The organism is Ruegeria sp. HKCCD7303 (genome assembly GCF_013111185.1).
Taxonomy (GTDB): Bacteria; Pseudomonadota; Alphaproteobacteria; order Rhodobacterales; family Rhodobacteraceae; genus Ruegeria.
In genome coordinates this window covers 229,662-287,332 of sequence record NZ_WVRE01000005.1, presented here as the reverse complement: position 1 = coordinate 287,332, position 57,671 = coordinate 229,662, and the positions used below count along the sequence as shown (strand labels likewise).

At 56.4% G+C, this 57,671-nt stretch carries 51 protein-coding genes and 1 pseudogene (2 of these 52 cut by a window edge); 32 read left to right on the top strand and 20 right to left on the bottom strand.

The window, feature by feature from the left end; translation table 11 throughout:
* Nucleotides 1–572, top strand: the 3' portion of a protein-coding gene (gene glyA / locus GS630_RS15070) for a serine hydroxymethyltransferase (RefSeq protein WP_171180556.1). 736 nt of this gene lie to the left of the window's left edge; the window shows 572 of its 1,308 coding nt (coding positions 737–1,308); the start codon falls outside the window, past its left edge; it ends in the stop codon at nt 570–572.
* 168 nt (nt 573–740) lie between these two features.
* Nucleotides 741–2,756 carry a DEAD/DEAH box helicase gene (locus tag GS630_RS15065; protein ID WP_171621409.1) on the top strand — a complete coding sequence of 672 codons (2,016 nt, stop codon included), beginning with the start codon at nt 741–743 and terminating at the stop codon, nt 2,754–2,756.
* Between the two features lie 120 nt (nt 2,757–2,876).
* Here the strand turns inward: GS630_RS15065 and GS630_RS15060 are convergent, their stop codons facing one another.
* Together GS630_RS15060 and GS630_RS15055 are read right to left on the bottom strand one after the other, a co-directional pair.
* Nucleotides 2,877–3,974 carry a Gfo/Idh/MocA family protein gene (locus GS630_RS15060; RefSeq protein WP_171621408.1) on the bottom strand — a complete coding sequence of 366 codons (1,098 nt, stop codon included), beginning with the start codon at nt 3,972–3,974 and terminating at the stop codon, nt 2,877–2,879.
* A 12-nt stretch (nt 3,975–3,986) separates the two neighbouring features.
* The gene (locus GS630_RS15055) at nt 3,987–4,697 is read right to left on the bottom strand and encodes a UTRA domain-containing protein (protein WP_171621407.1); all 711 of its coding nucleotides are present in this window, start codon (nt 4,695–4,697) and stop codon (nt 3,987–3,989) included.
* Nucleotides 4,698–4,804: 107 nt separating this feature from the next.
* Between GS630_RS15055 and GS630_RS15050 the strand changes: the two genes are divergently transcribed.
* From GS630_RS15050 to dctP, 6 genes are read left to right on the top strand one after another with little or no spacing between them, the layout of a single operon-like run.
* Nucleotides 4,805–5,959 carry an LLM class flavin-dependent oxidoreductase gene (locus tag GS630_RS15050; RefSeq protein ID WP_171621406.1) on the top strand — a complete coding sequence of 385 codons (1,155 nt, stop codon included), beginning with the start codon at nt 4,805–4,807 and terminating at the stop codon, nt 5,957–5,959.
* Complete coding sequence (locus GS630_RS15045; RefSeq protein WP_171621405.1) at nt 5,959–6,849, top strand: aldo/keto reductase family oxidoreductase; 891 nt, start codon at nt 5,959–5,961, stop codon at nt 6,847–6,849. Before GS630_RS15050 ends, GS630_RS15045 begins: the two co-directional genes overlap by 1 nt.
* Nucleotides 6,849–7,364 carry a flavin reductase family protein gene (locus tag GS630_RS15040; protein ID WP_171621404.1) on the top strand — a complete coding sequence of 172 codons (516 nt, stop codon included), beginning with the start codon at nt 6,849–6,851 and terminating at the stop codon, nt 7,362–7,364. Before GS630_RS15045 ends, GS630_RS15040 begins: the two co-directional genes overlap by 1 nt.
* A gap of 53 nt (nt 7,365–7,417) precedes the next feature.
* Nucleotides 7,418–8,005 (top strand): TRAP transporter small permease, encoded by a 588-nt coding sequence (locus GS630_RS15035; protein ID WP_171236615.1) that lies wholly within the window; start codon nt 7,418–7,420, stop codon nt 8,003–8,005.
* Entirely contained in the window at nt 8,006–9,295 is a 1,290-nt protein-coding gene (locus GS630_RS15030; protein ID WP_170337175.1) for a TRAP transporter large permease, read from the top strand.
* Between the two features lie 24 nt (nt 9,296–9,319).
* The gene (gene dctP, locus GS630_RS15025; protein ID WP_171180569.1) at nt 9,320–10,381 is read left to right on the top strand and encodes a TRAP transporter substrate-binding protein DctP; all 1,062 of its coding nucleotides are present in this window, start codon (nt 9,320–9,322) and stop codon (nt 10,379–10,381) included.
* A gap of 32 nt (nt 10,382–10,413) precedes the next feature.
* Here the strand turns inward: dctP and GS630_RS15020 are convergent, their stop codons facing one another.
* Entirely contained in the window at nt 10,414–10,884 is a 471-nt protein-coding gene (locus tag GS630_RS15020; protein ID WP_171095376.1) for a tetratricopeptide repeat protein, read from the bottom strand.
* A 15-nt stretch (nt 10,885–10,899) separates the two neighbouring features.
* Here GS630_RS15020 and GS630_RS15015 point away from each other — a divergent pair, with 15 nt between their 5' ends.
* Nucleotides 10,900–12,168, top strand: a complete 1,269-nt coding sequence (locus GS630_RS15015) for a cytochrome-c peroxidase (protein WP_171180571.1) — start codon at nt 10,900–10,902, stop codon at nt 12,166–12,168.
* Here the strand turns inward: GS630_RS15015 and GS630_RS15010 are convergent.
* Together GS630_RS15010 and GS630_RS15005 are read right to left on the bottom strand one after the other, a co-directional pair.
* Complete coding sequence (locus GS630_RS15010) at nt 12,165–13,010, bottom strand: TauD/TfdA family dioxygenase (RefSeq protein ID WP_171236619.1); 846 nt, start codon at nt 13,008–13,010, stop codon at nt 12,165–12,167. The genes GS630_RS15015 and GS630_RS15010 overlap by 4 nt on opposite strands.
* A gap of 115 nt (nt 13,011–13,125) precedes the next feature.
* Complete coding sequence (locus GS630_RS15005) at nt 13,126–13,755, bottom strand: response regulator transcription factor (protein WP_245223249.1); 630 nt, start codon at nt 13,753–13,755, stop codon at nt 13,126–13,128.
* A gap of 219 nt (nt 13,756–13,974) precedes the next feature.
* Between GS630_RS15005 and GS630_RS15000 the strand changes: the two genes are divergently transcribed.
* The 6 genes and pseudogenes from GS630_RS15000 (at nt 13,975) to GS630_RS14975 (ending at nt 19,743) form a co-directional block, all read left to right on the top strand.
* Nucleotides 13,975–15,216 (top strand): aminotransferase class V-fold PLP-dependent enzyme, encoded by a 1,242-nt coding sequence (locus GS630_RS15000; RefSeq protein WP_171238741.1) that lies wholly within the window; start codon nt 13,975–13,977, stop codon nt 15,214–15,216.
* A gap of 28 nt (nt 15,217–15,244) precedes the next feature.
* Nucleotides 15,245–16,441, top strand: a complete 1,197-nt coding sequence (locus tag GS630_RS14995) for a malate--CoA ligase subunit beta (protein ID WP_171180584.1) — start codon at nt 15,245–15,247, stop codon at nt 16,439–16,441.
* On the top strand, nt 16,441–17,328 hold the full coding sequence (sucD, locus tag GS630_RS14990) for a succinate--CoA ligase subunit alpha (protein WP_171621403.1): 888 nt from the start codon (nt 16,441–16,443) through the stop codon (nt 17,326–17,328). Before GS630_RS14995 ends, sucD begins: the two co-directional genes overlap by 1 nt.
* Nucleotides 17,328–18,299, top strand: a complete 972-nt coding sequence (locus GS630_RS14985) for a D-glycerate dehydrogenase (RefSeq protein WP_171180588.1) — start codon at nt 17,328–17,330, stop codon at nt 18,297–18,299. Before sucD ends, GS630_RS14985 begins: the two co-directional genes overlap by 1 nt.
* A gap of 78 nt (nt 18,300–18,377) precedes the next feature.
* Nucleotides 18,378–18,623: pseudogene (gene glyA / locus GS630_RS14980) on the top strand (serine hydroxymethyltransferase); the annotation flags it as partial.
* Between the two features lie 142 nt (nt 18,624–18,765).
* The gene (locus tag GS630_RS14975; RefSeq protein WP_171180590.1) at nt 18,766–19,743 is read left to right on the top strand and encodes a CoA ester lyase; all 978 of its coding nucleotides are present in this window, start codon (nt 18,766–18,768) and stop codon (nt 19,741–19,743) included.
* Between the two features lie 85 nt (nt 19,744–19,828).
* Here the strand turns inward: GS630_RS14975 and GS630_RS14970 are convergent, their stop codons facing one another.
* Complete coding sequence (locus tag GS630_RS14970) at nt 19,829–20,305, bottom strand: Lrp/AsnC family transcriptional regulator (RefSeq protein ID WP_371809149.1); 477 nt, start codon at nt 20,303–20,305, stop codon at nt 19,829–19,831.
* Between the two features lie 110 nt (nt 20,306–20,415).
* On the opposite strand from GS630_RS14970, the gene GS630_RS14965 reads away from it, so the two are divergent.
* The 3 genes from GS630_RS14965 to GS630_RS22635 all read left to right on the top strand — a co-directional run bounded on the left by GS630_RS14965 (nt 20,416) and on the right by GS630_RS22635 (nt 22,980).
* Nucleotides 20,416–21,402: a pyridoxal-phosphate dependent enzyme gene (locus GS630_RS14965; RefSeq protein WP_371811586.1), complete on the top strand. Its 987-nt coding sequence runs from the start codon at nt 20,416–20,418 to the stop codon at nt 21,400–21,402.
* The gene (locus GS630_RS14960) at nt 21,395–22,519 is read left to right on the top strand and encodes an amidohydrolase (RefSeq protein WP_171621402.1); all 1,125 of its coding nucleotides are present in this window, start codon (nt 21,395–21,397) and stop codon (nt 22,517–22,519) included. The genes GS630_RS14965 and GS630_RS14960 overlap by 8 nt, the downstream gene beginning before the upstream one ends.
* A 65-nt stretch (nt 22,520–22,584) precedes the next feature.
* The gene (locus tag GS630_RS22635; protein ID WP_371809151.1) at nt 22,585–22,980 is read left to right on the top strand and encodes a PfkB family carbohydrate kinase; all 396 of its coding nucleotides are present in this window, start codon (nt 22,585–22,587) and stop codon (nt 22,978–22,980) included.
* A gap of 118 nt (nt 22,981–23,098) precedes the next feature.
* Here GS630_RS22635 and GS630_RS14950 read toward each other — a convergent pair whose 3' ends face one another.
* Nucleotides 23,099–25,117 carry an adenylate/guanylate cyclase domain-containing protein gene (locus tag GS630_RS14950; protein WP_171621401.1) on the bottom strand — a complete coding sequence of 673 codons (2,019 nt, stop codon included), beginning with the start codon at nt 25,115–25,117 and terminating at the stop codon, nt 23,099–23,101.
* Between the two features lie 293 nt (nt 25,118–25,410).
* On the bottom strand, nt 25,411–27,846 hold the full coding sequence (locus GS630_RS14945; RefSeq protein WP_171621400.1) for an FAD-dependent oxidoreductase: 2,436 nt from the start codon (nt 27,844–27,846) through the stop codon (nt 25,411–25,413).
* A gap of 190 nt (nt 27,847–28,036) precedes the next feature.
* On the opposite strand from GS630_RS14945, the gene GS630_RS14940 reads away from it, so the two are divergent.
* Nucleotides 28,037–29,560: a trimethylamine methyltransferase family protein gene (locus GS630_RS14940; RefSeq protein ID WP_171621399.1), complete on the top strand. Its 1,524-nt coding sequence runs from the start codon at nt 28,037–28,039 to the stop codon at nt 29,558–29,560.
* Between the two features lie 33 nt (nt 29,561–29,593).
* Here the strand turns inward: GS630_RS14940 and GS630_RS14935 are convergent, their stop codons facing one another.
* Together GS630_RS14935 and GS630_RS14930 are read right to left on the bottom strand one after the other, a co-directional pair.
* A complete protein-coding gene (locus tag GS630_RS14935; protein ID WP_171180603.1) occupies nt 29,594–30,568 on the bottom strand; it encodes a LysR family transcriptional regulator in 975 nt (324 codons plus the stop codon).
* A gap of 281 nt (nt 30,569–30,849) precedes the next feature.
* Nucleotides 30,850–31,758, bottom strand: coding sequence for a LysR family transcriptional regulator (locus GS630_RS14930; protein ID WP_171180605.1), 909 nt, complete (start codon nt 31,756–31,758; stop codon nt 30,850–30,852).
* Nucleotides 31,759–31,988: 230 nt separating this feature from the next.
* Between GS630_RS14930 and GS630_RS14925 the strand changes: the two genes are divergently transcribed.
* From GS630_RS14925 to GS630_RS14910, 4 genes are read left to right on the top strand one after another with little or no spacing between them, the layout of a single operon-like run.
* Complete coding sequence (locus GS630_RS14925; protein ID WP_171238738.1) at nt 31,989–34,442, top strand: FAD-dependent oxidoreductase; 2,454 nt, start codon at nt 31,989–31,991, stop codon at nt 34,440–34,442.
* A gap of 14 nt (nt 34,443–34,456) precedes the next feature.
* Nucleotides 34,457–35,977, top strand: coding sequence for a trimethylamine methyltransferase family protein (locus GS630_RS14920; protein WP_171621398.1), 1,521 nt, complete (start codon nt 34,457–34,459; stop codon nt 35,975–35,977).
* Nucleotides 35,978–36,033: 56 nt separating this feature from the next.
* Complete coding sequence (locus GS630_RS14915; protein WP_171180612.1) at nt 36,034–37,059, top strand: Ldh family oxidoreductase; 1,026 nt, start codon at nt 36,034–36,036, stop codon at nt 37,057–37,059.
* Nucleotides 37,060–38,301, top strand: a complete 1,242-nt coding sequence (locus GS630_RS14910; protein ID WP_171180614.1) for an FAD-binding oxidoreductase — start codon at nt 37,060–37,062, stop codon at nt 38,299–38,301.
* A 52-nt stretch (nt 38,302–38,353) separates the two neighbouring features.
* Here the strand turns inward: GS630_RS14910 and GS630_RS14905 are convergent, their stop codons facing one another.
* From GS630_RS14905 to GS630_RS14880, 6 genes are all read right to left on the bottom strand, one after another.
* The gene (locus tag GS630_RS14905; protein ID WP_171180617.1) at nt 38,354–39,349 is read right to left on the bottom strand and encodes an ABC transporter ATP-binding protein; all 996 of its coding nucleotides are present in this window, start codon (nt 39,347–39,349) and stop codon (nt 38,354–38,356) included.
* Nucleotides 39,346–40,380, bottom strand: coding sequence for a Gfo/Idh/MocA family protein (locus GS630_RS14900; RefSeq protein ID WP_171180619.1), 1,035 nt, complete (start codon nt 40,378–40,380; stop codon nt 39,346–39,348). Before GS630_RS14900 ends, GS630_RS14905 begins: the two co-directional genes overlap by 4 nt.
* Nucleotides 40,377–41,216, bottom strand: coding sequence for a carbohydrate ABC transporter permease (locus tag GS630_RS14895; protein ID WP_171180621.1), 840 nt, complete (start codon nt 41,214–41,216; stop codon nt 40,377–40,379). Before GS630_RS14895 ends, GS630_RS14900 begins: the two co-directional genes overlap by 4 nt.
* Nucleotides 41,217–41,226: 10 nt before the next feature.
* A complete protein-coding gene (locus GS630_RS14890; RefSeq protein WP_171180623.1) occupies nt 41,227–42,141 on the bottom strand; it encodes a carbohydrate ABC transporter permease in 915 nt (304 codons plus the stop codon).
* A gap of 64 nt (nt 42,142–42,205) precedes the next feature.
* Entirely contained in the window at nt 42,206–43,456 is a 1,251-nt protein-coding gene (locus tag GS630_RS14885; RefSeq protein ID WP_171621397.1) for an ABC transporter substrate-binding protein, read from the bottom strand.
* On the bottom strand, nt 43,453–44,376 hold the full coding sequence (locus tag GS630_RS14880; protein WP_253285956.1) for an N-acetylmuramic acid 6-phosphate etherase: 924 nt from the start codon (nt 44,374–44,376) through the stop codon (nt 43,453–43,455). Before GS630_RS14880 ends, GS630_RS14885 begins: the two co-directional genes overlap by 4 nt.
* 147 nt (nt 44,377–44,523) lie before the next feature.
* Between GS630_RS14880 and GS630_RS14875 the strand changes: the two genes are divergently transcribed.
* Genes GS630_RS14875 through nagA form a run of 4 tightly spaced genes read left to right on the top strand, consistent with a single transcriptional unit; the run spans nt 44,524 to nt 48,352 of the window.
* A complete protein-coding gene (locus tag GS630_RS14875) occupies nt 44,524–45,411 on the top strand; it encodes a BadF/BadG/BcrA/BcrD ATPase family protein (protein WP_171621395.1) in 888 nt (295 codons plus the stop codon).
* A complete protein-coding gene (locus GS630_RS14870) occupies nt 45,398–46,153 on the top strand; it encodes a GntR family transcriptional regulator (protein WP_171180631.1) in 756 nt (251 codons plus the stop codon). The genes GS630_RS14875 and GS630_RS14870 overlap by 14 nt, the downstream gene beginning before the upstream one ends.
* Before the next feature lie 13 nt (nt 46,154–46,166).
* The gene (locus GS630_RS14865) at nt 46,167–47,195 is read left to right on the top strand and encodes an SIS domain-containing protein (RefSeq protein WP_171236644.1); all 1,029 of its coding nucleotides are present in this window, start codon (nt 46,167–46,169) and stop codon (nt 47,193–47,195) included.
* Nucleotides 47,192–48,352 (top strand): N-acetylglucosamine-6-phosphate deacetylase, encoded by a 1,161-nt coding sequence (gene nagA, locus GS630_RS14860; RefSeq protein ID WP_171621394.1) that lies wholly within the window; start codon nt 47,192–47,194, stop codon nt 48,350–48,352. Before GS630_RS14865 ends, nagA begins: the two co-directional genes overlap by 4 nt.
* A 116-nt stretch (nt 48,353–48,468) precedes the next feature.
* Here nagA and GS630_RS14855 read toward each other — a convergent pair whose 3' ends face one another.
* Nucleotides 48,469–49,350, bottom strand: a complete 882-nt coding sequence (locus GS630_RS14855; RefSeq protein WP_171621393.1) for a LysR family transcriptional regulator — start codon at nt 49,348–49,350, stop codon at nt 48,469–48,471.
* A gap of 161 nt (nt 49,351–49,511) precedes the next feature.
* On the opposite strand from GS630_RS14855, the gene GS630_RS14850 reads away from it, so the two are divergent.
* From GS630_RS14850 to GS630_RS22630, 4 genes are all read left to right on the top strand, one after another.
* Entirely contained in the window at nt 49,512–50,006 is a 495-nt protein-coding gene (locus tag GS630_RS14850) for a nuclear transport factor 2 family protein (protein ID WP_209940242.1), read from the top strand.
* 20 nt (nt 50,007–50,026) lie between these two features.
* Nucleotides 50,027–50,419, top strand: a complete 393-nt coding sequence (locus GS630_RS14845) for a nuclear transport factor 2 family protein (RefSeq protein WP_171621392.1) — start codon at nt 50,027–50,029, stop codon at nt 50,417–50,419.
* On the top strand, nt 50,416–51,018 hold the full coding sequence (locus GS630_RS14840; protein ID WP_171180641.1) for an NAD(P)H-dependent oxidoreductase: 603 nt from the start codon (nt 50,416–50,418) through the stop codon (nt 51,016–51,018). Before GS630_RS14845 ends, GS630_RS14840 begins: the two co-directional genes overlap by 4 nt.
* A 137-nt stretch (nt 51,019–51,155) precedes the next feature.
* Nucleotides 51,156–52,322: an adenylate/guanylate cyclase domain-containing protein gene (locus GS630_RS22630; RefSeq protein ID WP_171621391.1), complete on the top strand. Its 1,167-nt coding sequence runs from the start codon at nt 51,156–51,158 to the stop codon at nt 52,320–52,322.
* 34 nt (nt 52,323–52,356) lie between these two features.
* Here the strand turns inward: GS630_RS22630 and GS630_RS14830 are convergent, their stop codons facing one another.
* From GS630_RS14830 to GS630_RS14820, 3 genes are read right to left on the bottom strand one after another with little or no spacing between them, the layout of a single operon-like run.
* On the bottom strand, nt 52,357–53,685 hold the full coding sequence (locus GS630_RS14830) for an HlyD family type I secretion periplasmic adaptor subunit (protein WP_171621390.1): 1,329 nt from the start codon (nt 53,683–53,685) through the stop codon (nt 52,357–52,359).
* 3 nt (nt 53,686–53,688) lie between these two features.
* The gene (locus tag GS630_RS14825) at nt 53,689–55,779 is read right to left on the bottom strand and encodes a peptidase domain-containing ABC transporter (protein WP_171712105.1); all 2,091 of its coding nucleotides are present in this window, start codon (nt 55,777–55,779) and stop codon (nt 53,689–53,691) included.
* Nucleotides 55,776–57,473: an ABC transporter transmembrane domain-containing protein gene (locus tag GS630_RS14820; RefSeq protein ID WP_171712097.1), complete on the bottom strand. Its 1,698-nt coding sequence runs from the start codon at nt 57,471–57,473 to the stop codon at nt 55,776–55,778. The genes GS630_RS14825 and GS630_RS14820 overlap by 4 nt, the downstream gene beginning before the upstream one ends.
* A gap of 172 nt (nt 57,474–57,645) precedes the next feature.
* On the opposite strand from GS630_RS14820, the gene GS630_RS14815 reads away from it, so the two are divergent.
* Nucleotides 57,646–57,671 carry the beginning of a PA14 domain-containing protein gene (locus GS630_RS14815; protein WP_171712095.1) on the top strand. 3,550 nt of this gene lie beyond the right edge of the window, so the window shows 26 of its 3,576 coding nt (coding positions 1–26); its start codon is at nt 57,646–57,648; its stop codon lies off the right edge, out of view.

Sequence of the window (57,671 nt, the reverse complement as noted above, 5' to 3'; positions counted from 1 at the left end):
TCATGACTATGAGCACCTATAAGAGCCTTGGTGGTCCGGCTGGGGGTCTGATCGTTTCAAATGAAGCCGAAATTGCGAAAGCGCTGGACGCGATAGCCTTTCCCGGCATGACTGCCAATTTCGATGCAGCCAAGACTGCTGCTCTCGCCGTCACGATGTTGGATTGGAAGGAATTTGGTTCGGCCTATGCGCGCGAGATGATCGCCATGTCACAAGCGTTGTCCCAAGCGTTGCACGAGCAGGGTGTTCCGATCTTCACTTGCCGGGATGGTTTTACAAATTCCCACCAATTCGCGGTTCTTGCGAAGGCTTTCGGCGGAGGTCAAACAGCATCCAAAAAGCTGCGGGCAAGCGGGTTCCTCGCATGTGGCATCGGCTTGCCGGTCGAACCCGTAGAGGCGGACATGAACGGCCTGAGGATCGGCACCCCAGAGTTGGTGCGGTGGGGTATGAGGTCCGACGACGCTGAGCGTTTGGCCGATCTGATCATGCGCGGCCTGAGTGGTGAAACTGTTCTAGCAGAGGTTTCCGACTGGCGCAGAGAGTTCGACCAGCTGCATTTCGTGAATTGAGATCAAAGCGGCCGTTTGAGTTGACCTCTCGAATTCCGGTCGCTTTGACAACATCCTTGGAGACGGCAAAGGGACGATTTGCCGCCGATCGTACTTGTTGGGTCGAGCGGGCTGTACAATGTCTGTCATCACCGTTAAGGGCGTGATCTTTCTTCTGCAAGGTGATCTATGCACAACCCCTTCGACCTGCCCAAGACGCTTTCGCAGGCGTTGACCCAAAAGGGTTACAGCGAACTAACACCCGTTCAAGTCGCGGTGACACAGCCTGAACTGGGCCAGCTTGATCTGTTGGTGTCAGCGCAAACCGGATCGGGAAAAACGGTGGGTTTTGGCTTGGCGATTGCGCCAGATTTGTTGGACGGCGATGGCCGATTTGATCGCCCCGCGTCCCCTTTGGCTTTGGTCATTGCGCCCACACGTGAATTGGCCATGCAGGTGCAACGGGAATTTGACTGGCTGTTTTCTGAGGCCGGGATCGTTACCGCATCCGCCGTTGGTGGCATGGATGCGCGTGCTGAACGCAGAGCGATCGAGCGCGGCGCGCATGTCATTGTCGCCACGCCCGGTCGACTTAGGGACCATGTCTCTCGGGGTGTGATCGATCTGAGCGATCTCAGGGCTGTCGTCCTGGATGAAGCGGACGAAATGCTGGACATGGGGTTCTCGGAAGATCTGGAGTTCATTCTGGACCACACGCCTGAAAACCGTCGCACATTGCTATTCTCGGCAACGGTGCCGCGCGGTATCGCCAAGCTTGCCCAGACCTATCAAAAAGATAACGCTCGCCGCATTGAGGTCGGCAACAAAGACGCCCAGCACGCGGACATTTCCTATCTTGCGCTGTCTGTGGCCCCGTCTGATATCGAAAAGGCAATCATCAACCTTTTGCGTTTTCATGATGCGCAAACGGCGATCATCTTTGCCAATACCCGGTCTATGGTGGCCCGCCTGACAGCGAAGTTTTCCAACAGAGGGTTTTCCGTGGTTTCGCTTTCGGGTGAACTGAGCCAAACGGAACGCACCCATGCCTTGCAGGCGCTTCGTGATGGCCGCGCGCGTGTTTGTATCGCAACAGATGTGGCTGCGCGTGGCATTGACCTTCCCCGGCTTGAGCTTGTGATCCACGCAGATCTGCCATCCAATGCGGAATCTTTGTTGCACCGGTCCGGGCGGACGGGCCGTGCCGGACGAAAGGGTACATCCGTACTGATTGTGCCGGGGCGTCAAAGGTCAAAGGCACAGCGCCTATTGAAATCCGCCAAACTGGAGGCCGAATGGGGTACGCCACCCTCCGCCGAGGCGGTGCTTGCGCGCGATGAAGAAAGGCTGATGTCCGATCCGGGATGGGGTCAATCTCCAAGCGCCGAAGAACAGGCCTTTGCCCAACGCCTTTTGCAAGAACGCTCTGCCGAGAAAATTGCTGCGGCGTTTCTGCGGCTCTACCGCGAGCGCAATTCCGCGCCCGAGATTTTGGGTGATGTGCCCGAACCGGGTGCCCGCAAAAAACGGGACGCTTCGGATTTCGGGCCCAGCACTTGGTTTTCGCTGTCTTTGGGCCGCAAACAACGCGCCGAGCCGCGATGGCTGCTGCCCATGCTGTGTCGTAATGCGGGGATTTCCAAAGATGCAATTGGGGCCATTCGTGTTCAATATCAGGAGACATTCGTTGAAATCCTGACCGATGCCGTGCCTGCGATGAAGAACGAGCTTGGCCCAGAGCTTGACCTTGAGCAGGGAGCGCGTTTGACCGAATTGCCCGGCGTCCCGGATTTCGACGCCTCACCAAAAGGTCCCCCTGCGGCACCAAAGACGCCGCGTGCAGATCGCAAAAAGGACGTATCGCGTCGCGACTCTAAGCCCGCTGTGGATCCAAACGCCGCTGAATCCGAACAGAGCGCGAAAAAGCCCTCAAAGCGCCAGGATAACGTTGACAAACCACAGTCTGGCAAGCCGAAGCGGAACCATGGCAAGAGCCAGGGCAATCCTGAGAAGAAAACAACCGTCAAAAGCAACGGTATCGAGACCAAGCGGCGCAAGAACGCGGCTGATCCGTCAAAACCCATGGGTTCTCGGAAAGAACGCGCCAAGGGCCGGCAGGATGGCGACAAACCCAAACGCTTTAAGGTGCGCGCAGGAAAAGGCCCGGATGCGCGGCCGATGCGCAAAGGGTCACGGAAAAAGTGAACCCCATTGTTGCTTTCTGGTGGCATTGCAAAAGGTGCATCAGCCGAGCCATATGATGGATGCGATAAGCCGGGTTGGGATCCAACTGATCTTAAAACCCAACCCGGCGCGTCTTTGTGATCATTTGCCTATTCGTACGGTTTCGCCGCTTTCTATCGCTTTTTGTGCCGCATGCCCCATCCGTACGGCCCAAAGACCGTCCTTCAGGCTGACGTCCGGTTTGGCCTTTTCACCGCGCAGCACGGCCAGAAACCCTTCGTGCTGATAAAAGGTTGACCCATTGTGGTCTCCGGCCGCCAATATTCTGGCGTCTACGGGTACATCTATTGTCGTGGGCCCCTTGGGGCTGCGGGGGCTTACAATAACTTTGGGCACTGGTGGTTCCCCCAGATGATCCGGCCAGAAGCGCCCTGGGCCGGGAACCAGCGCCTCGACCTTGGCCTTGGCTCCAACAGCCGAAATTTCTTCCTGATACCGGGAGCCTTCTGCAAACATGCACAGCTCTAACATGGCCCGTGCGCCCGAGGCGAAATCGACAATGACGTACCCGTGGTCCAGAATATCGGGTGTTTCGCCTTCGTAGCTTTCGTCCAGATGGTTGACGGCTTGTCCGCCGCTTGCGGTCACACGCACCGGGTCGGATTGCAGGATCAAGCGCATGAGGTCGAAGAAATGGCAGCATTTTTCGACAAATGTGCCCCCGGTATTGCGATTGAACCGGTTCCAGTGGCCGACCTTTTCCAGAAATGGGAAACGATGCTCGCGGATAGACAGCATCTTCACGCCACCTGTTGCTTCCGCCTTGTCGATCAAAGCAGCAATAGGGGGCATGTATCGGTATTCCATCGCAACCCAGATGGGGCAGGGATAGCTACGCTCAACCTCTTCTAACCGGGCCGCATCCTGTGGGTCGGTGAACAACGGCTTTTCCACCAACAACGGCAGGGGTCGCGTTTCGGCCACTTCGCAGATCTGGTCTACATGCAAGTGATTGGGGCTTGCGATGACAAGGCAATCCAACTCCGCGACTGCCAGAAGCTCTTTGACCGAGCTCACCATCGCGGCATCCGGTGCGATGGCTTTGGCAGCCTTTGCCATCACCGGATCCGGCTCAAAAATCGCCGCCACGCGCGTCCGTTCCAACAGGCCGATATTGTGCAAGTGCTCTTGCCCCATCATGCCGCATCCAATCAGCCCGTAGTTGATGGTTCGGGTCATGCGTGTTTCCTTTTACTTCAAACGTTGGACGTAGTTGGCCCGATCTGGGTCGAACCATGTTTTTGAGAATTCAACGGGTTCAGCGGTCTCTGACCAGCTGAAACGCTCGATATACCCCACTGTTTGGCCTGCTGGTTTGGTGAAGCTTTCGGGCGTCCAATCGGGAAGCGATTGGACCGAGACCCTGTCTTCGGCCCGAATGATCCAAAATCCCAATTGGCGTTGATAGTAGCGGTAAAGAGAGTCGGACAAGAGGGTCGGGTCGATCAAACCTGCTGATTCGTCCAGCCAGATTTCTTCGACGGCTATGATTGTGTCATTCAAGTAGCGCATCCGACGCACGCGTGATCCGCGGGTTGACTGTCCGAACGGGGGCAGATCGGAAGGTTTTTCCAAGTGATCCACCGACAGGATATCCGCGCGCGGCAAGCCGCCACCTTTAGGCAATTCAAGCCGGAACATTGCATAGACGCTGTTCTGTGTTCCTGTTTCCCGAATGTAATTGCCCGAGCCCTGGATGCGCTCGAGCATCCCCTTTTTTTCTAGCTCGGCGAGCGATTTTCGCAGCGTCCCGACCGAGACATTTAGTTCTGCGGCCAGCTCGCGCTCGGGTGGCAGGCGCTCGCCGTCTATCAGCCGACCCGCCGCGATGTCGCGGATCAGAAGCTCCGCAATCTGGATGTAAACCGGAAGGGCATTTGGGTTTCGATTAGCAGAGGGCACAGTCAGTCGCTTCACTTAGTCGCGGAAAAAATTGATACACTATTGATCTACATCAAAGCGATTGCTACGCAAGAGAAAAAGCAAACGCTGCGCGGAGACCGACTCAGATGACTATCGTCCCCATCACTTCCCCTGATCTGGCTGCGGCAGAGGTCTCGTGGTTTGCTGCGCTCTGCTCGGACGACTACCAGTTCCTTGGAGTGCCCGATGGCGATCTGCGGTCCAGTTGGGCGCATTGTTCCGGCATCGTAAAAGAGGCCGAAGCGCAAGGGTTCCGCAATATCCTGTGCCCATCCTCTTATCAGGTTGGCCAGGACACGCTGAGCTTTGTCGCGGGCTGCGCCCCGATCACTGAAAAGATTAATATGTTGGCTGCCGTGCGGTGTGGTGAGATGCAGCCCATCATGCTGGCCCGCACCATCGCTACGCTGGATCACATGCTGAAGGGGCGGTTGACGGTCAACATCATCTCATCGGACTTCCCCGGTGAGAAAGCCGATAGTGCGTTCCGTTATCAGCGATCGCGCGAAGTGGTTGAGATTTTGAAACAGGCCTGGACACAGGATGAGATCAATCACGCCGGCGAAGTGTATAACTTCTCGGGTCTGACAACGGATCCTGCGAAACCCTATCAGACTGGCGGGCCACTGTTGTATTTTGGTGGATATTCACCTTCGGCTTTGGATTTGTGTGGTGAACATTGCGACGTCTACCTGATGTGGCCCGAAACCAAGGATCAACTTGCCGAACGGATGAAGGCCGTTCACGCTGTGGCCGAGAACTACAACCGCACGCTGGACTACGGCTTGCGTGTCCACATGATCGTCCGCGATACCGAGGCTGAGGCACAGGAATATGCGGATTACATCGTCTCGAAGCTGGATGACGAATACGGTCGCGCCATTCGTGAACGGGCGTTGGACGCGACGTCGCTGGGTGTGGCGCATCAGGCCAAGAACCGCGATCTGGCAGATGAGTATGGCTATGTCGAACCCGGTCTCTGGACTGGTGTTGGCCGGGCGCGGTCTGGCTGCGGTGCTGCTCTGGTCGGATCGACCGATCAGGTTATGTCGAAGATCGAGGAATATCAGAAGATGGGCATCCGCGCTTTCATATTCTCGGGCTACCCGCACATGGATGAGGCCAAGCACTTTGGTGCTCGGGTGTTGCCCAACTTGAAAACCTGCTCGCTGCCCGAAGCTTACGGGCGCGTGCCAGCAACGACCCCAGCGACCCCACTGGGCAACGGAGAACGCCGCTGATGCAACGTGTGAAACTATCTGACTCGCTTGAGATGAGCCGTCTTGTCTATGGCATGTGGCGGCTGGGCGATGACAGCGACACGTCCACAGGGCATGTGGTAGCCAAGATTCAGGCTTGCTTGGACCAGGGCATCACCACCTTTGATCAGGCTGATATCTATGGCGGTTACGCAGCTGAGGCCGTTCTGGGCAATGCCTTGCGCGCCAACCCAAGCTTGCGCCAGAAGATGGAGATCGTCACCAAATGTGACATCATCGCCCCGGTGGGCCGTTACGCGGATGCGAAGGTGAAATACTACGACACGTCGCGCGCCCATATTCTGAAGTCGGTCGATACCTCGCTGACAGAAATGGCCATTGACCATATCGACCTGCTGTTGATTCACCGCCCTGACCCGCTGATGGACCACAATGAAACTGGTGCCGCTCTGGACGAGGTTGTCGCCAGCGGTAAAGTGGGCGCTGTGGGTGTATCGAACTTCCGCCCGTGGAACTGGTCGCTGCTGCAATCGGCGATGAAGACCAAATTGGTCACCAACCAGATCGAGATCTCGCTGGGCGAGATCAGCCCTTTCACCAATGGCGATCTGGCGTTTCACCAGCAACACGGCCATCCGCTGATGGCGTGGTCGCCGCTTGGTGGAGGCCTGTTGATGGCCGGAAACCCTCCGGTCGGCGTTGTGGCCGATGAAATCGCAGCCGAGTTCGGTGTGGATCGCGCCGCCGTCGCTGTGGCTTTCCTGCTGGCACATCCGGCCAACATCCTGCCGGTTCTGGGAACCAACAATCTGGATCGGATCAAACGCGCCTCGGACGCGTTGAAAGTCAAACTGGATCGCGAAACCTGGTATCGCCTCTATGAGGCGGCACTGGGGCATGAGGTACCATGATGAACGCAATCTCAAAGGACATGAACCACACCTTCGTTCCACATAAGGACGACACCCGTACCCTGCGCGACGCCTTTGGTCGCTTTGCCACTGGGGTGACCATCGTCACCTGCGACAGCGCGGATGGTCCGGTCTGTATTACGGCCAATAGTTTCTCATCCCTGTCATTAGACCCGCCGCTGATCATGTGGGCGGGTGACCGCAATTCGCGGCGCTTCCCCTATTTCCAAGAGGCCCGTCATTTCAGCGTTCACGTACTGTCATCCGAACAGGCCGAGCTGTGCTTTGGCTGCTCCAAGGATGCCTTCGCCCTGCGCGACATCGCGCATGAGCGCTGCGAGAACGGAACGCCGTTGTTGTCGGATTGCCTGGCGCGGTTTGAATGCGAACAACATGCATATCACGATGCGGGCGATCACGTTATTGTTGTGGGAAAAGTTCTTAGGGTCAGCATGGCGGACGGAGACGCGCTGACCTTTTATGCCGGGAAACTCGGCCAATTCGCGCAGCACTAAGCGCGATCTGACGGTCGTGGGACATACCCGCGGCTGAACAAGGGAGGATCCGCATGGGCGGACTGGCATCGGTGCTTGCGCCGATTGCATTCGTGAACGAAACCGTGCTGCGTCTGGGCCGCGCGGTTGGTGTCGTTGCTATTGCACTCATGGTCATTGCAATCCTGATTCAGGTGTTCTTCCGATATGTTCTGGGCAATGCGCTGCCCTGGCCGGATGAGGCCGCGCGGTTCTGCATGTTGTGGATGACCGGTCTGATGGCCCCCACGGCGTTTCGGCGCGGGGGTTTTGTGGCCATTGATATGCTAGAGCGCTTTTTGCCGCGCATTATCGGCCAAACGCTGAACCTGTTCTTGCTGCTAATCTCGCTTGCCGTGCTGCTGGTCGCTGTCAATATCGGCTGGTCCGAAGTGACTGGCTTTGGCGGTAGGTTCGCCACCGCAGCGCTATACCTGCCCACATCTTTCGGGTTCGACGAATGGTACCGCATCCCGCGTAGCTGGATGATGGCCTCGCTGTTGGTGGGGATCATCTTGCTGATCTCGGTGAATATCGAGTTGATCCTGCGATCTTTCATCACTCTGCTGGGCGGAGGTCACCTGTTGCCCGAAATTCCTGATGCGGCAGTGGGGGCCGAATAAATGCTGATCTGGTTCCTGCCCACCTTTCTGATTTTTCTGCTGATCGGTCTGCCGGTCTTTTTCGCCCTTCTGGCCGCGCCCGGTATCCTGCTGTGGCTGAATGGCCAAACCAACGACATCACGCTGCTCTACCGCAACGTCTATAACGGCATGGACAGTTTCCCGCTGATGGCGATCCCCTTCTTCATGCTGGCCGGAGAGCTGATGAACCGAGGCGGCATCACCATCCGTCTTGTCGAGTTTTCACAGGCGCTTATGGGCCATCTGCGTGGCGGTCTGGCACATGTGAACGTGCTGAGTTCGATCCTGTTTGCGGGCTTGTCCGGCTCGGCAGTCGCAGACACCTCCGCCCTAGGGTCCATGCTGATCCCGGCGATGGAGAAACAGGGTTATACCCGTAAATTCGCTGCGGCGATCACAGCGGCAAGTTCGGTGATCGGACCGATTATTCCGCCCTCGGGCATCATGATCATCTATGCCTACGTCATGGGCGAAAGCGTGGCTGCCCTGTTCCTCGCGGGTATCGTCCCCGGTGTGATGGTTGGTGTCGGCCTTATGCTGATGATCAAACTGATGGCTGACAAATATGACTTCCCGGTCGCCAGCCGGAAATACACCTGGCCCGAGCGTCGTCAGGCCAGCCTTAAAGCCTTCTTCCCGCTGATGACCCCGGTCATCATTCTGGGCGGTATTCTCGGCGGTATTTTCACCCCGACCGAGGCTGCAGCCGTCGCCGTAGGCTATGCTTTCATCATCGGCTTCTTCGTTCTGCGCACTTTGACATGGAAAGAGGTGCCCGAGGTTCTCAGCAACGCAGGCATGACCTCGGCCGTCGTGCTGCTGCTGGTTGGTGCGGCGATGGCGTTCAAAACTGTGGTCAGCCTCAGCCATGCGCCCGAGCAATTGGCTTCACTGATACTCAGCCTTTCGGAAAACCCGCTGATCCTACTATTTCTGATCAATCTGCTGCTTTTCATCGTCGGTATGTTCTTGGACGCCGGTCCCGCGATCATCATTCTCGGGCCCATCCTTGGCCCGATCTTCACCAGCCTCGGTGTTGACCCAATTCACTTCGCCATCATCATGAGCGTCAACCTGACCGTTGGTCTGGCCACCCCACCGATGGGCTTGGTCCTGTTCGTGGCCGCCGCCGTGTCACGCGAACGGGTTGAGACCATCGCCAAAGCGATCCTGCCATTCCTGGCGGTCGAAATCATAGTGATCTTCCTGATCACCTACATCCCCGCACTATCCATGACCATCCCGCGCATAACGGGGTTTGCCAACTAACTGAGTTCCACAGGGAGGAAACGCATGCTCAGAAACTTTATCAAAACCGCAGCGGTGGCCACATCGTTGGTGGCCGCGTCTGCCGTGGCCGCCACAGCCGCAGACTACACGCTGCGCGCCACTGCCAATTCGAACGAAAATGACGAGGACTACGACGGCCTGATCGTCTTCAAGAACTATGTCGAGGCCGCCTCGAACGGTGCGATCGAGGTCGAGCTGTTTATCGGCACGCAGCTATGTTCGAACGGGGCCGAGTGCTTGCAAGGTGTGGCAGACGGAACCATAGACATCTACATCTCCACCTCCGGCGGTGCGTCGGGCATTTTCCCATACGTGCAGGTTCTGGATTTGCCATATCTGATGGCCGATGACCGCATTGCAGAACATGTTCTGTCCGGTGACTTCACCCGTACCATGCGCAACATGGCGCTTGAGGACTCGGGCGGCGCGATCCGTTTGATGACCATTGGCAACACCGGTGGCTGGCGCAACTTCGCCAACACGCAGCGCCGCATTGCCGAGCCTGCGGATATGGAAGGGTTGAAAATCCGCACCGTGGTTGCTGACCTGCCGCAGGAATTGGTCAAAGCGCTGGGCGCCTCGCCCACCCCAATCCCGTGGCCCGAACTGTTCACCAGCTTCCAGACCGGCGTTGTTGAAGGGTCCAAGAACGGCATCACCGACATCATGGGCATGAAATTCCCGGATGCGGGTCTGCAGTACGTCACGCTGGACGGGCATGCATACATGGGTGCGCTGTGGTGGATGAACAACGCCAAGTTTCAGGAGATGCCCGAGGACATGCGCCGCGTCGTCGTTGACGGCTTCTATGCGCTTCAACAGGCTACCTTTGCCTCACCCAAGCGCAAGTCGATCCAAGCCTATGAGGATTTTGTCGCCGGTGGCGGCGATCTCTATGTGCTGACACCTGACCAGAAGGCTGCGTTCAAAGAGGCCGCAACGCCGGTCTATGACTGGTTCCAGTCCAATGTTGCCCGTGGGGATGAGATCTTTGTTGCGTTGACAGATGCGGTGGCGGCGGCTGAGGCCGATGTGAACGCGTCGCGCGATGCGGATCTGAACTAAGCTTCCGGGTCGGGCCCCTTAAGGCCCGGCCCTTACCGAAACGGGTACATCCACCCTTTGTAGTCGTTCACCAGAACATGCGCCCTTTCGATCTGCTCCGGCGACATTTTCTTGATTACTTCCTCAAGGCTGATCGCTGCGTCGGGATCGCCGCCAATCGCGCTGAGCGTGTACCACATGTAAGCCCTGACCAGATCAGGCGCGGGCATCCCAAGACCCAGCTCATAATACCAGCCAACCCCCGACTGGGCCCCCGGATGCCCCTTCATCGAGGCGCGCAGATACCATTCGAACGCGCGCTCATAGTCCCGTTCGACGCCCAGGCCCAGCCCGTACATCACGCCGATCAATTCCTCGGCCTCGGCATTGCCCGAGCGGGCGGCGGGCAGCAGTTCTTTGCGCGCGGCCTCAAACTCGCCGGCCTCCATCAAATCGCGCGCCTGTTCCAGTTCGGCGAGCGCCGGGCTGGCAAGCAGACAAAGGGCAAGTACAAACTGGCGCATGGGGTTGCTTTCCTCTTGGCCGGGAGCGCGGCGGCACAGGATGTGCCGCGCCCTCTGACAGATGATGATTTCCTGCCTTTTGATATGGAACAGGCCGCCATCGGTCATCAACTGTTTTACGACCCGATCCTGTCGGGCAATCAGAATATATCCTGCGCGCATTGCCATCATCCGGACTTCGGGACTTCAGATGGGCTGTCGCTTGGCATCGGGGAAGGCGGTGAAGGTCTGGGACCGGACCGTACTCCGGGCACGGGCGCAGACAGAATCCGAAAGCGTATCCCGCGTAACTCACCGGGGCTATGGAATCTCGGGGCGAAAGGTATCCACACGGTGTTTCACGATGGCCGCCTGAGCATCTCGGATGTTTATGAAAACGGGTTCAACTCACCCGCGCAGGAATGGTTGCCTGAAGGGTTGAACTCTTTGCTAGCCGCACAAGCGCTTTTTCCATTGACCGCACAGTTCGAAATGGCGGGAAATGTAGCCGAAAACCAAGTGACCGGGGCCGTCCACGATCGGATCGACAAAGGTTGGCCGATCCTTGCCAAACGCGTAAGAACCGATCCGTTTTACGGACCGGCGATGGTCGCGGCGTTCGGAGAAATCGAAACAACCGAGGACATTACAATCACGCAGGTCGCCAATGCCTTGGCAGCGTTCATGGCCATCGAATGGCGCAGCACGGACAGCCCATTCGACCAGTATCTGGCAGGGGACATGAATGCGTTATCAACCGTTCAAAAAGACGGGATGGATCTGTTCTATGGTAAGGCAAACTGTTCCGTGTGCCACGCGGGCCCGTTGATGTCCGATCAGGAATTCCACGCTTTGGCCATTCCGCCTTTTGGTCCGGGCCGAACCCGTCAATGGGATCCGTATGCGCGCGACGTTGGTCTTATGGGTGAAAGCAACCGGTTGGAAGATGCCTACAGGTTTCGCACCCCCATGTTGCGCAACGTTGCTTTGACGGCCCCTTACGGTCACAACGGGGCTTTCCCCGACCTTGAAAGCGTCATCCGCCATCATCTGAACCCTCAGGCAAGCTTTGATGCCTGGACGCCCGATATGGCCGGGTTGCCTCAGGTTCCGTGGTTGCACGACGCTGACTTTCTGGTTTGGGATGATCGACTGGAAATGGAACGCCAACGCAGCAAAACTGACATTGATCCGATTGAACTCTCGGAAGTGGAAATCCAGAATCTGATCGCTTTTATGGACGCTTTGACAGGTTCCAGTGTGGATGCACCGATTTTTGGCGTGCCCAGTGGATTTGTTCCTTAGCTGTCCTTGTTTTCAGCAGGGGTCGACAAAGCCACGCCTTCAACCGTGACCCGGTGCATCAGGCGTCGAAAACCGTGATAGTCGTTGATTGCCTTGTGCCATGTGGCTCTGTTGTCCCACATCGTTATGTCGCCCGCGCGCCAGCGCACGCGGCATTGGAACTCGGGTTGTTTGCAGTGTTCGTACAGCATCGCAAGAATTGCATCAGACTCGTCTTTGCTGAGCCCTTCGATATGCGTTGTGAAGACAGGGTTCACAAAAAGACCACGACGCCCGCTGAGTGGATGTGTGATGACAATGGGATGGTGCGCATCTTGTGTTGCGGCGTCTGCGTTGCCTAATCGACCGCTCTTGGCGGCTTCGCTGTCTTGTATGGCGGCACCAAAGACGTGACGTGAAGAATGCACAGCAGTCAGCCCGTCTAGAAACTGACGCATTGGGGCCGAGAGTGCCTCATACGCGGCTGCCATAGACACAAACAGCGTGTCTCCTCCATAGGGCGGCATCTCAATCGCATGCAGGATTGATCCCATGGCTGGCGCTTCGTCATAGGAATGATCGGTGTGCCACCCTTCACCCACCGCTTCTTTCTGGCCCTTTTCTTTTAAGACCGTCGCAATCTCGGGATAGCCATTAACCGGTTTGAAGAAACGGTTGACGTTGATCGCGCCAAAGCTGCGAGCAAAGTTCAGATGGTCTTCAGGGGTGGCTGTTTGACCCCTTAGGACGATAACGGAATACTTGGCAAAGGCTTGGTGAATATCAGGAAATTGCCCGCTGTCTCGAATATCGGCGCCGTAGATTTCAGCGCCTAAGCCGCCGGTGAGTGGTGTGATGTCCATCGGGGTGCTCCTGCTTTTTCAAGATCAGGATAAAGGACGATTGGGCTTTGGAGAAACGGAATTAGCTAGTACTACGCCGTCGCGCATTCTGGACGGCAGCCCCCTGACCATAGCCCTAATCCAATGCGGATCTGGACGAATAGTAAAACGCAATGGCCTGAGTTCTGTTTTTCACGGCCAGCTTGTCATAGATATTGGACAGGTGAAATTTGACCGTGTTTGTTGAAATCTGCAGTTCTTTTGAAAGGTCCCGATTGGACATGCCTTGGGCCAAGGCTTCAAGAATGGCGCGTTCTTTGCGGGACAAGCTTTGGATAGGGTCCTGTTGCATTTTTCGAACGTCGATGAATGGAAAGACCATTTTGCCAGCCGCCACATCGGCGCAGGTTTCAAGCAAGCCTTCAACCTCGCCGGATCGCGCCGCAAAACCAGCGGCCCCGGCTTGCATGGCCAGCCGCGGCGTTTCGCTGGTCACATCCCCATACACCACAAACCGGGGTGCATTGGCCTGTTCTCGAAGAACCTCGATCAGCTTTGCCGCTCCGAGCACCGGGAGGTTCCAGTCGACCACCCCGACCTGAACCGGAACTCGCATGACGGTTCCCAGGAACCCTTCGGCGGTGGCTGACGTCGCCACCAACGAGAATCGCGGGTCGCGTTCAAAGATTTCAGACATGGCAGACAGAACCAGCGGATTGCCGTCTGCCAGCATGACATCAATAGGGGTACCTGGCGCGCCAATCATCTGTTTTTACCCAACTTTCGCAATTTACTACCCAAACGGGTAGGTGAAAACTCAGTATGCCTTGGTATTTTTACCAATTCGGGTGGGAAATTCCCCATCCTTTTGGCCATCCTAAAGCAGTAGTAAGTTACGTTGCGTCATTGCGCAAGGCGGCGTTTTCTGTCCGGCAACGAAACACGACGGGTCCAAGAGCCCGACCAACGCCGAGGATGACAGACAATGACGTTTCAGATTTTCCCTCCTCTTGAGATCCCCGAGACTTTGGCCGCTGGCCCGGGACCGGGCAACACCGACGCCCGTGTCCTGCGCGCCTTCAGCAGCGCAGGCGTAGCGGATCACATGCAGGGTGACGTTCTGCGGGGCATGATCGAGTGCAAACACATGCTGCGGAAAATCTGGGGCACGTCCAACACGTATACTTTTGCGGTCGCAGGCACCGGTTGGAGCGCTCTGGACGCTATGTTCTCTGCCGTCATGCCTGGCGACAAGGTCGTGGCGTTTGCCAACGGGACATTCTCGGGTATCGACGCTCTGACCCTGCGGATCAAGGCAGCTACACCTCAAGAACACGCATCCAACCCGCTTGACCCACAAGCCGCCAGTGTCACCGTGATCGAGGTTCCGCACGGTCAGCCGGTGACAGGTGAACTGGTTGACGCTGCTTTGTCTGAGCACCAGCCCAAATGGGCTTTCATGGCGCATTGGGAAACCGGATCCGGGCGTGTCAATGATCTGCGCGGCTTTTCGGACGCCTGTGAACGCAATGGTGTCATGGGTCTGATCGACGCGGTGTCGTCGTTGGGTGCCGATGACTTTTCAATTGATGATTACCCCGGTGTCGCCGGGTGGGCGTCTTGCCCGCAAAAAGGTTTGTGCTGCCTGCCGCTGACTTATGCGCCAGTCAGCTTTACGGATGCTTATGTCGAAAGTTTGAAGGCGTCTGGCGCTTATTCTTATGTTCACAATCCGATCTTTGAAGCGCGCCATTGGGGCATTGTCGATGGGCAAGACGTAGAAAAAGGCACATACCACCGGACGCATTCGGGATACGCCGTTGCGGCGTTCCACGAAGCCCTGCGACTGACCCTGCAAGAAAGCCTGGCAAAGCGGGCCATGGCCTACCGCACCCATGAGAAGGTTCTGCGCGATGCGGTGATCGAAATGGGCTGCGAAGTGACATCGGACATGCCCAGCCTTGTTGTTCTGAACCTGCCACCGGAACTGGCGGGGCGAGAGATGGAGCTGGTCCAGAACTGCCGTGCACGGGGATTTGGCATCTGGCCGACTCTCAGCGCTCCGGTACAGGTGCGGATCGGAATCCTCAATCAGCTGAACCGGGACGCGGTCAGCCGGATCATACGCCTGTTTGCCGAAGCCCTTCGCGAGCTGGGCGGGGAGGTCGATCAGGATGCGATCGAGGCTTTACTTGAAAGCCGTTACGGCACTTCAATCGCGGCTTAACCACACTGCATGAACGGGAGGATTGCAGATGGATATTCATGAATACCAAGCGAAAGAACTTCTTTCCAATTTCGGGGTGGACGTCCCTGCTGGCGCGCTTGCCTACAGCCCGGAACAGGCGGCCTATCGGGCGCGCGAGCTGGGCGGTGACAAATGGATCGTCAAAGCGCAGGTCCACGCCGGTGGGCGCGGCAAGGCCGGAGGGGTCAAGCTGTGCAATACAGAGAACGAGATTTATCAGGCCTGCGATGACCTGTTTGGTCGTAAGCTGGTCACACATCAGACTGGTCCCGAAGGCAAAGGCATCTATCGTGTCTATGTCGAAGCGGCCGTGCCTATTGACCGCGAGATTTATCTGGGATTTGTTCTGGACCGATCCAGCCAGCGGGTGATGATTGTCGCCTCGTCAGAGGGTGGGATGGAAATCGAGGATATCTCGGCCGACCGTCCGGACAGCATCGTGCGATCCATTGTGGAGCCAGCGGTCGGGCTTCAGGAATTCCAAGCGCGTGAAATTGCGTTCAAGCTTGGTCTTGAACCCAAGCTGATCCAGCAGATGGTGCGCACACTGCAGGGGTGCTACGCCGCGTTCAGCGACTTGGACGCCACCATGGTTGAGATCAATCCGTTGGTCATCACCGGTGACGACCGGGTGCTGGCGCTGGATGCAAAGATGAGCTTTGACGACAACGCTCTGTTCCGCCACCCGCAGATTGCCGAGCTGCGCGACAAAAGCCAGGAAGACCCGCGCGAAAGTCGCGCGGCGGACCGGGGGCTGTCTTACGTGGGTTTGGAGGGAAACATCGGTTGCATCGTCAACGGTGCCGGTCTGGCAATGGCAACTATGGACACGATCAAGCTGGCCGGTGGTGAGCCCGCAAACTTCCTTGATATCGGTGGCGGTGCTTCGCCAGAACGGGTTGCCAAGGCGTTTCGGCTGGTTCTGTCGGACACCAATGTCCAGGCCATCCTCGTCAACATTTTCGCAGGCATCAACCGCTGCGATTGGGTGGCCGAGGGCGTCGTTCAGGCGCTGAAAGAATTGGATATCGACCTTCCGGTCGTTGTCCGGCTCGCTGGTACCAATGTCGAAGAGGGCCAGAAGATCCTTGCCAAGTCCGGGCTGCCGATCATCCGCGCCACAACACTGATGGAAGCAGCAGAACGCGCTGTAGGCGCATGGAAAAACGACCTTACCCAAGGCACCAAGATGAGGGCTGTGTAATGAGCATTCTTCTCGATCGCGACTCGCGTGTCATAGTACAGGGCATCACCGGCCGGATGGCGCGGTTTCACACTAAAGACATGCTGAAATATGGCACGAATGTCGTAGGCGGCGTCGTTCCCGGCAAGGGCGGCGAAACCGTCGAAGGCGTTCCGGTTTTTGACACCGTCAAACAAGCCGTTGAGGCGACCGGCGCGGATGCCAGCCTTGTATTTGTTCCTCCTCCGTTTGCCGCAGATTCGATCATGGAAGCAGCGGATGCCGGTATCCGGTACTGCGTTTGCATCACCGACGGTATCCCAGCGCAAGACATGATCCGGGTGAAACGCTACATGTACCGCTACTCCAAAGACAAACGTATGGTTCTGACCGGTCCGAACTGCGCGGGCACGATTTCGCCCGGTAAAGCTTTGCTGGGGATCATGCCGGGTCACATCTACCTTCCGGGGCATGTGGGGATTATCGGACGCTCGGGCACGCTGGGCTATGAGGCCGCAGCGCAGCTGAAAGAACGCGGAATTGGTGTATCGACCAGCGTCGGGATCGGGGGCGATCCCATCAACGGGTCTTCGTTCAAGGACATCCTTCAACGGTTCGAAGAAGACGAAGACACCCATGTCATCGCCATGATTGGTGAGATTGGCGGCCCGCAGGAAGCCGAGGCGGCAGAGTACATCCGTGACCACATCACCAAACCTGTGATCGCCTACGTTGCAGGTCTGACCGCTCCGAAAGGGCGGACCATGGGCCACGCGGGTGCGATCATCTCGGCCTTTGGCGAAAGCGCTAGCGAGAAGGTTGAAATCCTGTCTGCCGCTGGTGTGACCGTGGCGGAAAACCCTGCCGTAATTGGTGAAACAATTGCGCGTGTGATGGAGGCTGCGTGATGGTCAAACCTTCGGTTCTTGTGACCCGTCGCTGGCCTGCTGCCGTTGAGGCGCAGTTGGCCGAGAACTATAACACCGTGCTGAACACCGGGGACAAACCTTTGTCCCCGTCCGAAATCCGGCAGGCGTTGAAATCCTATGACGCGGTCTTGCCAACGGTAACCGACACGCTCAGCGCCGAGGCGCTGGACGTATCTGGTGCGCAGACAAAAATCCTTGCCAATTATGGAGTGGGCTACAGCCACATCTGTGAGCCGTCCGCCCGCGAGCTGGGTATGACCGTGACGAACACGCCTGATATTCTGTCAGAATGCACCGCAGATATCGCCATGACCCTGCTGCTGATGGTGGCGCGTCGGGCGGGCGAGGGTGAACGCGAGCTGCGTTCCGGCAACTGGACCGGTTGGCGGCCCACGCATCTGGTGGGGACCAAGGTCAGCGGTAAGACGCTTGGCATCATCGGCTACGGGCGCATCGGTCAGGAAATGGCCCGCCGTGCGCATCACGGCTTTGGCATGGACGTGCTGGTCTATAATCGTAGCCCGGTGGACCCGGCTGTATTGGCGCGGTGCAAAGCTACTCAGGTTGGGTCGATTGATGAGTTGTTGCCGCAATGCGATTTCGTCTCACTTCATTGCCCCGGCGGGGCTGCGAACCGCCACCTGATAAATGCGCGCAGGCTGGACCTTATGAAACCCGACGCGTTCCTGATCAATACGGCGCGTGGTGAAGTCATCGACGAACGGGCGCTGGTTCAATCGCTGGCTTTCGACATGATCGGCGGTGCAGCACTGGATGTGTTCGATGGTGAACCCCGTATCTGTGCGGATCTTCTGCAATGCGACAACCTTGTGATGCTGCCGCATCTGGGCAGCGCCACGCGCGAGGCACGCGAGGCGATGGGGTTCCGTGTACTCGATAACCTGCGCGATTTCTTCGAAGGCCGAGAGCCACGCGATCGGGTGATCTGACCTGCCAGCGCGCCTGAGGCTAATTGCCGATGCGGCCCACGGTGGCCGCGTCGCCGCCATCCACCGGAGGATTTACTTTTGAATGCACCGCAACGTGCCGATGGATTTTTCACCCAATCCCTGTCTGACCGCAACCCTGAGCTTTTTGGCTCGATCACATCTGAACTGGGCCGTCAGCGCGACGAGATCGAGCTGATTGCCTCTGAGAACATCGTCTCTGCCGCCGTGATGGAGGCGCAGGGCTCGGTCATGACCAACAAATACGCCGAAGGCTATTCCGGTCGGCGCTATTATGGCGGTAGCCAGTTCGTCTTCATCGCCGATTGGTTCATCGAAGTGGTCGACGGTCTGGCCGCGAATGGTGAAGACGGCAACGGCGCTGTCGAAGCCAAGGTCAAAGCCGAAGTCGCAGAGCTTTGCGCACGATTCCCGATCCATGCGAACTAGTAAGAAGAAGGACCAAAACATGAGCTTTCACCCCATTGAACAAGCCCCAGCGCGTCTGAACCGCAGCGAGCTTGCCGTTCCCGGTAGCCAGCCCGAAATGTTTGAAAAGGCGGCAAAATCGGATGTGGATGTCATCTTCCTTGATCTGGAAGATGCTGTCGCGCCTGACGAAAAGGAACAGGCGCGCAAGAATATCATTCAGGCGCTGAATGACATCGATTGGGGCAACAAGACCATGTCGGTGCGCATCAACGGGCTGGACACCCATTACATGTATCGCGACGTGGTGGATGTTGTTGAACAGGCTGGCACGCGGCTGGATCTGATCATGATCCCCAAGGTCGGAACAGCTGCTGACGTCTATGCCGTGGATATGCTGGTCACGCAAATCGAGGACGCCAAGGGCTATGGCAAGCGCATCGGGTTCGAGCACATCATCGAAACTGCGCTGGGCATGCAAAATGTCAGCGAGATCGCCGCTGCCTCGAAGCGCAACGAAAGTCTTCACTTTGGTGTCGCCGATTATGCGGCGTCGACACGTGCGCGGACAACCATCATCGGTGGTGTGAACCCCGATTATTCAGTTCTGACGGATGCGGATCCCGATGGAGGCCGTATGACACATTGGGGCGACATGTGGCACTACGCGCTTGCGCGCATGGTCGTGGCCGCACGCGCCAACGGGCTGCGGCCCATCGACGGTCCATTCGGGGATTTCCAGGACCCTGACGGCTATAAAGCTGCCGCCAAGCGCGCCGCTGTTTTGGGCTGCGAAGGGAAATGGGCAATCCACCCCAGCCAGATTGCTTTGGCAAACGAAGTTATGTCGCCGTCCGACGCCGAAGTGACCAAGGCGCAGCGCATTCTTGTCGCCATGGCCGAGGCGGAAGCGGATGGGAAAGGTGCTGTTTCTCTGGATGGTCGGTTGATCGACTATGCCTCGATCCGCCAAGCGGAAGTGCTGGTTGAGAAAGCAAGCCAGATTGCCGCAGCTTAAGAGCGATTAGGCAAAGGCCAGAACAGTTGCCCAAACGAAAAATCTGGTCTTTGCCACTTCGATGAAGCGAGAATGGGGCGCTTCATCAGTCCATGCCATTGTCTTTGACAGGAATGCCCAAGCCAACTTTCTTGCGTCCCATCACAACTGACGTTCGAAACCGGCGAACGTTTGAATTGTCGAAAAACAACTTTTTGGTCAGCTCTTCAAAATCATCCATATCACGCGCCGCACAGATCAGGCAGAAGTCCGCATCACCTGTGATGTAATAGCACTGTTGCACCCTTGGCTCTGCCTGCGCCTGCCGCGAAAAAGCGTCGATCTGATCCTGGCGTTCGCGTTCTAATTCGACCATGACAACGAAGCTCATTGCAACGCCCAGTTTTTTCGGGTCGACAATTGCCACTTCCGAGTGAATAGCACCAGAAGCTCTGAGCGCCTTCAGACGCCTTTGAACGGATGCGACCGATAAGCCTGTTTCGGATGCAAGCGCCTCCAGCCCCATTTTGGCATCACGTTGCATCAGGTGCAGCAGGCTGCGGTCAAATTGGTCGAGTTTCACAAAGATTTCCTTGATGTGAAAAAGTTTCCCGGAAAATCGGCAAATGTGACCATAATAGATCGCAGCTTGTGCGTAAAACTCTGATCATGGAACACAGTAAGAAACTTGATGTGGCAAAGCCGCTGGCGTTGCTGGCGGAATGTCCAGCTTATAAACCAAGCCCGTTAGAAACCCGCAGTTTCCAATGGCGAACGATCCTGATCAAAGATGAAACCAACAGGATGGGCCTGGGCGCGTTCAAAGCTCTGGGCGGTATTTACGCTGTTGCCAAGCTGATCGAAGCGCGTGTTGGTCGTTCTTTGACACCCAGCGCCTTTCTGAGCGATCCCGTAAAGGATGTGGCGCGATCGATGACTTTTGTGTGCGCCAGCGCAGGCAATCACGGCATGGCCGTGGCCGCTGGCGCGCAGCTCTTTGGTGCAACGGCGCGCATTTATCTTGCCGAAACAGTCCCCGAAGAGTTTGCTGTTCGTCTTCGGGCGAAAGGCGCAGATGTTGTTCGATCCGGCAGTGACTATGAGGCAAGCGTGGCCGCAGCCGTCGCTGACGCCGAAGCAACCGGTGCCATTCACCTCGCCGATGGGTCGTGGCCGGGATATACCGAGCCTCCGCGATTGGTGATGGAGGGTTATACTGTCATTGCTGAAGAAATGCGCAACGATTTAGAAGTGTCCGCAAATTGGCCGAGCCACGTGTACCTGCAGGCGGGCGTTGGTGGGCTGGCCGCGGGCATTGCCTATATGATCCGGTCGAACTGGCCGGTGCAGCCAAAGATCACAGTGGTTGAACCAGATGCTGCACCCTGTCTGAAGGAAAGCGCCCGAGCCGGAGAAATCCTTACGGTTGAAGGGCCCGTTTCAAATATGGGGCGTTTGGATTGCAAAACGCCATCCATGTTGGCTTTGGATATCTTAAAGCGCTGTGCAGACGATTGGGTTACAATCAGTGACCAACAGGCTCAGAACGCAGTAAACAGCGCCTTTGATTTGGGTTTCTCGACCACGCCATCCGGAGCGGCTGGGCTTGCCGCCTGCCTTGAGGGCGACGATGATTTGACATTGGTCATCTTGTCCGAAGGGGGCGTTTCTGATGCTTGATCTTGTTGCGTTTCGTCGTGATCTTCATGCCCATCCAGAAACCGGGTTCGACCTTGACCGGACCCCCAATTTGATCGCGGCCGAGTTGGAGCGCGCTGGGCTTGAGGTCACCCGAGGCGTGGGTCGGACCGGGGTTGTTGCCACTTTGCGCCGTGGTCCTGATGAGACCGCAATCGGGTTTCGCGCCGATATGGACGCGCTGCCGATTCACGAGATGACCAATTTGCCCTACCGGTCAAAAACAGAGGGCAAGTTTCACGGCTGCGGTCATGACGGGCATAGCACGATGCTGCTTGGTGCTGCCTTGGCCCTTGCTGCGGACACATCGTTGGACAGGACCGTTCACTTTGTTTTCCAGCCGGATGAAGAGAACGGAAATGGGGCCGCTGCGATGATTGCTGACGGTTTGTTCGAACGCTTTCCTATGACCGCAGTTTTTGGGCTTCACAATATGCCGGGAATGGAGCTGGGCCACTTCGCCACTCAGGCAGGACCTTTCTGTGCATTCGAGGATAATTTTGAAATCCGCCTTAAGGGGCAGGGGGGTCACGCGTCCATGCCAGAGAAGGGCGTTGATCCGATCGTGACGGGATCTGCGATTGTATTGCACTTGCAGTCGATTGTATCGCGCTCGCTTCCTCCCGGCGAACATGGTGTGGTTTCAGTTACTGAGTTCCTGACAGACGGCGCGCGCAATATCCTGCCGAGTAATGTGACCTTGCGTGGGGATTGCCGGGGGTTTTCCAAAGACGTCTCAGACAACATTCAGCGCAGAATGCGCGCCATCGTTGATGGTGTGTGTGCTGCGCAAGAGGTGGCGGCGGAGGTCGATTATTCAACGTCGTTCCAGCCTTTGGTAAATGATACCCGGGCCACCGAGGTAATCTTGGGCGCAGCTCGCGATGTTGGTTCTGTTGACGCTGAATACGGTCGGGTGGGTTTCTCGGAGGATTTTGCCGAGTTTCTGGCGCACCGACCGGGCGCGTTCATTCTGATGGGAAACGGGTTGGACGGGAACAACGCCATGCCGCTTCACAACCCGTCATATGATTTCAACGATGACGCGATCCGACATGGAATTGCGTTCTGGACCAACCTTGCGCAACGCGGTTTTTGAGCCTGACGCAGTGGCCCTTCTGGTGATCCTTTGTCGGTTTTGTTTTGAAGTTCAGAGAATGACATATCAGGTCAGACACGTTTGGAAACTCGCTCATTGACCTTTGGACAGCAGAAGGCATCAATACGTCGACTGTTCGCCAGGTCTCGGATGCGCACATTGGTGTTTACTTTGTAACGCATGGCACGAATGATCGTGAGTTCACCTATTTCCGTGCAGTTTCCTCCAGCAGCCGTATGGGTCCAGACGATCTGCCGGTGACGGCGCTGCGGTCGGTGAAGGTTTTACATGTGTCTGGAATCAGCCAAGCTATTTCAGACACCGCTGCTGATGCCGTTTCCGGTAGTGTGTCGGTCATAGGATGTTCAGACAAAGCACCTGGCGCACCAATAGCCAAAACCCGTGTTTCAGGTTGGCGATCTCCCCACGTACCGTGCCGTGCGATAGAATTGGTGGCATGAGCACTTGCGTCTTATCGCGAACTGTCGCTTTCACAAAGTTCCTTTACTTCCGGTTTTGAAGTCCGAAAAGCCCGATCCACGGTTGTGATGCCGGCGAAAACTAATGCGTATGCCCGGGTTAAGAGAGGCCAGATTGCTGCATAGTTGCGCGTTGGATCATTGATCGCGATGCCATGTCGCCGCCACGCAAGGTGTCGGCGGTTTGAAACGCATGGATTGCCTCGGTGAAACGTTTGGCCCTGAAATGGGACAAGCCGTCTTCGTACGCTTCGATCCAGTCGTGTGATCCTTCGAAATTGTCGGCCATCGCGATCAACTCAAACACAACAAGAGCTTCAGACCGGCCTTGTATCTCAACCGTCTCCAGCTCACGCACGACGATGGCATCGCCCGCCTCGCGCCGTGTTTCCGGGCCGATAATGATTGCAGTGCCGTAAGTTTTGTTGACCCCTTCCAGACGGCTGGCGACATTCACAACATCACCGATTGCGGTATAGTTCAACCGTTGCTCGGACCCGATATTTCCGACCAGAGCCTCGCCGCTGTTTAGCCCGATGCGAACATGAAGCGCGCTGTCGGTCTGGCTCTGCAGGCTGGAATTCTCGACCACGTCCACCAGCTCCAGCGCGGCACGGCAGGCGTGTTCGGCGTGTTTTGGGTTCTGCTTTGGTGCGCCCCAGAAGGCCATCACCGCGTCGCCAATAAATTTGTCGATCGTCCCGTCGTGGCGTTCTATTGTCGATGAGGCGGCGCTGAAAAAGGGCGCCATCAGTTCAACGATTTTGGGGCCGTGTTTTTCGGTCAGTCCCGTGAACCCGGACACATCGCAAAATAAAACGGAGATCTGTTTTGGCTCACCGCCCGGCTGGGTCTTGATGCCTTCCGCCACAAGCATCCTGACCAGATCGGTCGGTACGTATTTGCGGAAGGCCGACAAACCCACAGCCATGCTGGCGGTCGCGGCGGACAGGTTTTCAAGCTCTTTCAGGCGCGAGGGCCTGCGCGAGACCTGTTCAACGTCAAATCGTTCGATTCGGCTGAGGTCTTCGGCTACACGTGAAAGTGGGTTCGCGACGACGTGGCGCACAAACCAGATCGCCAGACCAATCGCGACAACAACGACGCCAAGCAAGATGTAAACCAGATTGATCAGAGTTTTGTCGATCCCCGACAGGAACGCGGATTCCGGAATCACTGTGGCTACCCGCCAGCCGTAGAATCCAAGAGGTGTCAGCGCCACCGCATAGGGCACATCCTCATAGATGATCCGTTTCGTCACAGGGCCTGGTGTTTTGTTGTCCGCGTCGGCCATCAGCCTTTCACCCGAGATTTTGGCAACCTCGTATAGTTCCCCCTCTCCCATTCGGGCTGGCGTGATTTCGTCGGCTTCGGGATCCGGTACCGCAATGACTTTGCCGTCGGCGTTGATGATAAAGGCCGCACCAAACTCACCAGGACGTAGTGAGCCCAGAAAGCGTGACAGGCGATCCGTATCAATCGCAACAGTCAACACGCCCTGTCGTTGTCGGCGTACGTCGATGGGCCCGGAAAAGGCATATAATGTTTTGTCGCTGCCGGGCAGATCCCGAACCTCGATCCAATCCGGTTTGCTGCGGCTTATGAAGTTGCTGTACCAAGCGTGTTCACGTGGGTCGTATTCGGTTTCTGTAAAGCTCCGTTCTTCGAACTGAATGTCACCGGGAATGAAAATATACCGATCCTTCCGCAGCATTCGGTTACGGATATTCTTGTCGATTTCCATCATCTCCAGCCCGCTGTCACCCAGCCGGTGGGCAGCAAAAAAGTTGCCATCGGGCCAGCCAAAGGTAAGCCACGAGATATTGGGCTGCGCTTGCAGCTGCGAAAGGAACACGAACTCGCGTTTGTCGGCCTGACGTGTCTGGATGACATCCTGGATGAAAATCGTGCGGACAGCGGCCCATGCGGCCTCGGCAGATCTGAGAGTTAGCCCAAGCTCGATGCGCACGGTGTTGGCAATCTGGCTGTTGATTTCGGCCGACAGCATGCGGCTGTTTTCGCGGGCTGTTGTCCACCACAGGGAATGCACCACAAAAGTCGACACGCCAATCGACAGGGCAACAAGTATAGATACGGCGATCCCTACGCTGACACGCATTCTAGCTCCACAACAGCCCATGGCAGCAGACGGTTCAATTGCTATGCCAAAGGGTCAAATTCAGCTTAGTGTCTGCCCCCTTTGGTTTCCAGACGGTTGAGCAGGATATGCCAACTTGTTTACTTGCCGTTGAATTGTTTGAGTGGTTTTCGACCTCTTTGGTTTTTAAGGGGGGGCAGGCAGGCACTTGCCGCAGGCTTTCCACGGTTTCAGGGGTTTGCTGGGCTTGCATCTCAGCCGGAACAGGACCTGCTATGGCAAGAAAGAAGACGCGAAGAAGGCTTTAAACATCCTCAACTGCGCATTAGCGAGAAATCCGGATCATAGGGTGAAAAAGGTATAACTTCTGCCGCGACCATATCTCCGCACATGTCCAAGTTCATTGTGGTGCCTGGACTGGTCAACTCGGGGGTTACGAAGGCGTAAGCCAGGTTCATCCCGACGCGATGACCCCAATCTCCGGATGTGATGGTGCCAACAACTGTGTCGCCCTCCATCAGCGATGCGCCGCCGTGGGCCGGGGCGTGTATGGCGTCGATCTTCAGCGTCACCAACGATCTTTTTGGGCCGCTGGCCTTGCGTTTCAGCAGCGCGTCTTTGCCAACAAACTGGCCTTTGTCCAAATTGACAAAGCGATCCAGCGCTGTCTCAAACGGGTCGAACTCGGTCAGCAGATCGGCTTTCCAGTGCAAAAAACCTTTCTCCATACGCATAGATTCAACCGCACGCGCGCCGAACAGTTTCAAACCATGCCTCTCACCGGCTGAACGTAGTGTAAGATAAGCGGCATAAAGCGAGGCATTTGGGACGTGGATTTCATAAGCGTGCTCGCCCGAAAAGCTGATGCCCATGACGGTGGCCGGGGCAAAGCCAATGAAGGTTTCGCGAACCGAGAGCCACGGGAAGGCCTCTTTCGACCAATCTCCACGCGCGCAGGCGGACAGGACGTTACGCGCGTTGGGGCCTGCCAGAACAAGGATCGTCTGGTCATTGGTCATCGACCGGATTTGCACATCCTCGTCCGCGCGCAGATGCTGGGACAGCCAATCCATATCGTGGTATTCACTTGCAGCTGCCGATCCATACCAGATGCGGTCTGGCCCACGATCGCTGGCTGGAATGTTGGCGATTGTGGCCTCGCCCTTGATCATGCCCTGATGGTTCAAAAGATAGCCCAGACCGACACGGCCTGAACGCCTGGTGACGTTGCCACAGAACAACCGGTCAAGAAATGAATGGCGATCAGGCCCGGTGATTTCCAGCCGGTTAAATCCATTCACTTCGCACAGGCCGACATTCTCCTGCACGTTCTTAACTTCGCTTGCAACGACGTTGAAGGCTTCGTCAAAATTGAAGGTGAGGCTGGGATGAAAATCGGGCGACGGTTTGATGTAATCCACCCGTTCCCATCCGTTCACCACAGTAAACTCGGCGCCTTCCGCTGCCAGAATTGGCGTCAGCGGCGTCGTTTTGGCGGGGCGACCTGCGGGTCGGTGTTCGTGTGGGAAATGGAAACGGAATTCATTCTGATAGTCCTCGATGGCCTTAAGCGAGGTCAGTTCTACATTGGCATGTCCGGTAAAGCGGCGCGGATCGAGACACCAGGTGTCGTAACACGCCTCGCCATGCACGATTTGTTGCGCCAGCAGCCAACCGTGCCCGCCGCCTTCGCCAAGACCGGCACGCAAACCGATAATGCAGAAAGCATTGCGCTTGCTCGGTATCGGCCCAACCAACGGTGCACCGTCGATTGTATAGGTGATCGGGCCGTTCACGACCGATCGAATGCCTGTTTCACGCAAGGCGGGCATCCGTTCGAACGCGCCTTCCAGCACATCCATGACCCGATCCAGATCATCAGGGCAGAGCGCATTAACAAAGTTTGGGTCGATACCGTCCATGCCCCAGGGCTTGCAGTCCTGTTCATAAAATCCCACCAGCAGTCCGCCTTTTTCCTGACGGCTGTAGTAGTCGCTGATTGGGCATCGTAGCAGCGGCATCCGGTGTCCGGCCTCTGCAATGCCGGGGATGTCTTCGGTCAGGAAGTATTGATGCTCCATCGAGGCGACGGGGTGATGGACACCCATCATCGCACCCACTTCGTTGACACGGTAACCACAGGCATTGACCACGATGTCGCAGTCGATGTCGCCTTGTTCAGTGTGAACGGTCCAAGTGTCGTCCTTGTGCTGAGACAGGGCGGTCACAGGTGTATTGCGATAGACTTCAGCCCCCGCTTTGCGCGCGTGATAGGCCAGAGCCTGACATAGTTGCGCAGGATCAATATCGCCGTCCAGCGGATCCCAAAGCCCACCAAGCAGGTTGGTGGTTGAGATCAGAGGATGACGGCGGGCGCATTCTTCGGCGTCGATGACCTCGAATTCCACCCCCATGCCCCGCGCCATTGACGCAAAATGGCGATAGCCCTGCATTTGCGCTTCGGTATTAGCCAACCGGATACCGCCATCGGCGTGGTGATAGTTGATTGGGTATTCCGGGTTTTCAGACAGATTCTTGTACAGATTGATCGAATGCGTTTTCAGGCCGACCATGGTTTGGTTCATACCAAAATTGGTCACCTGCGCCGCTGAATGCCAGGTCGTGCCACTGGTCAGCTCGTTGCGCTCGACCAGAACGACGTCGCTCCAGCCTTCCTGGGTCAGATGGTAAAGCGTGGAACAGCCCGCAATGCCACCCCCAATGACAACAACCTTGGTACGGGATTTCATGTGACGCGTGCCTCCGACAAATCGTTTGCGGAGATAGGCCCGTATATTGGTGCAAGTCGCAATATGGCGCAGTTTTTTTCATAACATATCGAACTTTAACTTCGATTGTTTCGCATTAAGTGCAAGGTTGTTGAATTGTCGAAGTTTAAGCCTCTTCTTTCCCGCTTAAAACACGGTCGAAGGAGCAAGCATGGCAGGGCATCGCGTAAAGCGAGGGGGTCGACGCGAGCGGATGGCTCAACGTGCGTCAAAGCCCGCGATTGATCCTTGTCCGCCGGGACAAATCGGCGGCGTCTACAAGCCGCTGAGTGACACAGACCTTCACCGGATTTTCGACACAGCTTTGGATCTTCTGGAAAAGCTCGGTTTGGGCGAGGTGCCTGAGCGCCTGCACGCTGATCTTCTGGCGGTGGGTGCGATCGACAATGGCGAAGGGCGCGTGTTGTTTCCACCGGCTTTGGTGAATGAAGCCATCGACCAAGCGGCCAAGACTTTTACGCTTCATGGCAGGGATCCTGCGCGGTCAATTGAGGTCGGCGGTAACAAGGTCTATTTCGGTACAGGTGGAGCCGCTGTGCAGACACTGGACTTGGACAGCGGTATTTATCGGCCTTCAACCCTGAACGACCTGCATAACTTTACCCGGCTTCAGGACACGCTTGCCAATGTCAGTTGGTACACGCGATGTTGTGTTGCCACTGATGTGCCCGACAATTTCGATCTGGACGTCAACACCGCATTTGCGTTGATCAAGAACACAACCAAACCAACGGCAACATCGTTCACGCTGGCCGAGTATGTGGCCCCAATTGTCGAGATGCTGGACATTGCAGCTGGCGGCCCTGGCGAGTTTTCCAAGCGACCGTTCATGAAGGCACATATCAGCCCGATGATCTCACCCATGCGCTACGGTGAGGATGCGGTGGATGTGGTTTATGAGTGCATTCGGCACAATATCCCGATTTCTTGTATTACCGCGGCACAGGCGGGGGCGACTGCACCGGCCACGCTGGCCGGGTTCCTGGCGCAATCGCTTGCAGAGACGCTGGCCAGCCTGCTTATGGTGCATGCAATCCGGCCAGGATTTCCAATGGTATTCTCCAACTGGCCGCTGGTCATCGACCTGCGCACTGGCGCATTCTCAGGCGGCAGTGGCGAAACGGCGGTGCTGAATGCCGCATCAGCACAGTTGTCGAATTGGCTGGGCCTGCCCTCGGGCATTGCGTGTTCGATGACCGATGCTAAGGCCATCGATGCCCAGTATGGTATGGAGAAAGGCCTGACCTCGATGGCGGCTGCCTTGGCCGGAGGCAATCTGATTTATGAAAGCTCAGGCATGACCGCCTCATTATTGGGGGCCAGTTTCGAAGCGTTTGTTCTGGATGACGAAATGCACTCGAACACGTACCGCGCATTGCGGGGGATCGAGGTGAGTGATGAAAACCTTGGGTTCGATGCGATCTGCGATGCGGTTCTGGGCGATGGCCATTTTCTAGGCGGTCAACACACCTATGCTGCGATGGAGCGGGACTATTTCTATCCGTCACTTGCCGACCGTGATGAGCCGCGCACATGGGCAGAAAACGGGGCTCAGGATGCATGGGCACGTGCCCGGATCCGAGCGCGGGAAATCCTGACGGAACACAACCCACACTATCTGACACCCGAGCAAGAGCGTGAAATTCGCGATCGGTTCAATATCTTGCACCCGTAGCACTTGGGCATTATCTGACAATGAGCTATTCAGTCAGCTGAGAAGCCGGAAGCTTTCGGCCAGCCAGGGCTTGCTTTGGGTTTGATGAGAGATAGCGTGCTCGGTGATCAGATTGCGCATCTTCTGGTCGACCAGTTCAAGCAGTGATCTGGAACAATCCGGTGTTGCGACGATGGCCAATGTGCGCGCGAAACTCTTGCCGGGAAAACGATGCATGCTTAGGCTGTTCTGAAACCTTTTGGCGCGGGAAAACAACAAAGGCGTCGTAATGGTCCATCCGGCACCCGCCGCGACCATTGCCATCAGTGTTTGATTGTTGCTGCATTCGAAGTTCGAAACAGAAGACAGACCGAGGCGGCGCATCTGCGACTCAATTTGCCGGGCAATGATCAGGTTGCTTGAGAATTTCAGAAAAGGCAGGGTACTGCGGCCGTCCACAATGTCTTCCACTGGGTCCTCGCACGTTCGTGGTAAGACCACAACAAACGGATCGCGCAGCAGAGGCCGCTCCTGCAGGTCACGCGCACGTTCAGTCGGAGATGTCGTGATCCCCAGATCAAGGTGCCTGTTGCGCAGCATTTCTATGATCGTGTGACTCGAGTCCGTTTGATACATGAAATTGCAACTTGGCATGTACTGCGACAGGAAAACGGCCAGTTCGGGCATGATGTCGCTGTCGAAATCTTCAATTGACCCAACCCGCAGCAAACTTGCCTCGGCTATGCTTCCGGCAGACGCCTCGGCCTTGGCCTTGCGAATGGCGAACAGGGCTTCGTCAATATTGCGCAGAAACACCTCTCCTTTAGGTGTCAGAACCATGGGCCTGCGAGAGTGGTTGAAGAGCTCGACCCCCAGATGATCTTCGAGATTGCGCAGGTGATGCGAGACCGTGCTGATGGTCAATCCCGTTTGTTTTGCGGTTGCCTGAAGCGATCCCTGGTGTGCGCAAATCTGGAAAAGTTCCAACCATTTGAGACTGAGATCTTTGGCGGCTGATTGGCGGGGCATATCGGTCTTTCCGGCATGTTTGAAAAAAGTGGCCTATTGTTTCGAAAGTATACAAGTTTTGTTACCATTTTTCGCAGCAATTCGATGATCTTTGGCCAACGGAAAACTCAGCAACCCATTTCACGACAGCCGACTTGGTTTTTCTCATGGCCGTGTGCAAAAACAAGAAGTTGGATCGCCTTGCGGTTTCGCCTCTGGTGCCCCTGACTTGGTCTATTGCTGATTGCGGTTCGCAGATCCGGCGGTAACCGCCCTCTGGCGGGCCTGGTGGGGCCAACGCATCAACATTCGTTGAAATTTGATCTACTAACGGAGTCCTCGACCAACCAGTTGAAAACCAAGGCGGCGCGATCCGATGAGGTGTTGTGTAGCACCACGTAGAAATCAAGCGGGGCTGACAGTGTCTGCGGTAAAAGCTTGGTCAACTTGCCGGATGTGATCAAGCCTGCGGTCAGGCCTTCCCACCCCAGCACGGCACCCATGTCATCCTGTGCAGCTTGCAGGGCAATGGTGTAGTTGTTCACCCTGTGCCCCGATTTAAGCGACCCTGAATACCCAAGGCCGGCAGCCCATTCCTGCCAACCTGTCCAATCGGTGCCAGGTGCGTCCAGATGTATAAGCGGGACTTTGGACAGGTCCTGCAACTGGTCGATTTTGTGCTGCCGGACGAACTGAGGGCTCGCCAAAGCCATGATCCGGTCCCGAAACAGCACCTGACTTGTACCGCGTTCCCGAGAGGCATCGCCGTAACGGATACTGATGTCGCACTTTTGTGTGTCATACCCCAGATCGGTGACAACCTGAGTAACCGAGATATGCCCGTAGCTTTTCCAGAATTGCGCCAGTCGCGGTGTCAGCCATAGCGAACTGACGGCCGTGCTGGATCGGATCGTGACACCGGAGCGATCGTATTGTGAGCGCAGCTGCTTGAGCGCCTCGCTGATGCCTTCGAAACCGCGTTGCAGCGCTACCAGCAGATAGGCTCCGCTTTCGGTCAACTCGACCCCTCGATGGTGGCGGTGAAACAAAGCGCAATTGAGTTCGACCTCCAGCGCTTTGACCTGATGGCTGATGGCGGCGGGCGTTACGTTCAACTCAGTCGCGGCCTGTTTAAAGCTGACATGGCGTGCCGCGGCCTCAAAACTGATCAGTGAGCTGAGCGGCGGCAGTTCGTATGGGCCAATGGGCAAGGTGATCTGACCTGTATCTTGCAGTTTTAAGTTATTTTCCTCGTCATAGGATTATTCGCATTAGCTGAATTTGCCCAGAGTGAAAATTTTTACAATTGCCATCCTCGCCCATGAACGCGATGATTTGGCCAAAGAAGCACGTGTTGCACAGTGTCCCGGTCAAACCGAGTACCCGCCCGGCGGGACAACGTTGGCCGGGATTTGGCGCGTAACGGAAGAGGAGAATTCAAATGCAGTCACATGCAGAAGTGGTTGTTGTCGGGGGCGGGTGTGTCGGAGCCTCGATCCTGTACGGCCTGACCGAACATGGGTGCACCGATGCCGTAATGCTGGAACGGACGACATTGACCTCGGGCTCGACCTGGCACGCGGCCGGTCTGCTAGTGACTTTCGTGCGCTCGCACAATGTGTCGAAGATGACGATGGAAACCATCCGCATCTATACCGAGGTCGAGGAAAAGATGGGCAGCTCGGTCGGGTTGCGGAAAGTCGGTCAGCTGCGCGTTGCAAACACCGAAAAGCGCTGGGACGAGTTCCAGTCTTATATCTCGATCGCCGAGGCCGCTGGTGTGCCGTGTAAGCTGTTGACTCCGGAAGAGGTGGCCGAGGTTCATCCGTTGCTGAATCAGTCTGAACACATCCGGGGCGGTATCCTGCATACCGAAGACGGCTATGTGAACCCCGCTGACATCACCATGGCGATGGCAAAACTGGCGCGTGATGCAGGGGCGAAAGTTTATCAGAACACCGAAGCGCAGTCTTACGAAAAGTTGGAGAACGGGCTTTGGAAAGTGACCACCGACAAGGGTGAGATCACCTGTAAGCATCTGATCTTTGCCACTGGCAACTACGCGCGCGAAAACGCGCGGCGGGTGGGGCTGGATCTGCCATGTATTCCAATCGTACACCAATACTGGACCACCGAGACCGTGCCGCTGCTGAAGGAGCGTCGTGCACAGGGGCTGCCGGAATTCCCGATCCTGCGCGACGAGGATTATGGTGCATATCTGCGCGAGGATGTGGGGGGCATTCAGTTTGGACCCTACGAATTCACCAAAGACCTCAAGCTGTTTGCCGAAGACCGTGTGCCGCCCGACTTCGGCGCCGATCTGCTGCCTGAGGATTTCGACGCGGTGGAAACCCAATGGGAGCGTGCCATCGAGCGTGTGCCGACTTTGGGCGAGGTTGGTATCAAGGCCAACACACGCGGCCCGTTCCAGATGACACCGGACGAATTGCCTTTGGCGGGCCCTGCCCCCGGGCATGAAAACCTGTGGCTGGCCGAAGGGATGCCGGGAGGTATTTTGTGGGGCGGGACAGTCGGCAGTCGCCTGGCGCAATGGATTGTAAATGGCGATCCGGGTATGGACATGTCCGAACTCGACCCACGCCGTTTTTCCGACTACGCTTCGAAACGCTGGACCATGGACAAGGTGCGCGAGACCTGGGGCACCCATATGGACGCGCATGTTCCAGGAGAGGACTTCCCGGACGCGCGCCCGATGAAAACCATGGGGTCTTATGATCTGCTAACCGCGCACGGCGCGGTGTGGACCAGCTTCAACGGATACGAGTTCCCCCGGTGGTTTGCCAAATCCCCCGAGGAGGCGATCCCCGAGCACTCTTTCCGGCGCACCAACCATATGGAACTGGTACAGGCCGAGGTGCGTACGACCCGCGAAGAGGCCGGGTTCATCGAAATGTCGCCGATGACCAAGTTCACCGTGCGCGGCCCCGGTGCCGCAAAATGGCTGGACAGTCTGATGGCCAACAAATTGCCGAAGATTGGCCGCATGACCCTGTCGCTGATGTTGAACGACAAGGGCGGTATGGATGCGGAATACACCATCGTTCGATATGCCGAGGATGATTTCTATCTGATCTCGACCCCTAACTGGCGAGCGTACAACTGGGATCAGTTGCAGCGCCTGCTGCCCAAGGATGGCTCGGTCATGATGGAGGATATCTCGGAACAGCTGGGCGTTATTGCTTTGGCCGGTCCGAAAGCTCGTGAGATCCTGCAACCGCTGACGGACAACGACCTGTCGAACGAAGCTTTCCCGTGGCTGTCTGCGCAGATGGGTGAGGTGGGCTATGCCAAAGGTGTTAATCTGCTGCGCGTCTCGTATACCGGCGAGCTGGGATGGGAGCTGCACCACCCGGTCGGATATAACCGCCATTTGGTCGATCTGCTTCTCAAGGCTGGGGTGAAGCCCTTTGGCCTGGAAGCCTTGGAGTCGATGCGGCTTGAGAAATCCTATCGGGCGATCAACCGCGAGATTTGCAAGGATATGACACCCTACGAAGCTGATCTGGGCCGCTTTGTCGCCATGACCGAGAAAGTCAATGGCGAGGTGGTCGAGCGGGAATTCATCGGCAAGGCTGCGTTGCAAAAGCAAAAGGCAGAGGGTGGTTACAACACGCTGGTGACTCTGAAACTGCCGTTCTGCGATACCTCAGTCATGTTTGACGAAGGCGTCTATGCCGATGGCAAGCTGATCGGGCGCGTCACGTCGGGTGGATTTTCCTACTACTGCAACCACGACATCGCGATGGCCCTGGTGCCACAGGGCATGACCGCACCGGGTACGACAATGCAGGTGCTGATCCACAATGAAATGCGTGATGCCGAGGTGATCGACATCTGCGCTGTTGACCCGACCAGCGCACGCGCCCGGGCCTGAGAAGGAGAGCTGAAATGGCACAAGCAAGAGGACGGTCCAGCCGTGGCGGTGGGCGCGCGGCACGCGTTCAGGCCCGCACCAACCCACCCCCGGTCTATTTACCGACCCTGAACCGCAAGATTGGGCCGATCGATCTGCTTGGCCCCGAGGGGGTCGAGCGTATTCACAATGCCGCAATGACCATTCTGGAAACCACCGGCATTGAATTTCGCGATCCGGTGGCTTTGGCGGACTGGAAAAAATACGGCGCAGATGTGCAGGGCGAGCGCGTCCGGATCGGGCGCGACATGCTGATGGACCTGATCTCGTCAGTACCTTCAGAATGGGCTTATGCGGCACGCAACCCAGAGCGGTCTTTGCGTGTGGGTAACGAACACTCGGTCTTCGCGAACGCCTATGGCGCACCTTTTGTCTATGATCTTGACGGCGTGCGCCGCCCCTCGCAGTTGGAGGATGCGCAAAACTTCTTCAAGTTGAGCCAGATGAGCCAGTCGATGATGGTTCCGGGTATTCTGCCGGTGGAACCGCAGGATGTTCCGGTTCCGCAGCGCCATCTTGAGCTTGTGCATGCGGCGTTGACGCTGACGGACAAGCCGATCAAAGGTTCGGTATTGTCAGAGCAGGCAGCACGTGACTCGGTGGACATGACCCGGATCGTGTTTGGCGAAGAGTTTGTAGACAATAACGTAGTGATGGCTGCGCTGCTGAACTGCAACACGCCGCTGGTCTGGGATGAGACCATGCTGGAAAGCTTGCGCGTTTATGCTGCGGCCAACCAGCCTTGCCTGCTGTCGCCTTTCGTTTTGGCGGGGGCTTCAACGCCGGCCAGCCCGCAGGGTGGTGTGGCATTGCTGATTGCGGAATCCTTGGCGGGCATGGCCTATAGCCAGATCATCCGACGCGGCGCGCCGATGGTTCTGGGCGTGGCAATCATGGGTGTGTCGATGAAAACCGGCGCGCCGATGATGGGGTCGCCGGAGCCGGGTCTGATGAACCTGTTGGTGGGTCAGATGGCGCGGTTCTATCAGGTGCCCTGGCGGACTTGCACCATGTGGACCGGGTCAAAGTCACCCGACATGCAGGCCGGCTTTGACACGGCCAACACGATGTGGCCCGTGCTGCTTGGCGGGGCGAATTACATTGTGCACTCTGCCGGTTTTCTGGAAGGGGCGTTGGGGGTCAGCTACTCGAAATGGGTGCAGGACACCATGCAGCTTGAGAATTTCCATCGCTTTTTCAGCGGGCTTCAAGAGGAAAACCTGGATCTGTTGCTAGACGACATCGCCCTGATCGGCCCCGGAGGGCATTTCCTGGGCACGGACCACACGCGTGAAAACCCGATGCATATGAATCACTTGCAAAACAACGACAGTTTTGAACAGTGGGAAGCCGAAGGTTCGAAGACGGCAGAGGTTGTTGGCAATGAAGCCGCGCGGCGAATGTTGGACAACTATGTGCAGCCTCCGATGCTTGACGATCAACGCGGCGGGCTGGACGAGTTTGTTGCCAAAAAGCGCCGGGAATACAGCAGTTAACCCTGACGTGGGCGCTGACGCGCCCCGTCGAGCCACACAAGGACAGGATCACCCCAATGACGGAAATCTCGACGAAGACGCTCTCACTCGAAGAGGTCAGGGAATTGGCCAGATCGATCCTTGTGGCAGCGGGTATGGATGCGCAAGGCAGCACCGTTCTCGCGGATATCGTCACCCGATCCGAACGGGATGGTCCCCGCAGTCATGGGCTGCGCATGCTACCGGTTTATGTTCAAAGTTTTACTTCTGGCTATGCCAATCCGGCGGCGTCGCCCAAGGTTGAGCGTATTGCGCCCGGTGTTTTGCGCGGGGATGGCGACAACGGGTACTATCAACTCGCAGCGGGGATGGCGCGGGACGAGTTGATTGCCATGGCCCGAGAAAACGGCATTGCCGCTTTCACTTGTGCCAATTGCCATCACCTGGCTGCGCTGCGTTTTGACACCGAACCTCTGGCCGAAGCGGGTCTGGTGGCGCTGGGCGTTGTGAACTCATTGTCAACGGTGGTGCCACAAGGCGGAGTGCGCCCGGTTTTCGGGACCAATCCGATGTCATTTGCGTGCCCGCGTGAAGGGGCTGAGCCGATTGTTTGGGATCAGGCGTCTTCGATGGTTGCGCTTATGGATATTCGCATGGCGGCGGCCGAAGGGCACGATCTGCCCCGCCCGGCGGGTTTGGCGCCGGATGGCCAACCTACGGCCGATCCGAATGCCATTCTCGAGACCCGCAGCCTGTTGCCCTTTGGCGAGCATAAAGGGGCCGCGATTGCCTTTCTGATCGAAGTTTTAGGCGCGGCGCTGGCCGGTGGCACCCTGTCAGTAGACAATGCCAAACGTGTGGAGCACGGCGCTTTGAACATCAAAGGCGGCTCCACTCTGATCGCGATTGATCCCACGCGCTTTGGGAACCCGGGTTTTGACGACTACGTCAAACGCATATGTGCCGAAATCGACGGCAACGGCACGGCTCGCGTTCCGGGTGACGGACGGTTGAAAAATCGCGCCGCTGCGCAGGAAAAAGGCGTGGTTGTCAGCGTAGAGTTGCTGTCACAGCTGCATGAAATTCAGCAGGAAAGCCTTTAAATGTCAGAAGTTGCGGTTGTCGGCGGCGGTATCGTCGGCATTTCCTGTGCTCTGGCGCTTCAGTCAGAGGGGCACCAGGTCACGGTTATGGAACCCAACACCGTTGGTGAGGGGGCCAGTTGGGCGTCGTGCGGCTGTATTGCGGTGGGGGAAATTGTTCCTCTATCGCAACCCGGAATGATGCTGAAAGTACCTGGGTGGTTGCTGGACAGCGAAGCGCCCTTGTCGTTGCGTCCAAGTTCAGCGTTGAAGTTATTGCCGTGGTTCTCACGGTTCACCGCCAACGCCCGCCCATCAAAAATGCGTGCCATTGCCTCTGATCTCGCGCGGCTGACATTCTCGGCCACCGCGGATTTCAAGGCGCAATTGCAGGACATCGGCGAACCTGAAATGCTGATAGAGCGACCCGTCATCAAGCTGTTCGACGATGATGCCGACAAGGCGACCATGGGGGCGGCTTTTGATCTGGCGCGCGAACTTGGCTGCACCATTGATGAAATCTCGGGCCATGATGCACACGAGCTTGACCCAGCGATAGCGCCCGATTTCAAATATGCGGCGGTGTTGCGGGACTGGAGTTATGTGACGGACCCTAAACGCCTGGTCGAAGCCTTGCACCAGACATTTTTGAAACGAGGCGGAACTGTAAAACGGGTAGGGGCCGTAGGGTTCGACCGCGAAGGCCGAAAGGTGCAATCGGTTAAACTGACCGACGGAACTGAGTTTTTTGCAGATCAATTTGTCTTGGCTGCGGGTGCACGATCCAAAGGCTTGGCGAAAGATCTTGGCGTACCAATTCGACTGGAGGGTGTGGCAGGGTATTCAACGGCATTGTCAGATCCGGGTGTGGAGCTGAAACACACGATTTTCTACCCTAAAGGCGGGTTCGGCGTTACGCCGTATGACGGAGCTCTGGCTGTCGCGGGTACAATCGAGTTCGCCAGTTTGGACGCAGCACCAAACTGGAACCGGGCGGATGTGCTTGTGCGACGGGCGCATCGGGTCTTGCCCGGCCTGAAGACGGACGTTGCCGAGCGTCGCGTCGGCTATCGCCCCTTCACTCCGGACACGCGACCGATCATCGGGCGCAGTCATCGTCTGGACAACGTCCAATTCGCCACCGGGCATGGTCAGCTTGGGCTGACTTTGGCTGCCACCACCGCCCGGTTGGTGGCAGATAACACGGCTGGGCGGAGACTTCATGTCGATGTAAAGGCTTTTTCACCTGATCGTTTTTCCTGAACCAGGCGCGAAGCTTGATAAGCTGTTGCGGTGAGCGGAATTCAGTAGCGGCTCAGGCCAGCCGCGCGCCATGTGTGTCGAAGCGATAGCTGCGATCTGGCGTATAGCCAATCTGTATCTCTTGGCCCGTGTCCACGTGATGCTGGCCAAAAAGGCGGGCTGTGACCTGATGGCCTTGCATCATCGCGATCACATTCGTGTCTCCGCCCAGATGCTCGACATGGGTCACTTTTGCGGCAAGCGGACCGTCATCGGCCAGAAAGAGATCCTCGGGGCGGACGCCCATTGTGATGTCCGCGCTGTCGCCAACCACGCTGGCGGGGAAGAAATTCATTGACGGTGCGCCAAGGAAACCGGCGACAAACTGATTGGCAGGATTGTTGTACAGCTCCATCGGGCTGCCGACCTGCTCAACGCGCCCATCGCGTAGCACGACGATCTTGTCTGCCAAAGTCATCGCTTCGGTCTGGTCATGGGTTACATAAATCATCGAAGCGTCCAGCTGCTGGTGCAAATTCGCGATCTCAAGCCGCGTGTTCATACGCAAAGCCGCGTCCAGATTTGATAGAGGTTCGTCAAACAGGAACAGTTTGGGTTCGCGAACAATCGCGCGACCGATGGCAACACGCTGACGCTGACCGCCGGACAGCTCGGACGGGTAGCGGTCGATGTAAGGTTCAAGGTTCAACATCTTGCTCGCCTTGGCGACACGTTCATCAATGACCTGCTTAGTTTGGCCTTCCTGTTTCAGCGCCAGTGACATGTTCTTTCGCACATTCAGATGCGGGTAGAGCGCATAGCTCTGGAACACCATCGCGATACCGCGCTTGGAGGGCGGTGTGAGGTTCATCAGCTCGCCGCCAATGCGCACTTCGCCCGATGTAACATCTTCCAGACCTGCGATCACGCGCAATAGGGTGGACTTGCCGCAGCCCGAGGGGCCGACGAAGACGACGAACTCGCCGTCTTCCACTTCGATATTGATGTCCTTGAGAACCTCGACATTGCCAAAGGACTTGTTCACGTTCGTAAGCGTCAGGGCGGTCATTGGTGTGCCTCTTTCAGCGAAATGGGTTGGCCAGTACGGATGCTTTCGTCTGCTGCCAGACAGATGGCCAGCGATTGCACGGCGTCGTTCATGTGGCGGGTCAGATCGATATCCTCGACAATGGCGCGCAGCATATAGGCCTGCTCTGCGTCGCAAAGCTCCTGATGGCCGGGTTCATCGGGCATGTCGATCTGACTGTCCCCCTCGGGGCGGTGGACCAGAATGCCGCCGACCTTGGTGTGGCCGTCGATATCTGAGGATGCGCCCTCGTTGCCATCGGTGATCGAAACCGACCCGTTGGGCGAGACGATGTCTTTCACGAAAAACGCGGTCTCAGACATCATCGGGCCCCAACCGGCCTCGTACCAACCGACCGAGCCGTCCTCAAAGACCACCTGAAACTGTCCGTAATTGTACATGTCTTTAGCGATCTCATCGCTCAGGCGCAGCCCCATGCCATGTACGCGCACCGGGTCCGAGTCTGTGATCTGGCACATTACATCGACGTAGTGCACACCGCAATCGACGATGGGAGAGGTGGTCTGCATCAGCGCCTTATGCGTCTCCCACTCGGCCCCGCTGCTTTGCTGGTTGAGGTTCAGGCGAAACACATATGGCCCGCCAAGGTCACGCGCCTCGGAAATCAGGCGCATCCACGACGGGTGATGGCGCAGAATGTAGCCGATCACCAGTTTGCGGTTGGTTTGGGTGGCCTTTTCGACAACGCGTTTGGCATCGGCCACTGTGGTGGCCAGTGGTTTTTCAACGAAGACATGCGCGCCGGCTTCCATTGCGGCGCAGGCATAATAGGCATGGCTGTCGGAATAGGTGGCGACAACCACCAAATCCGGATTTGTTTCGGTCAATGCAGAGTGGAAATCCGAATAGGCGGGATAATGACCCAACTCGGGATGCTCCACATGACCGGACCTGTTCACCAGCCCCACGATTTGCGCGTCCGGATGCTGGTGATGGGCCAGCGCGTGGCTTAGGCCCATATTGCCAAGGCCTGCAATCAGAACTCGGGTCATTTGACAGCTCCTGAAGTGATGCCGCGGATCAGTTGGCGTGAGAAGATGACGTAGAGCACCAGCACCGGCAGGATCGCCATCGACAGGGCAGAAAGAACCGCATTCCAATCGGTGACGAATTGACCGATGAAGACCTGACTGCCCAGCGTCAGGGTCTTGGTCTCTTCAGCGGGGGCGAGGATCAGCGGGAACCACAGATCATTCCAGATCGGTATCATGTTGAACACAGCCACTGTCGCCATTGCCGGGCGCACTAGCGGAAGGACAAGACGGAAAAAGATTGTGTATTCAGACAATCCGTCGACACGGCCCGCATCTTTCAGGTCGTCCGAGACCTGTCGCATGAACTCGGACAGGATAAACACCGCCAACGGCAATCCTTGTGCCGTGTAGACAAGGATCAAGGCCCAAAGCGTGTTGACAAGCCCGGTGGCCACCATCATCTCGAGGATCGCGACGGTACCGATACGGATCGGAATCATGATCCCAAGCGCCAGATAGAGACCCATTAGCAGGTTGCCCTTGAACCGGTATTCACTGAGGGCAAAGGCCGCCATGGCACCAAAAAGCAGGATGAATGTCAGCGATACCACCGTAACGATCATCGAATTCTGGAAATAGAGGAAGAAATCCCCTTGTTTCATCACCGTCTGGTACCCGATCAGCGAAAAGCTTTCGGAATCGGGTAGGGCAAGCGGTTCACGGAAGATGGCGCGGCGGGTTTTAAAGCTGTTGATGATGATGACGAAGACCGGGAACAGGGCGATCAGCGTGTAAAGGATCAGCGCCCCATGCATGGCGGCTGTGTTCAGCGGGTTTTGGCGTGCTTTGTTCATGGCCATGCCCTCACAACTGGTACCTGCGCATCCGGGTCTGGATGCCGAATAGGTAGATGCAGACCCCCACGAGGATGATCGCGAACATGGCCCCTGCGATAGCGGATCCCATATGCGGATCACCCAGTTGCAATTGGAAGCCAAAGAAAGTGCGGTACATGAATGTACCAAGGATGTCGGTTGAGAAATCCGGCCCTGCCAGTGCCCCCTGAGAGACATAAATCAGGTCGAACGCGTTGAAGTTACCTACAAATGTCAGGATTGAAATGATTCCGATAGACGGCAGGATCAGCGGCAGTTTGATTTTCCAGAACGCGGAAGCTCCGGTAATCCCGTCAATCTCTCCGGCCTCTAGGATTTCTTCCGGGATCGACAGCAAGGCGGCATAGATCAACATCATCGGGATGCCGACGAACTGCCAGACCGACACCAGCGCCAGCGTTGTCAGTGCGTATTCTTCTTTACCCAGCCACGGTGCAAACAGTGATTTCAAACCAATGGCGTCCAGCATCGACGGAGCAATGCCCCAGAGTGGTGACAAGATCAGTTTCCAGGCAAACCCAACGATCACAAAGCTTAGGATCGTGGGGATAAAAATGGCCGAACGGTAAAGCGCGGCGAACCTCAGACGCGGATGTGACAAGATTGCTGCCAAGGCGATGCCGATGGGGTTCTGCACGAGCATGTGGATCAGGAAAAACCAGAAGTTATTTCCCAACGCGTTCCAAAACTGTTCGGACCAGATAGGGTCGAAAAACAGCGTGCGGAAATTCTGTATGCCCACATAAACGCGCGTCTGATCGACCTCGGTGAACAGTGCGAGGCGGAGCGTGTTGAACAAAGGGAAGATCATCACCCCCGTGTAGACCAGAACCGCAGGGGCAAGGAAAACGACGATATGCCAGCGTATGCGGCGGGTCTGCATGTTGGTCTCCGGGAAAAGGACCGGACGCGAAATCCCGCGTCCGGTGATGGTTAGCTGTCAGGTTTTACTGATGCGGCGCGTACCAACTGGCCAGACCGTCCTGCAGTTGCTGGCCCAGAGCCTCGGGGGTTTCGGTGCCTTTTATAGCAGCAACAGATGCGCCCCAGGTTTCATTTTCTAGATTCGGTGTGCCGCGCGACAGGATCTGGTAGGTCGAACGGATCGTGCTTTCGCACTCATCTCGCCAGCCCACGATTTCTTTTGCCAACGGGTCTTCCAGTTCGACCGGAGTGTTGGATAAGGGGAAGAACCCAGGAACCGCGTTGCCAAAGATGCTGGCGAATTCCGGGCTGGCGACCCAGGACAGGAATGTCCGCGCGGCCTCTTGGTTTTCACTGGCGGCATTCAGGCCGATGCCAATATCGGTGTGGTCCGAGATATAGCAGGTGTCACCTGCATTCTGGACCGGAGGCTTGAAGGCACCCATTTCGAAATCGGCCTGCGTGTTAAAGCCAGCGATTTCCCAACTGCCTGCCGGATAAATCGCGGCGCGACCGAGGGTGAACAGGTTCTGACTGTCAGGATAGGTCTGTGCCTCATAACCGTCCCCCAGATAGTCCGCCCATTTAGCAAGTGTTGCATAGGGTGCAACCCATTGCGGGTCGGTCAGTTTCTGCTCGCCTTTGATCAGCGCCTGACGGCCTTCCTCACCTTTCCAATAGTTCGGGCCGATGTTGTTGTAGCCCATCGTCGCGGCTTCCCACTGGTCGTTGGTGCCCATCGCCATCGGGATATAGGTGCCGTCTTCCTTGATCTTGTCCAAAGCAACAAAGAACTCGGCCTCTGTGGTGGGGACTTCAAGGCCCAACTCGTTGAAGGCGTCTTTGTTGTAAATGAAGCCGTGGATCACCGACGCCATCGGCACGCAGAAGCTGGCGGATGCGTCATCGGTCTGCCATGCGGATTTCGCAACATCTGAGAAATTGCCCATGGCCTCGAGGTCGGACAGGTCGGTGAGATGCCCGCTTTCGTACAGCGCCAGCGAAGCATCAAACGGGCGGCAGGTGATCAGGTCGCCGGCCGATCCGGCCTCAAGTTTCGAGTTCAGAACCGCGTTGTACTCGGCAGGCGCGGAGGGTGAGAAGATAACCTTGATCCCCGGGTGCTCTGCTTCGAACGCTGGAATGATCTTTTCCTGCCAAAGGGCCAGGTCGTCGTTGCGCCAGCTTTCGATTGTCAGCGTAGCCTCTTGCGCATAGGCGCTTGTGACCAGCGCTGTGGTCATTAGTGCCAAGCTTAAAACTTTGCGTTTCATTTGGTTTCTCCCAGGTTGATGTTATCGTTTTTGTGTTTCAGTCGATTCATTGCGCGACGCAGATGGCCGTTTTCTTCATTCAGCAACGCGTGTGCAGCCTCGGCAGACCTGGCTCCAGCTGCAACAAGCGCGCCGATTTTGAGGTTGCCGTCAGCGGCGGTCAGCGCCGATGCGGCTTGTTCCGAGGTAACACCTGTCAGCTGACGCACGATTCCATTGGCGCGGGCGCGCAGTTTGTCATTGTCGGCACGCAGGTTGATCATCATGCCGTCCTGAATATGCCCCAACTCCATGGCCATCAGAGTCGATAACATGTTCAACGCTATTTTTTGCGCCGTTCCCGCGCCCATTCGGGTTGAGCCGGAAACCAGTTCGGGTGGTGTAGGCAGAAGGATCGCGTGATGTGCCAATTGCAATAGCTCGGTGCCTGCGTTGTTGGCGATACCTATAACTTTGGCGCCCTTATCGCGTGCGATACGCGCTGCCGCGACCGTGTATGGTGTTGTTCCGCTTGCCGATACAGCGATCAGAGTATCCCGGACGGTCAGGTCGGCAAGTTCATCTGTGAGAGTGGTCGAGATATCTTCGACGTCGCCAGGCATTTCCGCGTTGGAAGGTAAGCCACCCGCCATGTGGATGCGAACCTGATGTGCCGGGATTGAAAAAGTGCCCCCAAGTTCAAGCGCGTCTGCTGCAGCCATCAACCCGGAAGAGCCAGCAGCTAGATAACGCAGAACGCCTTCTGCCCGGATCGTTGCGGCCATGGTCACAGCCCCTTCGCAGATCGGGTCAACTGCGTCCAGCGGCGCCGATGCAGCCTTTGCTTGCGACTGTGCAAGAAGGGCGGCGACATCCGACAGCGGTCGCGCGTCCAGCCCGATCGCGTTTGGGTGCAACTGTTCTGTCACAGGCGTGTTCAAGTGATTCTCCCCCAGTCTATCGGCATCATACCTTTTAGATACCATTAGTCTACCATTTTGTTTATCGCCCTAAAAATAGCCATTTTCCCGCTGTCAGGTGATGTTTTGGCCTTCTAAATTTAGAAAAGGTATTATAAAGGTCTCTTCATGACTAGAAGCTCTGACAATCTGATTCTGGCAATAGATGGTGGTGGCACGCGGTGCCGCCTGGCCCTGTTCAATGGCGTTCGAACTTGGCGGGTTGAGGTTGGATCGGCCAACGTATCGACCGATTTCGAAACGTCCTGTGCGGAGCTTGTGAGTGGGCTGGCTGTCCTTTGCAAACAGGCTGGTATTGAGCTTGCAGAGATTGCACGAGCGCCCGCATACGTGGGCTTGGCGGGCGTCACCGGACAAGCCATTGCTGACCGTCTGGCCGCAGCCCTACCAATTGCGCGCGTGCGCATAGAAGATGATCGCCCATCTGCTCTGCGTGGCGCACTGGGGCCGGGTGACGGGTTTGTGGCGCATTGTGGCACCGGGTCTTTTTTGGCTGCGCAGCGAAGTGGAGCGACCGCCTTTGTCGGAGGATGGGGACCGGTCTTGGGTGACCAGGCCTCGGCCCAGTGGGTCGGCAAGCGCGCGTTGTCGGAGGTGTTGGAGTGCGCTGATGGCATGCGTGCGGCGTCTAAAATGTCCGAACACTTGCTGCGCCAATTCAATGGCGCCTCTGGAGTCGTAAAAGCCGCATCTATGATGACACCCACTGAGTTTGGCGCTTTGGCACCTGTCGTCACGCAGTTTGCAGGGCAGGGGGACACAGTTGCACAATCGATTATGCAGGCGGGCGCCGACTATCTGGCGGATAGGCTTGTGAAGATGGGTTGGAGCCCTGGTGCTGCAATTTGCCTGACGGGCGGAATTGGCCCGTACTATTCCACGTTTCTGCCTGAGGACATGCAGCAAGCCTTGGTGCAGCCATCAGGTGATCCACTGTCAGGCGCGATCGCTTTGGCGCAGGCTTTCAAAGAGGAGATCGAACATGAGCGTTGTTGATTTCCTAAGGCCCGAGGGATGGCTGGGGCAGACCGCCGGGCCACGTTATGTGCAACTGCGCCAGCGGCTTGAGCAAGGCATCGAAGAAGGTATCCTGCCGCCCAACAGCTCTCTGCCGCCCGAACGTGAGATTGCAGAGTTGACCGACCTGTCGCGTGTCACTGTGCGCAAAGCCATTCAGGAACTGGTGCGCAAAGGGACGATAGAACAGCGGCAAGGTTCAGGCTCATTCGTGCGTGAACCAGTCGCCCGGGTCGAGCAGTCTTTGTCACACCTGACTTCCTTTACCGAGGACATGGAACGGCGTGGTTTTGAGACGACCTCAACCTGGCTGGAGCGCGGAATTTTCCTGCCAGCCCCGGACGAGATGCTGGCGCTGGGCCTTTCGGCCAATGATCAAGTTGCGCGAATTCACCGTCTTCGAGCCGCCGGAGGGCGCCCGATGGCTCTGGAGCGCGCGGCGCTTCCTTTGGATATCCTGCCCAATCCGACCGAGGTGACCGGGTCGCTTTATGCCGTTCTGGAACGATCGGGCCATCGCCCGGTGCGTGCGATCCAAAAGATCTCGGCCATCAATCTTGAAGCAGCCGAAGCGCGTTTACTCGACGTTGCCGAAGGAACTGCCGGGCTACGCATCCAGCGCACGTCATATCTGGAAAGCGGGCGTGTCGCAGAACTTACCCGATCCATTTATCGCGGCGATGCCTACGACTTCGTGGCCGAACTGCGCTTGTCAAATTGAAAGGCCGGACCTGATGTCCAACCAACTCACACTCATGCGACAGGAAATCAACGAAATTCCCACCGCCGTTGACCGTCTGCTGACTGACGGTTCCGAGGCGATCAAAGCAGCCGCACTTGAAGTGCGGTCGCGCGATCCGCGCTTTTTGATTTCCGTCGCGCGCGGTTCGTCCGATCATGCCTGCAGTTTTCTGAAATACACTTCTGAACTGCTGCTGGGCCTACCTATGGCCTCGGTGGGTCCAAGCGTCAAATCGATCTACGGTGTGGATATGCGCTGTCCCGATGCGCTGTGTGTTTCGGTTTCCCAATCCGGTCAGAGCCCCGACATCGTACGCCTTACACAGTCACTGACCCAGGGCGGTGCCTATTCGGTTGCAATCACCAACGACACCGGCTCGGCCTTGGCGAATGTTGCTTCAGCCGCGTTGCACATTCATGCGGGGCCGGAACTGAGCGTTGCCGCGACCAAAACATTTGTGACTTCACTGGTTGCCGGGCTTTGGTTGCTGGCTGAGATTAAGGACGACGCCGCATTGTTGTCCGCGATCCGAAATCTGCCAAAAGACCTGGAACGAGCCATAACCTGTGATTGGGGAACGGTGATCGACGCGATCAATGGTCAATCGCTGTTCACTTTGGGGCGCGGAACGACTTGGGCGATCTCGAACGAAGCTGCGTTGAAATTCAAGGAAACCTGCCAGATCCATGCCGAAAGCTACTCCTCTGCAGAGGTGCTTCACGGCCCGGTTTCCATTGTGGATCAAGGCTTTCCGGTGCTTGCCTTTTCATCCGGCGACGCAGCTGAGGACAATTTGGCCGAAGTTGCCGATGCTTTGGCAGCCAAGGGCGCAAAGGTATTTGCAACAACGGATCGCGTGAAGGATGCGGTTTCGCTGCCACATGTTCGGACCGCGCATTGGATGACCGATCCTGTCGCCTCTATCGCATCTTTTTATAGTATGGTTGAAATCGTTGCCACCCGCCGTGGTATCAATCCCGACACACCCCGCCATCTTCGGAAAGTGACTGAAACGGTATGAGTGGCTCGATCATCACCTTTGTGGGCGGACCGATCTTTGACGGAAGGACGCTGTTTTCAAACCACGCTGCCCGGTTTGTAGAGGGAACGCTTGACGCGATCGTACCTACAGATGATCTGCCATCGGAAACCCGGACCGAGGATCTGGCCGGTGATATTCTTAGCCCCGGTTATGTGGATCTACAGGTGAATGGCGGCGGCGGCGTGATGTTCAACGACGACCCATCGGTCGAGACGTTGCGGCGGATCGCACGGGCCCATCGCGGGTTGGGTACGGTTTCTATTCTGCCGACCCTGATTACAGACACGCCGGAAAAAACCACAGCTGCCATTCGAGCCGCGATACAAGCTGTACGCAGCCGGGTTCCGGGCATCGCTGGGCTGCACTTGGAAGGCCCGCATTTGTCAATACGCCGCAAGGGTGCCCATGATGGCGCACTAATCCGCCCGATGGAGAGTGCCGATCTGGACCAATTGTTGACAGCTGCCCGCGACTTACCTGCACTGATGGTCACATTGGCTCCTGAAAATGTCGCGATTGATCAGGTCGAAGCTTTGACCAAGGCAGGGGTTATCGTCTCGCTGGGTCACACCGACGCCCCGTACGACACATGTGTGGCTTACGCGAAAGCCGGCGCAAGTTGCGCAACGCATCTGTTCAACGCAATGAGCCAGTTTGGCAGCCGCGAACCCGGTTTGGTGGGCGCAGTGCTTTCGACTGGGAACCTGTCTGCCGGGTTGATTGCGGATGCTGTACATGTGCATCCGGAAACGATGCGAGCCGCTTTTGAGGCCAAACGCGGGCCAGGAGAGATTTTTCTGGTGAGCGACGCGATGGCAGTGGCCGGAACGGATCTGAAAGAGTTTCACCTGGAAGGGCGGCTTATCCGGCGCGAAAAGGGCAAGCTGACATTGCAAGATGGCACTTTGGCTGGAGCCGATCTGGACCTGACCACTGCCATTCGAAACCTTACAACAAAGCTGGGTATGCCTTTGTCACAAGCGATGGCGGCAGCAACCCGTGTGCCGTCCAAATTGATTCATAAGGGATCATATGGGCAAAAGCCCTCGCTTTCCGAATTGATACGGATCGCGCCGGACCTCTCGAAAGCTATGCCGGTTCAGCCCCACTCTGCTGTTGCTCCAGCGGGTTCTTAGTTGTTGGCCGAGGCTTTAAGCCGAAGCATCGACGGACAACTGCTTCGTGGACAACAGCCTTGGTCATAAAGGCCGTGCTGAAACTAAGCCTCAACCGAAGTCTAAAGGGTTTCTTGCTATTTTATATGTTCGATGAACAGTTTCAAAGGCATCATTGATCTGTACTCCCGAGGAAAATACAAGAAAATCCCGGGTGTTAGGCCAAGATGGTCTTCCAGAACAGGTTTCAAGAGGCCAGCATCGATTTCGGCCGCCACATAGGCCCTGAATGTGTACACCAGCCCCAACCCTAGCTTTGCCATATCGACCGAGGCAGGTAAGGTGTTTGTAATCAGATTTCCTTGTACTTGGACGGAATACGAGCCGTCTTTCGAGTTAAAACTCCAAGGCGCAATCTGGCCGGAGGAGTGAAACCTGTATCGGACACAGTTGTGTTCAAGAAGATCGCGCGGTTCTTTGGGCGTGCCGTGGGCGGTGAGGTACGCAGGGCTGGCTGTAACGGCAACGGGCAATGGTCGAGTAAGCCGAACCGCAACCATGTCTGGTGCAACACGGTCCCCTAGACGGAAACCGGCATGCAGTTCTTCGCCCAGAATGTCCGAAAGCGCATCCGTCAAAGACAGTTCCAACTCGATCTCGGGGAACTTGGCGCAAAAGCTGTTCAAGATCGGGCTCACGTACAGATGGTAGGCAAATTCTGGCATTGCCAGCTTAAGGGTGCCACGCGCGGCATGACCCGTGCTGCGCGCGCTTTCAACGGCCTCGGACAATTGGTCAAAGGCCGGGCCTGCGCCGCGTATAAGCGCACGTCCGGCTTCGGTCAGGCTGATCGAGCGTGTCGTTCGGATGAATAGTGCGGTGCCGAGCTGATCCTCCAGTGACTTCAACTGATGGCTCACTGTCGACGGTTTGACGCCAAGCGCTTCGGCTGCAGCTCGCAGCGACCCCTGTTGGGCTATGGCAGTGAAGACTTCGAGCGTCGCGAGCGGTAAGCGCATGGGATCTCCGTTCCAGAATATTATTCGAAATAATACATGAAAGAAGTGAAAGTTGAGGGAATTATCTTTCAAGAACGGAATAGTTAAATTCTCGTCATCACGGCATGGACCCGTAGAAAGCAGTGCTGTCGCCAAACGCCCGAGCGCCAGAGAGGACGAAAATGAAAACCCTGACCAAAACAGTAGCACTCACCATCGCAATCATAGCTGGAGGTAACGCCATGGCCGCCTCGCCGGAAGAGAACATCAAAGTGGTGCAAGATTTCTTTGCCGCCTATGGGGCAAATGATCTGGATGGCATCGCCGCCGTAATGGATGAAGAGGTCAAATGGCACATTCCCGGCCGTCATCCGTTGTCCGGCACTAAATCTGGGCGTGATGAGGTGCTTGCTTTCTTCGCGCAGTTGGGCGCAGCCGGGTTTCAGGCCGAGCCCATTTATTTCGGAGCGGATGAAACACATGTGGTCGACATTCACCGGGGTTGGTCAAATGCAGACGGCAAGCCAAATGTCGATACGACCTGGGCGCTGGTCTACCGTATCGAGGATGGCAAGATCGTCGAAGCGACCAACCTTTCCGCCGATCAGGATTCAGCCAACACGTTCTTCTGGTCGCAGTATAATCTAGCACCGTTGCCGGATCGGTTGGCTAAGTAACCCATGAAATGGCGACGCTCATGAACGACTATTCTGAAATTCGATCGTTTATAACAGATTGGTTCGCGGGGTTTGACCGGCTTGATCCGATTGATGCGTTTTTGCAAGACCTGCATCCTGACGTGGATTGGGACATGCCGGATATTGACGCTGCCCTTATAGGCCATGAACGGGTTCGCGCTTGGTACGCAAAAGTGCTTGCAACCCTGCAAAGCCCGACCGAACACCACGTGAGCAATATTGAGATCACGCCAGACGCGGCACAGTTCGAAGTTTTGTTTCGTGCCCAAACCATTGCAGGTGAGGCCATCGAAGCACGCGTTCAGGAAAACTGGCGGTTTGATGTGCGGCCAAACGGTCGCCCGTTTATCACATCTTATTCAGCGAAACTTCTGCAAGAGACAATCACATGAAAATCCTTGTCCTCACAGCACATCCGGACCTGAACACATCCCGCATAAACCGCGCCTGGTTCGACGCACTTTCGGACGCGAGCGACGTAACCGCACGTGATTTGACAGCCATCGGTGGTGCAGAGATGCGTTTTGACATTGAAACGGAACAAGCTTTGCTACTTTCGCATGACCGGATCGTGTTTCAGTTCCCGTTCTACTGGTATTCTGCACCTCCTGTCTTGAAAGCATGGATGGATCAGGTTCTGAGCTATGGCTTCGCCTACGGACCCGGCGGTAATCGATTGAAAGGGCGTGAGATTCTGATCCTGGTTTCTACGGGTGGCCCCGAGCACAGCTATCACGCAGGCGGTTACAACAACTATTCGATGGCCGAGTTTCTTAAACCTTACCAGCAGACTGCGAACCTTGCGGGTATGACGTATCTGCGCCCGTTTGTTGCCCATGGAATGGCTTTGGCCACCCAGGACCAGATTGAAGCGACCGTACCGGATATGTTGGCCCATCTGACTGACTCGGACCTGGACCCAAAAGTCAAACAGGCACACCTGTTGGAACAGCTTGAGGATGATCCGATCAAAGCTGCGGCCGTCAGTTGATCATGTACCCAGCAATCCCATTCGGGTCCTGCAACCCGCGTTGAATTTGCTGATCGTCTTTATGAGCGTCAGTGCGGGTTCTTTCCCGACGAAAGACATGTAAACTGCCTGCACGTCCATACTTGCCAGAGGGGACCGTGTCCGAGATTGACCCACTGAATCATTGGCTGATTTCCGAAGGGCGGCTGTTGGGGGATGAAACCGCAATCGTCAAAGGATATTGCGAAGGGCTTGTCCGGCTTGGTGTGCCGCTGGCAAGGGCGCGTATTGCGCAGAACTACTCGAACCCATTGCTCAGCGCTTGGGGTATAATCTGGACACCGGACAAAACCCGCCGTTACACGGTACCCACCACCGTGCTGTCGACAAGCGCATGGCATGGCAGCCCTTTTGAATACATCGTCACCCATCGTTGTCCGTTGCGTAAACGGTTATCGGATCTCAACCTTGCGACTGAGCACCCGATCTACTCCGAGCTTGCCGAGGCGGGTGCCACCGATTTTTTGGCCATTCCACTGGAACACGGAAATGGTTCGGTTCAAGGCACTAGTTTTACCTCGAATGCAGAAACAGGGTTTTCTGATGCGCATATCCGATACATTGAAGACTCTCGGTATGCCTTGGCGGCGGCCTTGGAACCCATCGCAATGCGTCAGTCACAAAAAAGCCTGCTGCAAACCTATCTGGGCCATGGTCCCGCTGAAGAGATCGGACAAGGGCACATAAAGCGCGGGGAACACAGAACCGTTTTTGCAGCGATCCTGTTTGCGGATCTCAGAGGGTTTACAGAAAAAGCCCAAGCCTGGCCCGAAGATCAATTGCTGGACATGATGGGCAACTATTTTGAAATGGTGGTTGCACCAATTCAGGATGAAGGGGGCGATGTGCTTAAGTTCATGGGCGACGGTATTCTTGCAGTTTTTGAGGCTGATAACGGCGACGAGGCGGCATGCCAATCCGTCGTCGCAGCCGCAAGTCAGGCATTGGTCAATCTTGATGCCTTTAACAAAACCGCAGGTGACAGCGGCCGTAAGGAAATTGAATTTGTCATAGGTATCGATTTCGGGCAGGTCACATTTGGCAATATCGGCAGCCCTGACCGGTTGGATTTCACGGTCGTGGGGCAGACCGTCAACGTGGCCAGTCGCGTTCAGGACTTATGCAAGCAACTGGGCGAAAGGACGTTGCTGACCACACGTGTCACAAAGCACCTGAAAAACAGGGGTCAATCCGTCGGTTACCACGCTATCCGGGGATTGAGCGAAGACATTGAAGTTTTCAGAGTTCCCGCTCAGGTGTCCTGATGTCAAAGGCTTTAGACGTGAGTAGGCTATTCTATTAACGCTCGGAAAAGGCGTTGCGCATCGTCTGATGAATGGGTTTCAACATGTATGCGAGCAGAGTGTTTTCACCAGTATTCATTTCCGCCACCACCGTCATTCCAGCCAAAATTGGGCGCTTGTAAGCACCGGTTCCAACAAATTGATCGTTGAGTTGGATTGAAGCGCGAAAATAGGTGTCGCCGGTTTGATCATCTATCAGCGGAACCGGAGACACGGCGGTCACGCGACCCTTAGCTTTCCCGAAACGCCGCGCATCATAGGTATCCACCGTTACGCTCACCGGTTGGTCCAAGGTAACATGTCCAATCTCTCTGTTTGGGATACGTGCTTCAACCATCAGGTCCAGTTGGGACGGCAGCAGTTCGAAAACAGTTTCCCCAGGCGCTATGACTTCGCCTGCATTGGGGAAAGCGACCGATTGCACAATCCCCGCTTTGGGGGCGACAATGCGCAAGCCGTCGAGCTTTTGGTTCACAATCCGCAGTGAAACGTCCAATTCACTGCGCAAGTCGCGGAACTCTTCGACTTTGTTGAGGGTTTCTTCACGCAAGGTCAGGGTCTGTTCTGCAAGATCAGCCTTAGCTATCGTGAGAGCATTGCGCGCCTGTGCCAGGCGGACTTCGCCCTCAGAGGCCGCAGTCCGCAGCGCGTCCAACTGATCAGCGTCCCGAGCCAGGTCGCGGGCCGTCGTCAGCCCTTGATTGTGCAAACGGTGTGCACGGTCCAGTTCGGCTTTTTTTCGCGCGACTCGTTCCAAGGTAAACCTGTGCGACGCTTTGAGGATTTCTAGAGTCTCCTGCTGCTGCAAAATCGATACGCGTTTCATGCGCTGGCTTTCAGCGTAGATTTCCAAGGTCGCAGCCGCGCGGTGATGGTTCTGACGTCGCAGCGCGGCCAATTCTGCTACAGTGAGCGCATCATCATTCCCGAGCGTTTCTAGAATTGTGCGCCCATACGTCAGTTTGCGGTCCAGGGTCGCGATCTGTTCCTTTAGTCTTTGTTGCTCTTTGCTTAGATCCGGGTGCCTCAATTCAACCAGCACATGGCCGGCATGGACTTGGTCCCCGTCCTGTACGTGAACACGATCAACGATGCCGCCGTCCATAACTTCGATCTGGGTGTAGTCGCCCGTTGGGACGATGGCACCGGGTGCGCGCGTGACCTGGGGAACAGTTGCCCACCCAGCCAGTCCAATCAACGCGGCGACCATACCAGAGAAAACCACTGCAGTCAGCGCAGCAAACCGCGCAGGCCGCTGCTGAGACTTCTGCTTTGGTTTGGCGAGCGGTCCTTCTGCCCGGTTCTTGTTCAACGTTATACGCATTGTTCAGCTTTCCATTGCTTTCATGACCGCCTGTACCTTTTTACGAGCCGCTTGACCGGTGTCGTTCACAACAACGCGGTCCCCATTTAGATAAATCAGCCGGTCAGCCATCTGCATCAAAGAGCGATCGGCGGTGGCGACCCAAACGGTTTTGTCAGCTTTTTGATCCTTGAGCCAAGTTTTGAACCTGTCACGACACGGTTGCGACAGTCCGTTGGTAGGTTCAGAGAATAGATAAACAGAGGATGACCGCGCCATGCTGCGGGCTAAAGCCAGAGATTTGAGCAACTCGCCGGACATGCCAGACATTTGCTGAACATTCAGTCGCGTGCGGTACCCGTCCGGCAAAGCCTTGATCTCATCACGAATACCCAAGGTGTCGAGCGCTTGCGCAATGTCACTTTCGCTGAGGGTCGGGGCAGCAAGGCAAAAATTTTGTGTTACGGTGCCGTGAAACAGGCATGTGTCATAGGTCGCATAGGTTACGGACTTGCGGAGCTCGTCGCGCGCGATTTGACGGATATCGATGCCATCATGCTCGATTACGCCTGCCACAGGCGTTGCCAAACCGCAGATTAGGTCAAGTACAGCGGTCCGGTTTGCTACACCCCGGCTCATGACGACAACAAGTTCACCTGGTTCGCAGTGGAAGCCAGCCGCCGTCAACAGCGCCGGGTTCAAAGGGTCGGGGCGATGGCTTACGCCCTGAAAACTGATTGCTCCGGTCATTGTTTTCTGATGAGACCGGCCCAGACCAAGTTCGAGTTCTTCTGGTAAGGCCAAAACCTGGTCCGCCTGTTTTTGGCTTTTCAAATGTCCGCTCAATTGTCCAAGCGAGGATTGAAACGCTTGCACTGGAGCCAGCACTTTCGACACCAGCGCAATCGAAGCGATCAAGGCGCCGAAACTCATGCTGCCCTCAACAGCGCCGTGGGCGCTGAGGATGATGGCACCGGCAGAACCAAGCGTGACAGTTGATTGTGAAAGGGCCTGCATAAAATTGCGCAATTGACGCGCACGAGCTGTCGCGTCTTCGGCTTTTTCGGCCAGCGGCATGCACCTCTCCAACCATTGGTCCTGCATCCCAGGATTGACCAGTGCACTTTGATGTGCGACGGCGTCCTCAATGCAGGACGTGCTGGCCCGAACTGCGTCGGCGGCTGTTTTGTCCAACTTCTGCTGAACAGGAAGTGACACAAAGCCAATCATCAGAAGAGCAACAGCAAGCCCCAATGTAAGTACCCCTACGGGTGGGGCAAGATATGCAAGCACGGCAAAGAAAAGCAGCGCAAACGGCAAGTCGATCAGAACGATCATGAGTTGACCGGTGAAAAGTTCGCGCAGGGATTCGAGCTGGCGAAAGCGGGCGATCTGTTGGTTTACGCCGGACTTTCGCAGCTGTGACAGTGGAAGGCGCATCAGTTTGGTAAATAGCCCAACAGCGAGTGCGCGTTCTCCGTTTTGGCCGACATGAGCCAGAGCTCTTGTTCGAATGTGCCGGAACATGAAATCCGAGATTGCAAGGATACCAACGCCAACGGCCAACGCGAACAAAAGATCCACCGAGCCTGAGGGGATCACCCGATCGTAAACTGCCATGATCAGAAGCGGTGCAAACAAGCCCAGCAGGTTGGTTAGAAATGCTGCGAGCAACAGACCAGGCAGCATTTCGCGCAATGCGCCGAATGCGGCCGCAACAGTTCTGAAAGCGGGTTGCGTGTCCTGGTACTTGTACTTCTCGATATGGATCAGCGTACAGGGTACGCGTCGTCGGAGGTGCTGGCGCATAGAGCCGGTGTTCAGGTCGGCAGTTTGCAGCTTGTCGCCGTTAAGGCCGAGAGCCACATAACAATCTCCGTGCGCGGGGATCACGAGTGCGGGGCATTCTGCCTTTGTAATATCGCTCTCACGGCAGGTTGCCTGAACATACGGAACGTTCAGGTTTTCAAGTGTCTGGACTAAATCCGCTGGGTCCAGTTCCTCGGACAGATGCGGGAAAGCCTCGGCGATTGCATCTGAATTGTTCTGCCAGCCGCCAACCAACAACAGTTGCTCCAGTAAAGCTGACGCGTCGCGCGTGTGGACCATGTTCATGCCACATCCTTTCTGTGCTGGGTGGCGATTTGGTCGGCCTGTGCGTCTGAAACCCAATCTGCAACGTTATCTCCTGCCTGAGGGGCAAGCTGAATCCTCAAATCTGCCAGTCGCTGCATGCGCGGATCTGGGCTGTCCATAAGGATGGTTGGCCTGTCAGGCAGTTTGGCAAGGCAGGCGGCAAAAGCATCACGTTCTGTAGTGTCGAGAACAGATGTCGGTTCGCTCATGATCAGGATTTTCGGGCGGAGTGCCAAAACGCGCACCAATGCTATGAGTTGGCGGTTTACGGGGTCATCCTCGAAGCTACTGCCTGACCCCAAGACGGTGTTGTAGCCCGTTGGCAGGCGATTGATCCGAAGGTCCAGACCCAACTGACAGACGAGGTCCTTGGCGCGCGCGATTTGTTTTTCGTCGCCAAAGGCGCTTAGGTTTTGCAACAATGTACCCGAAAGAATGGCTGGGTTCTCTTCCAGAACGACAATGGCATGATGCCCACGCCAGGAGATCAGGGATCTGCTGTGGATCTCGTCAACATAGGCTTCTTCGGAATGTAGTGTGGTTCGACCAGTCACTGAGTCATAGAACGCGCTGATCTGTCGGCGCGTTGGGCCGGTCACCAATGCAACTTGACCAGGCAATATCGTCAGAGTGTCCAACGCCATAGTTTTAGCCCCCTCTTGATCCGGTTTAAAGCCTTTAATCGTGATCCTGCCTTCGGTCGGGGTCGGCGTTTTGGTCACTGCCGGAACTGTCTCAAGTGCATCAATTTCGCGCAATTTCCGCCAGGAAAAGGCAACGTTTTCTGACTGGACCCACAGTGTCAAAAGTTTGGTCAGCGGCTGTACGATCCGTCCGTTAAGCAACATGCAAGCAGCCATCTCGGCTATCCCGATCTGTTGTTTGATCACCAGATAGGCACCCAGCAACCCCATGGCAGCCACTGAAACTTGACCAAAAACTGCCCCAAAGCTCTGCGCGAGCCCAGAGAAACGGATCAATTGGTGACTTACGTCCACTGTTTGGTCTTCGAGCATTTCGAACCGGCGGGTCATCTGCCGTTCCATCCGGTTGGCCTTGACCGTCTGGCCTCCGGAAAGCACTTCGGACAAAAATGCATACCTGCGATTGTCCAGCGTTTTGCGTCTGTCAAACAGCGCCCACTGCGCACGTTTGATCATCAAGGAGAACACGGTGACAGCTATCAGCCCAATGATCGGAACCAAAACCAGCCAGCCACCGATCAATGCGACCATCACTGCGAAAACTAAGGTAAATGGTAGATCGATCAGCAGCGCGTAGTTTTGCCCTGCGTTGTGATCTCGCAATTGTGCGATCGCGGAAAAGCGGTCGAGATAGTTCGAATTTGCCTGACGTGAAAACACAACCGGATTGGCATGTAGTATTTGGTTTATGAAACGACGGTAGTTTGAGACTGCTGCACTTTGTGACGTGATGTTCAGCAGAGTTGCCCTGCTCCAGCGCAGCGCCAGTTCTATTGACACTGACACCAACAGAATAAGTGTCAGCATGCGCAACGTCTCGACCGACTTAAACGGAATGACCCGGTCAAAGATCAGCAATATTGTGATAGGCATGATCAGCGCCACAGTGTTCAGCGACAGTGAAGCGGCGAGAATAGGCACTTTGGTTGCGAGAGAACTGTCGCGCCCTCTGAATACCTTGTCTTTCATCTCAGCTCCGTTTGATTGCTTGGAACAAGAGGCGTGGAAAACCTTTCTGTTTCATAAAGTTGAGGGCTGTTCATAGAAAGGAATCGACTAAAATTCGCGCGATTGGCGAAAGGGTGGATTAACACTTACCCACTACTGTTCCACTCCAGTGGATTGGAAACGGGGGCCTGAAATGGGTAAAGCAACCAACAGTGGAGC

What these genes read in the sequence shown, in the direction of transcription:
- GS630_RS15030 (WP_170337175.1), top strand. Translation starts at nt 8,006, where the DNA reads ATGCTGATCTGGTTCCTGCCCACCTTTCTGATTTTTCTGCTGATCGGT.
- GS630_RS14845 (WP_171621392.1), top strand. Translation starts at nt 50,027, where the DNA reads ATGAACGACTATTCTGAAATTCGATCGTTTATAACAGATTGGTTCGCG.
- GS630_RS14920 (WP_171621398.1), top strand. Translation starts at nt 34,457, where the DNA reads ATGGCACAAGCAAGAGGACGGTCCAGCCGTGGCGGTGGGCGCGCGGCA.
- GS630_RS15000 (WP_171238741.1), top strand. Translation starts at nt 13,975, where the DNA reads ATGACGTTTCAGATTTTCCCTCCTCTTGAGATCCCCGAGACTTTGGCC.
- GS630_RS14910 (WP_171180614.1), top strand. Translation starts at nt 37,060, where the DNA reads ATGTCAGAAGTTGCGGTTGTCGGCGGCGGTATCGTCGGCATTTCCTGT.
- GS630_RS15005 (WP_245223249.1), bottom strand. Translation starts at nt 13,755, where the DNA reads ATGATTGGCGCGCCAGGTACCCCTATTGATGTCATGCTGGCAGACGGC.
- sucD (WP_171621403.1), top strand. Translation starts at nt 16,441, where the DNA reads ATGAGCATTCTTCTCGATCGCGACTCGCGTGTCATAGTACAGGGCATC.
- GS630_RS14925 (WP_171238738.1), top strand. Translation starts at nt 31,989, where the DNA reads ATGCAGTCACATGCAGAAGTGGTTGTTGTCGGGGGCGGGTGTGTCGGA.
- GS630_RS14940 (WP_171621399.1), top strand. Translation starts at nt 28,037, where the DNA reads ATGGCAGGGCATCGCGTAAAGCGAGGGGGTCGACGCGAGCGGATGGCT.
- GS630_RS14890 (WP_171180623.1), bottom strand. Translation starts at nt 42,141, where the DNA reads ATGCAGACCCGCCGCATACGCTGGCATATCGTCGTTTTCCTTGCCCCT.
- GS630_RS14900 (WP_171180619.1), bottom strand. Translation starts at nt 40,380, where the DNA reads ATGACCCGAGTTCTGATTGCAGGCCTTGGCAATATGGGCCTAAGCCAC.
- GS630_RS15065 (WP_171621409.1), top strand. Translation starts at nt 741, where the DNA reads ATGCACAACCCCTTCGACCTGCCCAAGACGCTTTCGCAGGCGTTGACC.
- GS630_RS15045 (WP_171621405.1), top strand. Translation starts at nt 5,959, where the DNA reads ATGCAACGTGTGAAACTATCTGACTCGCTTGAGATGAGCCGTCTTGTC.
- GS630_RS15010 (WP_171236619.1), bottom strand. Translation starts at nt 13,010, where the DNA reads ATGGACATCACACCACTCACCGGCGGCTTAGGCGCTGAAATCTACGGC.
- GS630_RS15035 (WP_171236615.1), top strand. Translation starts at nt 7,418, where the DNA reads ATGGGCGGACTGGCATCGGTGCTTGCGCCGATTGCATTCGTGAACGAA.
- GS630_RS14840 (WP_171180641.1), top strand. Translation starts at nt 50,416, where the DNA reads ATGAAAATCCTTGTCCTCACAGCACATCCGGACCTGAACACATCCCGC.
- GS630_RS14875 (WP_171621395.1), top strand. Translation starts at nt 44,524, where the DNA reads ATGACTAGAAGCTCTGACAATCTGATTCTGGCAATAGATGGTGGTGGC.
- GS630_RS14830 (WP_171621390.1), bottom strand. Translation starts at nt 53,685, where the DNA reads ATGCGTATAACGTTGAACAAGAACCGGGCAGAAGGACCGCTCGCCAAA.
- GS630_RS14850 (WP_209940242.1), top strand. Translation starts at nt 49,512, where the DNA reads ATGAAAACCCTGACCAAAACAGTAGCACTCACCATCGCAATCATAGCT.
- GS630_RS14870 (WP_171180631.1), top strand. Translation starts at nt 45,398, where the DNA reads ATGAGCGTTGTTGATTTCCTAAGGCCCGAGGGATGGCTGGGGCAGACC.
- GS630_RS14865 (WP_171236644.1), top strand. Translation starts at nt 46,167, where the DNA reads ATGTCCAACCAACTCACACTCATGCGACAGGAAATCAACGAAATTCCC.
- GS630_RS14820 (WP_171712097.1), bottom strand. Translation starts at nt 57,473, where the DNA reads ATGAAAGACAAGGTATTCAGAGGGCGCGACAGTTCTCTCGCAACCAAA.
- GS630_RS14995 (WP_171180584.1), top strand. Translation starts at nt 15,245, where the DNA reads ATGGATATTCATGAATACCAAGCGAAAGAACTTCTTTCCAATTTCGGG.
- GS630_RS14935 (WP_171180603.1), bottom strand. Translation starts at nt 30,568, where the DNA reads ATGCCCCGCCAATCAGCCGCCAAAGATCTCAGTCTCAAATGGTTGGAA.
- GS630_RS14985 (WP_171180588.1), top strand. Translation starts at nt 17,328, where the DNA reads ATGGTCAAACCTTCGGTTCTTGTGACCCGTCGCTGGCCTGCTGCCGTT.
- GS630_RS14915 (WP_171180612.1), top strand. Translation starts at nt 36,034, where the DNA reads ATGACGGAAATCTCGACGAAGACGCTCTCACTCGAAGAGGTCAGGGAA.
- GS630_RS15040 (WP_171621404.1), top strand. Translation starts at nt 6,849, where the DNA reads ATGAACGCAATCTCAAAGGACATGAACCACACCTTCGTTCCACATAAG.
- GS630_RS14825 (WP_171712105.1), bottom strand. Translation starts at nt 55,779, where the DNA reads ATGAACATGGTCCACACGCGCGACGCGTCAGCTTTACTGGAGCAACTG.
- GS630_RS14945 (WP_171621400.1), bottom strand. Translation starts at nt 27,846, where the DNA reads ATGAAATCCCGTACCAAGGTTGTTGTCATTGGGGGTGGCATTGCGGGC.
- GS630_RS15050 (WP_171621406.1), top strand. Translation starts at nt 4,805, where the DNA reads ATGACTATCGTCCCCATCACTTCCCCTGATCTGGCTGCGGCAGAGGTC.
- nagA (WP_171621394.1), top strand. Translation starts at nt 47,192, where the DNA reads ATGAGTGGCTCGATCATCACCTTTGTGGGCGGACCGATCTTTGACGGA.
- GS630_RS14895 (WP_171180621.1), bottom strand. Translation starts at nt 41,216, where the DNA reads ATGAACAAAGCACGCCAAAACCCGCTGAACACAGCCGCCATGCATGGG.
- GS630_RS15020 (WP_171095376.1), bottom strand. Translation starts at nt 10,884, where the DNA reads ATGCGCCAGTTTGTACTTGCCCTTTGTCTGCTTGCCAGCCCGGCGCTC.
- GS630_RS14975 (WP_171180590.1), top strand. Translation starts at nt 18,766, where the DNA reads ATGAGCTTTCACCCCATTGAACAAGCCCCAGCGCGTCTGAACCGCAGC.
- GS630_RS14960 (WP_171621402.1), top strand. Translation starts at nt 21,395, where the DNA reads ATGCTTGATCTTGTTGCGTTTCGTCGTGATCTTCATGCCCATCCAGAA.
- GS630_RS15060 (WP_171621408.1), bottom strand. Translation starts at nt 3,974, where the DNA reads ATGACCCGAACCATCAACTACGGGCTGATTGGATGCGGCATGATGGGG.
- GS630_RS14855 (WP_171621393.1), bottom strand. Translation starts at nt 49,350, where the DNA reads ATGCGCTTACCGCTCGCGACGCTCGAAGTCTTCACTGCCATAGCCCAA.
- GS630_RS14950 (WP_171621401.1), bottom strand. Translation starts at nt 25,117, where the DNA reads ATGCGTGTCAGCGTAGGGATCGCCGTATCTATACTTGTTGCCCTGTCG.
- dctP (WP_171180569.1), top strand. Translation starts at nt 9,320, where the DNA reads ATGCTCAGAAACTTTATCAAAACCGCAGCGGTGGCCACATCGTTGGTG.
- GS630_RS14885 (WP_171621397.1), bottom strand. Translation starts at nt 43,456, where the DNA reads ATGAAACGCAAAGTTTTAAGCTTGGCACTAATGACCACAGCGCTGGTC.
- GS630_RS14905 (WP_171180617.1), bottom strand. Translation starts at nt 39,349, where the DNA reads ATGACCGCCCTGACGCTTACGAACGTGAACAAGTCCTTTGGCAATGTC.